51 protein-coding genes (1 of these 51 cut by a window edge) are annotated in these 57,421 nt (G+C 64.2%); 26 read left to right on the top strand and 25 right to left on the bottom strand.

The window, feature by feature from the left end; all coding sequences use genetic code 11:
• Both F8S13_22935 and F8S13_22930 read left to right on the top strand, forming a co-directional pair.
• Positions 1-2,476, top strand: partial view of a hypothetical protein gene (locus F8S13_22935; GenBank protein KAB8140609.1) — the 3' portion only. It extends 491 nt beyond the left edge of the window; only the last 2,476 of its 2,967 coding nucleotides appear in the window; its start codon lies beyond the left edge, outside the window; its stop codon occupies positions 2,474-2,476.
• 120 nt (positions 2,477-2,596) lie between these two features.
• Positions 2,597-3,559, top strand: a complete 963-nt coding sequence (locus tag F8S13_22930) for a zinc-binding alcohol dehydrogenase family protein (GenBank protein KAB8140608.1) — start codon at positions 2,597-2,599, stop codon at positions 3,557-3,559.
• Between the two features lie 67 nt (positions 3,560-3,626).
• On the opposite strand, the gene F8S13_22925 is transcribed toward F8S13_22930, so the two are convergent.
• Complete coding sequence (locus F8S13_22925; protein KAB8140607.1) at positions 3,627-5,120, bottom strand: sialate O-acetylesterase; 1,494 nt, start codon at positions 5,118-5,120, stop codon at positions 3,627-3,629.
• A gap of 354 nt (positions 5,121-5,474) precedes the next feature.
• On the opposite strand from F8S13_22925, the gene F8S13_22920 reads away from it, so the two are divergent.
• Complete coding sequence (locus tag F8S13_22920; GenBank protein ID KAB8140606.1) at positions 5,475-6,320, top strand: hypothetical protein; 846 nt, start codon at positions 5,475-5,477, stop codon at positions 6,318-6,320.
• 71 nt (positions 6,321-6,391) lie between these two features.
• Here the strand turns inward: F8S13_22920 and F8S13_22915 are convergent, their stop codons facing one another.
• Positions 6,392-6,619: a hypothetical protein gene (locus tag F8S13_22915; protein KAB8140605.1), complete on the bottom strand. Its 228-nt coding sequence runs from the start codon at positions 6,617-6,619 to the stop codon at positions 6,392-6,394.
• A gap of 155 nt (positions 6,620-6,774) precedes the next feature.
• Between F8S13_22915 and F8S13_22910 the strand changes: the two genes are divergently transcribed.
• Both F8S13_22910 and F8S13_22905 read left to right on the top strand, forming a co-directional pair.
• Positions 6,775-7,200: an OsmC family protein gene (locus tag F8S13_22910; protein KAB8140604.1), complete on the top strand. Its 426-nt coding sequence runs from the start codon at positions 6,775-6,777 to the stop codon at positions 7,198-7,200.
• A 657-nt stretch (positions 7,201-7,857) separates the two neighbouring features.
• Positions 7,858-8,214, top strand: a complete 357-nt coding sequence (locus F8S13_22905) for a hypothetical protein (protein KAB8140603.1) — start codon at positions 7,858-7,860, stop codon at positions 8,212-8,214.
• A gap of 217 nt (positions 8,215-8,431) precedes the next feature.
• Here F8S13_22905 and F8S13_22900 read toward each other — a convergent pair whose 3' ends face one another.
• The gene (locus tag F8S13_22900) at positions 8,432-9,070 is read right to left on the bottom strand and encodes a TetR/AcrR family transcriptional regulator (GenBank protein ID KAB8140602.1); all 639 of its coding nucleotides are present in this window, start codon (positions 9,068-9,070) and stop codon (positions 8,432-8,434) included.
• Positions 9,071-9,136: 66 nt separating this feature from the next.
• On the opposite strand from F8S13_22900, the gene F8S13_22895 reads away from it, so the two are divergent.
• Positions 9,137-10,573, top strand: coding sequence for an aldehyde dehydrogenase family protein (locus F8S13_22895; protein ID KAB8140601.1), 1,437 nt, complete (start codon positions 9,137-9,139; stop codon positions 10,571-10,573).
• A 19-nt stretch (positions 10,574-10,592) separates the two neighbouring features.
• On the opposite strand, the gene F8S13_22890 is transcribed toward F8S13_22895, so the two are convergent.
• Positions 10,593-11,093 carry a hypothetical protein gene (locus tag F8S13_22890; protein KAB8140600.1) on the bottom strand — a complete coding sequence of 167 codons (501 nt, stop codon included), beginning with the start codon at positions 11,091-11,093 and terminating at the stop codon, positions 10,593-10,595.
• A gap of 832 nt (positions 11,094-11,925) precedes the next feature.
• Between F8S13_22890 and F8S13_22885 the strand changes: the two genes are divergently transcribed.
• Complete coding sequence (locus tag F8S13_22885) at positions 11,926-13,059, top strand: HD-GYP domain-containing protein (protein KAB8140599.1); 1,134 nt, start codon at positions 11,926-11,928, stop codon at positions 13,057-13,059.
• A gap of 73 nt (positions 13,060-13,132) precedes the next feature.
• The gene (locus F8S13_22880) at positions 13,133-13,666 is read left to right on the top strand and encodes a hypothetical protein (protein KAB8140598.1); all 534 of its coding nucleotides are present in this window, start codon (positions 13,133-13,135) and stop codon (positions 13,664-13,666) included.
• 375 nt (positions 13,667-14,041) lie between these two features.
• Here F8S13_22880 and F8S13_22875 read toward each other — a convergent pair whose 3' ends face one another.
• Complete coding sequence (locus F8S13_22875) at positions 14,042-14,587, bottom strand: GNAT family N-acetyltransferase (protein ID KAB8140597.1); 546 nt, start codon at positions 14,585-14,587, stop codon at positions 14,042-14,044.
• 315 nt (positions 14,588-14,902) lie between these two features.
• Between F8S13_22875 and F8S13_22870 the strand changes: the two genes are divergently transcribed.
• From F8S13_22870 to F8S13_22860, 3 genes are all read left to right on the top strand, one after another.
• Complete coding sequence (locus F8S13_22870) at positions 14,903-15,379, top strand: hypothetical protein (protein KAB8140596.1); 477 nt, start codon at positions 14,903-14,905, stop codon at positions 15,377-15,379.
• Between the two features lies 1 nt (position 15,380).
• A complete protein-coding gene (locus tag F8S13_22865; GenBank protein KAB8140595.1) occupies positions 15,381-16,325 on the top strand; it encodes an NAD-dependent epimerase/dehydratase family protein in 945 nt (314 codons plus the stop codon).
• A 76-nt stretch (positions 16,326-16,401) separates the two neighbouring features.
• Positions 16,402-17,019, top strand: coding sequence for an HD domain-containing protein (locus F8S13_22860; GenBank protein ID KAB8140594.1), 618 nt, complete (start codon positions 16,402-16,404; stop codon positions 17,017-17,019).
• Between the two features lie 6 nt (positions 17,020-17,025).
• Here F8S13_22860 and F8S13_22855 read toward each other — a convergent pair whose 3' ends face one another.
• The gene (locus F8S13_22855; protein KAB8140593.1) at positions 17,026-17,403 is read right to left on the bottom strand and encodes a low affinity iron permease family protein; all 378 of its coding nucleotides are present in this window, start codon (positions 17,401-17,403) and stop codon (positions 17,026-17,028) included.
• A gap of 141 nt (positions 17,404-17,544) precedes the next feature.
• Here F8S13_22855 and F8S13_22850 point away from each other — a divergent pair, with 141 nt between their 5' ends.
• Complete coding sequence (locus tag F8S13_22850) at positions 17,545-19,482, top strand: AAA family ATPase (GenBank protein ID KAB8140592.1); 1,938 nt, start codon at positions 17,545-17,547, stop codon at positions 19,480-19,482.
• A gap of 22 nt (positions 19,483-19,504) precedes the next feature.
• Here F8S13_22850 and F8S13_22845 read toward each other — a convergent pair whose 3' ends face one another.
• From F8S13_22845 to F8S13_22790, 12 genes are all read right to left on the bottom strand, one after another.
• Positions 19,505-20,446, bottom strand: a complete 942-nt coding sequence (locus F8S13_22845) for a GTP-binding protein (GenBank protein ID KAB8140591.1) — start codon at positions 20,444-20,446, stop codon at positions 19,505-19,507.
• Positions 20,447-20,468: 22 nt separating this feature from the next.
• The gene (locus F8S13_22840) at positions 20,469-21,035 is read right to left on the bottom strand and encodes an ATP/GTP-binding protein (GenBank protein KAB8140590.1); all 567 of its coding nucleotides are present in this window, start codon (positions 21,033-21,035) and stop codon (positions 20,469-20,471) included.
• 9 nt (positions 21,036-21,044) lie between these two features.
• Complete coding sequence (locus tag F8S13_22835; protein ID KAB8140589.1) at positions 21,045-21,779, bottom strand: DUF4388 domain-containing protein; 735 nt, start codon at positions 21,777-21,779, stop codon at positions 21,045-21,047.
• 340 nt (positions 21,780-22,119) lie between these two features.
• Positions 22,120-22,671, bottom strand: coding sequence for a Globin-coupled histidine kinase (locus F8S13_22830; protein ID KAB8140588.1), 552 nt, complete (start codon positions 22,669-22,671; stop codon positions 22,120-22,122).
• Positions 22,672-22,707: 36 nt separating this feature from the next.
• Positions 22,708-23,079: a dynein regulation protein LC7 gene (locus F8S13_22825; protein KAB8140587.1), complete on the bottom strand. Its 372-nt coding sequence runs from the start codon at positions 23,077-23,079 to the stop codon at positions 22,708-22,710.
• 468 nt (positions 23,080-23,547) lie between these two features.
• Positions 23,548-24,468: a 1-phosphofructokinase gene (pfkB, locus tag F8S13_22820; protein KAB8140586.1), complete on the bottom strand. Its 921-nt coding sequence runs from the start codon at positions 24,466-24,468 to the stop codon at positions 23,548-23,550.
• Positions 24,465-26,198, bottom strand: a complete 1,734-nt coding sequence (locus F8S13_22815; GenBank protein ID KAB8140585.1) for a zinc-binding dehydrogenase — start codon at positions 26,196-26,198, stop codon at positions 24,465-24,467. The genes pfkB and F8S13_22815 overlap by 4 nt, the downstream gene beginning before the upstream one ends.
• Positions 26,195-28,207: a phosphoenolpyruvate--protein phosphotransferase gene (ptsP, locus tag F8S13_22810; GenBank protein KAB8140584.1), complete on the bottom strand. Its 2,013-nt coding sequence runs from the start codon at positions 28,205-28,207 to the stop codon at positions 26,195-26,197. Before ptsP ends, F8S13_22815 begins: the two co-directional genes overlap by 4 nt.
• Positions 28,208-28,244: 37 nt before the next feature.
• Positions 28,245-28,688, bottom strand: coding sequence for a PTS sugar transporter subunit IIA (locus F8S13_22805; GenBank protein KAB8140583.1), 444 nt, complete (start codon positions 28,686-28,688; stop codon positions 28,245-28,247).
• A gap of 2 nt (positions 28,689-28,690) precedes the next feature.
• Positions 28,691-29,023 carry a PTS lactose transporter subunit IIB gene (locus F8S13_22800; protein ID KAB8140582.1) on the bottom strand — a complete coding sequence of 111 codons (333 nt, stop codon included), beginning with the start codon at positions 29,021-29,023 and terminating at the stop codon, positions 28,691-28,693.
• Positions 29,024-29,145: 122 nt separating this feature from the next.
• Positions 29,146-30,216, bottom strand: a complete 1,071-nt coding sequence (locus F8S13_22795; GenBank protein ID KAB8140581.1) for a PTS mannitol transporter subunit IICB — start codon at positions 30,214-30,216, stop codon at positions 29,146-29,148.
• Between the two features lie 86 nt (positions 30,217-30,302).
• Entirely contained in the window at positions 30,303-31,844 is a 1,542-nt protein-coding gene (locus F8S13_22790) for a hypothetical protein (GenBank protein ID KAB8140580.1), read from the bottom strand.
• A gap of 381 nt (positions 31,845-32,225) precedes the next feature.
• Here F8S13_22790 and F8S13_22785 point away from each other — a divergent pair, with 381 nt between their 5' ends.
• The 6 genes from F8S13_22785 to F8S13_22760 all read left to right on the top strand — a co-directional run bounded on the left by F8S13_22785 (position 32,226) and on the right by F8S13_22760 (position 37,629).
• Entirely contained in the window at positions 32,226-33,227 is a 1,002-nt protein-coding gene (locus F8S13_22785; protein ID KAB8140579.1) for an NADP-dependent oxidoreductase, read from the top strand.
• Between the two features lie 77 nt (positions 33,228-33,304).
• Positions 33,305-33,733 carry an Rrf2 family transcriptional regulator gene (locus F8S13_22780; protein ID KAB8140578.1) on the top strand — a complete coding sequence of 143 codons (429 nt, stop codon included), beginning with the start codon at positions 33,305-33,307 and terminating at the stop codon, positions 33,731-33,733.
• Between the two features lie 57 nt (positions 33,734-33,790).
• A complete protein-coding gene (locus F8S13_22775; GenBank protein KAB8140577.1) occupies positions 33,791-34,429 on the top strand; it encodes an NAD(P)-dependent oxidoreductase in 639 nt (212 codons plus the stop codon).
• Positions 34,430-34,533: 104 nt separating this feature from the next.
• Positions 34,534-35,592 carry an NADH:flavin oxidoreductase gene (locus tag F8S13_22770; protein ID KAB8140576.1) on the top strand — a complete coding sequence of 353 codons (1,059 nt, stop codon included), beginning with the start codon at positions 34,534-34,536 and terminating at the stop codon, positions 35,590-35,592.
• Positions 35,593-35,629: 37 nt separating this feature from the next.
• Positions 35,630-36,601 (top strand): diacylglycerol kinase family lipid kinase, encoded by a 972-nt coding sequence (locus tag F8S13_22765; GenBank protein KAB8140575.1) that lies wholly within the window; start codon positions 35,630-35,632, stop codon positions 36,599-36,601.
• A 5-nt stretch (positions 36,602-36,606) separates the two neighbouring features.
• Positions 36,607-37,629 (top strand): hypothetical protein, encoded by a 1,023-nt coding sequence (locus tag F8S13_22760; GenBank protein KAB8140574.1) that lies wholly within the window; start codon positions 36,607-36,609, stop codon positions 37,627-37,629.
• 59 nt (positions 37,630-37,688) lie between these two features.
• Here the strand turns inward: F8S13_22760 and F8S13_22755 are convergent, their stop codons facing one another.
• The 4 genes from F8S13_22755 to F8S13_22740 all read right to left on the bottom strand — a co-directional run bounded on the left by F8S13_22755 (position 37,689) and on the right by F8S13_22740 (position 43,526).
• A complete protein-coding gene (locus tag F8S13_22755) occupies positions 37,689-40,190 on the bottom strand; it encodes a YfhO family protein (GenBank protein KAB8140573.1) in 2,502 nt (833 codons plus the stop codon).
• Positions 40,187-40,951: a class I SAM-dependent methyltransferase gene (locus F8S13_22750; protein KAB8140572.1), complete on the bottom strand. Its 765-nt coding sequence runs from the start codon at positions 40,949-40,951 to the stop codon at positions 40,187-40,189. The genes F8S13_22755 and F8S13_22750 overlap by 4 nt, the downstream gene beginning before the upstream one ends.
• Positions 40,842-41,615 carry a glycosyltransferase family 2 protein gene (locus tag F8S13_22745; protein ID KAB8140571.1) on the bottom strand — a complete coding sequence of 258 codons (774 nt, stop codon included), beginning with the start codon at positions 41,613-41,615 and terminating at the stop codon, positions 40,842-40,844. The genes F8S13_22750 and F8S13_22745 overlap by 110 nt, the downstream gene beginning before the upstream one ends.
• A gap of 189 nt (positions 41,616-41,804) precedes the next feature.
• Entirely contained in the window at positions 41,805-43,526 is a 1,722-nt protein-coding gene (locus F8S13_22740) for an STAS domain-containing protein (GenBank protein KAB8140570.1), read from the bottom strand.
• Between the two features lie 679 nt (positions 43,527-44,205).
• On the opposite strand from F8S13_22740, the gene F8S13_22735 reads away from it, so the two are divergent.
• The 4 genes from F8S13_22735 (at position 44,206) to F8S13_22720 (ending at position 48,493) form a co-directional block, all read left to right on the top strand.
• Positions 44,206-44,811 (top strand): TetR/AcrR family transcriptional regulator, encoded by a 606-nt coding sequence (locus F8S13_22735; protein ID KAB8140569.1) that lies wholly within the window; start codon positions 44,206-44,208, stop codon positions 44,809-44,811.
• 53 nt (positions 44,812-44,864) lie between these two features.
• Entirely contained in the window at positions 44,865-45,296 is a 432-nt protein-coding gene (locus F8S13_22730) for an organic hydroperoxide resistance protein (protein KAB8140568.1), read from the top strand.
• 115 nt (positions 45,297-45,411) lie between these two features.
• On the top strand, positions 45,412-46,251 hold the full coding sequence (locus F8S13_22725) for a ligase (GenBank protein KAB8140567.1): 840 nt from the start codon (positions 45,412-45,414) through the stop codon (positions 46,249-46,251).
• Positions 46,252-46,510: 259 nt separating this feature from the next.
• Positions 46,511-48,493, top strand: a complete 1,983-nt coding sequence (locus F8S13_22720; GenBank protein ID KAB8140566.1) for a hypothetical protein — start codon at positions 46,511-46,513, stop codon at positions 48,491-48,493.
• A 60-nt stretch (positions 48,494-48,553) separates the two neighbouring features.
• On the opposite strand, the gene F8S13_22715 is transcribed toward F8S13_22720, so the two are convergent.
• Positions 48,554-49,594 (bottom strand): acetylxylan esterase, encoded by a 1,041-nt coding sequence (locus F8S13_22715; protein KAB8140565.1) that lies wholly within the window; start codon positions 49,592-49,594, stop codon positions 48,554-48,556.
• A gap of 666 nt (positions 49,595-50,260) precedes the next feature.
• Positions 50,261-50,995 (bottom strand): hypothetical protein, encoded by a 735-nt coding sequence (locus tag F8S13_22710; protein KAB8140564.1) that lies wholly within the window; start codon positions 50,993-50,995, stop codon positions 50,261-50,263.
• Positions 50,996-51,238: 243 nt separating this feature from the next.
• Here F8S13_22710 and F8S13_22705 point away from each other — a divergent pair, with 243 nt between their 5' ends.
• Complete coding sequence (locus F8S13_22705) at positions 51,239-53,044, top strand: hypothetical protein (GenBank protein KAB8140563.1); 1,806 nt, start codon at positions 51,239-51,241, stop codon at positions 53,042-53,044.
• A 264-nt stretch (positions 53,045-53,308) separates the two neighbouring features.
• Here the strand turns inward: F8S13_22705 and F8S13_22700 are convergent, their stop codons facing one another.
• A complete protein-coding gene (locus F8S13_22700; protein ID KAB8140562.1) occupies positions 53,309-54,439 on the bottom strand; it encodes a hypothetical protein in 1,131 nt (376 codons plus the stop codon).
• A 465-nt stretch (positions 54,440-54,904) separates the two neighbouring features.
• Here F8S13_22700 and F8S13_22695 point away from each other — a divergent pair, with 465 nt between their 5' ends.
• From F8S13_22695 to F8S13_22685, 3 genes are all read left to right on the top strand, one after another.
• On the top strand, positions 54,905-55,276 hold the full coding sequence (locus F8S13_22695; GenBank protein ID KAB8140561.1) for a dynein regulation protein LC7: 372 nt from the start codon (positions 54,905-54,907) through the stop codon (positions 55,274-55,276).
• A 61-nt stretch (positions 55,277-55,337) separates the two neighbouring features.
• Positions 55,338-55,796, top strand: coding sequence for a hypothetical protein (locus tag F8S13_22690; GenBank protein KAB8140560.1), 459 nt, complete (start codon positions 55,338-55,340; stop codon positions 55,794-55,796).
• Positions 55,797-55,836: 40 nt separating this feature from the next.
• The gene (locus F8S13_22685; GenBank protein KAB8140559.1) at positions 55,837-57,009 is read left to right on the top strand and encodes an STAS domain-containing protein; all 1,173 of its coding nucleotides are present in this window, start codon (positions 55,837-55,839) and stop codon (positions 57,007-57,009) included.
• Positions 57,010-57,421: the final 412 nt, after the last annotated feature.

Raw genomic sequence — 57,421 nt, 5'->3', positions numbered from 1 at the left:
GCGGGGCTGGGGCATCGCATGGCTGAGCATCGGCCAGGGCAACCGCGAGCCTGCGCAGTTCTGGCGGCACGTGCTGGCCAGCATCGAGCGGGCCGCCCCCGGCCACACCGCCCAGGCCGCCGCCGCGCTGCGCCGCGCCCCGCACGCGCCGCCGCAGGGCTTTCTCGCCCCGCTGATCAACGCGCTGGCCGAGCACCCCGGCCACATCCTGCTGGCCCTAGACGACTACCACATGGCCGATAGCCCCGTCATCAGCGAGGGGCTGCTCTTCCTCATCCAGCATATGCCCGCCAGCCTGCGGGTGGCCATCGCTAGCCGCAGCGCCCCCGACATACCCCTGGCGCGGCTGCGCGCCCACGGGCAGGTGGCCGAGCTAGGCCACGCGGCGCTGCGCCTCACCCCTGCCGAGTCGCGCCAGCTGCTGGCCAGCGCCGCCAGCACCCACCTGGATGAGGCCCAGCTCGCCGCGCTAGAAGAGCAGATCGAGGGCTGGGCCGCCGGGGTGCAGCTGGCCAGCCTGGCACTGGCTACCGCCGCCACGCCCGCCATGGCCCTGGCCACGCTGGGCAGCAGCGGCGGCTATATTGGCGACTACCTCATGGAGACGGTAGTGGCCGATCTGCCCACCACCACGCGCGATTTTCTGCTGCGCACATCCATCCTCGATCAGGTCTGCGGCCCGCTCGGCGACGCCGTAGCGCAGACCGCGCAGCCCGGGGAGGCCCAGGCCATGCTCGACACACTTGAGCGGCGCGGCCTGTTCACCAGCACGCTCGACAGCGAGCGGCGCTGGTTCCGCTACCACCACCTGCTGGCCGACATGCTGCGCGATCTGCTGGCCCGCACCCCCGATCTGCTGGCCGCGTGCCACCAGCGCGCCGCCCGCTGGCACGGCCAGCACGGCGACCGCCGCAGCGGCATCCGCCACGCGCTCGACGGGCACGACCCGGCACTGGCCGCCGCGCTGGCCCAGGCCGAGGCCCCAGGCGCGCTGCAAAGCGGCGCGCTGGCCGACCTGATCGGCTGGTGGGATGCGCTGGACAATCAGGCCCAGGCCAAACACCCGCTGCTGGCCATCTATGTCGCGCTGGCCCTGTTCATGCGCGGCGAAAACACCCGCGCCACCCAGCTGCTCCAGCAGCCCGCGCTCCAGCCCAGCGCCATCCCGCCACAGCTGCGCGGCCACGGCGCGGCCATCCGCGCCTTCAGCGACCTGATCCAGGGCGGCCAGATGGAGGCCGCGCACCAGATAGCCCGCGAGGCGCTGCGACGGCTGCCGCCCCACGAGCATCTGCTGATCGACATCGCCACAATCATTGTTAGCACCACCCAGCTAACCATGCAGGATGCCCCCGACGAAGCCGCCCGCCGCATGAGCGAGGTAGCGCACCGCAGCCTGGGGCACGGCAACTTGCTGATCGCCGCCTTCGCGCTCGACAACCGCATCATCAAAGAGCTTTCCCAGGGCCGCCTGCGCCAGGCCGAGCGCAGCTGCCACGAGGCTATCCAGCTCATGGCGGATGCGGGCAACGCCGCAGGCTACACCAGCTGGGCGCTGCTGCGGCTGGGCACGATCTACCACGAGTGGGACCAGCCCGAGCGAGCGCTGGAGCACATCGAGCGCGGGCTAGCCGCCCCCCACATCCAGCACCCCGAGATCATGGTGGATGGCTACATCACCCTAGCCCGCATCCACAGCCAGCGCGGCAACAAAGGCCGCGCCTATGACACACTCGCCGCCATCGAGCGCTGGGTCTACGAGCAGCGAGTGACGCCCCACACCGCCTGGCAGATCCAGGCCCTGCGCGCGCGGCTCGACTGCCGCTGGGGCGAGCTGCCCAGCGCCACACGCTGGGCCGACCGCTACCAATCCGAGGCGAGCGGGGCTGCCTCGGCGCTCAGCGCCTTTAGCGATCTCACGCTGGCGCGGGTGCGGCTGGACCAGGGCCGCTACGCCGAGGCCGCAGCCCTGCTGCAACAGGTGCTGGCCAGCGCCCAGGCGGCGGGCCGCGCCGCCGCCGCCATCGAGGCCATGGCCCTGCTGGCCCTAGCCGCCCACGCCCAGGGCAACGACAATGACGCGACCGCCCACCTGGGCCGCGCGCTGGCCATGGCCGCCCCCGAGCAGGCCATGCGCACCTTCCTCGACGAGGGCCAGCCGCTGCTCGTGCTGCTGGCGGGCTACGCCGCCCTCGCCAACACGCCGCGAGCCGCCCGCAGCTTCGCCCTGCGCCTGCTGGGGCAGGCCGGGGCCGCCGCGCCGCCCAGCCACGAGCCGCTCTCGCCACGCGAGCAGCAGATCCTCCAGCTGCTGGCCAAAGGCATGTCGAATGCGGCCATCGCCGCCCAGCTCTTTTTGGCCACCAGCACGATCAAGTGGCACATCGCCCACCTCTACCAGAAGATCGGCGTGCGCACGCGGGGCGAGGCCGTGGCCTGGAGCCTGCGGCAGCGCCTGCCCGAGCCGCCCGGCTGATGCGCCGGGGGCGGCAGGCCAAGCCCCAAACACCATCCCCACCGCCATCCTTTTGGCGAGCGCCGCAGGCCCGCCGCCGCGCTATGCTAGGCCCCACACAAGCATAGCAGGAGCGCACCAATGAAAGCAGCAGTGATCCACAGCTTCACCCAGCCCCCCGCCTACGAGGAGATCGCCGACCCCACTCCCCAGCCGCACGAAACCCTGATCCACGTGCGCGCCGCCGGGGTCCACCCGATCGTGCGCGGCCTGGCCAGCGGCCAGCACTATGGCAGCACGGCGGTCTTCCCCCAGATCCCAGGCGTCGACGGCGTGGGCCAGCTCGACGACGGCACCCGTGTCTACTTCGGCCTGGTGCGCGACCCCTACGGCACGCTGGCCGAGCTGGCCGCCGCCCCGCGCCAGATGTGCCTGCCCCTGCCCGACACGCTCGACGACGCCACCGCCGCCGCGATCTTCAACCCCGGCCTTTCGGCCTGGCTCGCGCTGCGCCAGCGCGGCCAGCTCGCCCAGGGTGAGACGGTGCTGGTGCTGGGCGCGACGGGCGCAAGCGGCAGGCTGGCAGTGCAGCTGGCCAAGCTGATGGGCGCAGGCCGCGTGATCGCCGCAGGCCGTGACCCGCAGGCCCTGGCCCAGCTGCCCGCCCTGGGGGCCGACGCGGTGATCAGCCTGGACCAGCCGCGCCCCGCGCTGGTGCAGGCCATCGCCGAGGCGGGCGCGCAGGGCATCCACGTGATCATCGACTACCTATGGGGTGCGCCCGCCGAGGCCGCCATCGAGGCGATCACGCGCCGTGGCCTCGCACACCACGCCCCGCGCGTTCGCCTGGTCGAGGTCGGCAGCATGGCAGGCCCCACCATCAGCCTGCCCGCCGCCGTGCTGCGCAGCTCGGGGCTGGAGATCTCCGGCAGCGGCATGGGCACCATCCCCCGCGAGCAGATCCTCGCGGCGGTCCCGCAGTTCCTCGACCTGGCAGCATCCGGCCAGCTCACAGTCGCCACCCGCACCGCGCCGCTGTCCGAGGTGGGTGAGGTGTGGGCGCAGGCTGGCGACTCGCGCCAGCGGCTGGTGCTGCTGCCATAACGCAGCGACCCCGAGGCGCTGCACAGCGCCTCGGGGTCGTGGGCCGGGGGTTCGCGCAGGCCAGCGGCTAGCGCGAGAAGGGCAGGGCAGGCACGCCGCTCTCGTCCGTCAGGTTCGGCGTCACGCCCACCTGCCACGCGTGGCGCACGCGGCTGGGCAGCGCCAGGTCGAGACACGACAGCACCACCGTCTCGCCTTCCAGCGCGCCCTGGGCCGGGTGGAACACGCCATCCGCCCCCGCCAGCTCGAAGCCCAGCGGGGCCGCGCCGTCGGCGGTGCGCAGCCCCGCGCCCTGGAAGGTGCTAAAGCGCAGCACAGCCCCGCCCCGCCGGAAGCGCACCGAGCGCAGCTCCGGCCCGCCCGCAGGCACGTCGGCGCGGCCATAGGTCTTGGCCAGCGCCAGCGCGGCGAACCGCTCGCCCACCGGGCGCTTGTTGGTGGGGTGGATGTCATCCATATCGCCCACGTCCACCGTCGTCACGATCCCGCTCAGCGGGGCGCGCGCCGCCGCATACTGGGCCTGCCACAGCTCCAGCAGCTGCCAGCTGTTGCCATCGTAGGCCCACGGCGCGATCTGCGCAAAGTAGACCGGCGTGCGCTGCGAGCCAAATGAGTGGCGGAACCCGGCGATCAACGCCCGCATCTTCAGCTCGTAGGTGTCGGCCAGCCCTACGTCCGACTCGCCCTGGTACCACAGCACCCCGCGCACCGCAAACGGCAGCAGCGGGTGCACCATCGCGTTCCACGCCGATGCGGGCTTGAGCGTGTCCCACTGGTCGAAGGGCGCGAAGGGGTGCAGCTCCATCCCTGGCGCTCCCGCCTCTTCAGGCGCGGGCAGCCCGGCCTGCGCCAGCGCCGCGCGCCACTGCTCGTCGGCCTCGGCGATCTCCTGGCGGTAGGCCTCCAGCACCGGGTCGCCCGCCATGCAGGCCGGGTCGATAAACGGCTGCACCTTGCTGCCACCGTAGGCCGCCTGGATGAGACCCACCGGCACGCCCAGCTGCTGGTGGATGCGCCGCCCGAAGTGGTAGCCCACCGCCGAGAAGCCACCCCAGCCATGCTCGGCCACCGCCTCGGGCGTGCAGAGCTTCCAGCGCGCATCCAGCGTGCGCACCGGCGCCGGGGCCGAGGTCTTGTGGATCAGGAACAGGCGGATAAGCGGGAAATCGGCCCCCGCCACCTCGCGCTCGCTGTCGGCGGCGGATGCCAGGCCCAGCTCCATATTCGACTGGCCGGAGCAGAACCACACATCGCCCACCAGCACATCCTCCAGCGCCGCCGCCTGGCCGCTGGCCACCAGCCGCACCGCCAGCCGCCGCCCCTCGGCGCTAGCCGCGCCGGGGTTCAGGCGCACCGCCCAGCGGCCATCCGCGCCCACGCGGCCACGCCGCACCAGCCCGCCAAACGACACCTCGACCGCGCTCCTGGCCGGGCCGTAGCCCCACACCGGGATGTCGCGCTCGCGCTGCAGCACCATATGGTCGGTGAAGATCGCCCCAAACGCGAGCCGCGCCGCCTCGCCGTGGAGCGCGGGTGCCGCCGATGTTTCGTATGTGCTCACATATCACCTCAACAAGTTCAACAAAAAGCGAGATTCTGCATCGATCGCGCTGCCGATAAAAGCTTTCTTGGTCCAGCGAAACTCTCGGCTAGCGATACTATCATACATCGAGAAAAGAAGCCATTGGCGCTATGATATGTGCAGATCTTGCAACCAACCTCGCGCAAAAGATAAAACATCGGCCAAAAATATCTATCCCCCGCTGTAGCACATCCTATATACTAAAAATCCCAAACAAATCCTAACATCTGCTAAACATCTATCCTGTATTGTAGAGCGCATTGGCAGCCAAGCAACACAACTGCAGATGCGCGACATGCCATGAGCGCGCACAACAAAAAGGAAGATTCACCCATGAAACATCGGTTTCTGCGCAGCGTATTCATTGGCGGCATCGCCCTCGCCCTCGGCGCATGCGGCACAGCGGCGGCCACCGGCAGCACCCAGAGCGCCCCCGCCGCCCAAAGCGCCCCCGCCGACACGAGCCAAGCCCGGCAGGGCGGCCAGACCAGCGCGCTCGGCCAGCAGGGCGGCCAGGCCAGCGCACCAAGCGACAGCCAGACCGCCAGAAACGGCGGGCCGGGCGGGCGCGGCGGCCCCGGCGGGCAGGGCATGATGGGCGCGGTCGGCAAGGTCACCGCCATCAGCGGCAGCACCATCACAGTCGAGGATCAGCAGCAGCAGAGCGTCACCATAACCGTCAGCGACGCCACCACAATCTCCAAGCAGGCTAACATCGCCCTAGCCGACATCGCCACCGGCAAGCATGTGAGCGCATCGGGCACGCTCGACGGCACCACGCTCACCGCCACCCAGGTGCGCGTGATGAGCGACGCGATGCCAGGCGGCCAGGCCGCGCCCAGCGGCACCGCCCAGGCGGGCAGCGGCCCGCGTGGCCAGGGCGGGCCCGGCGGCGGCCAGGGCGACATGCCCCAGCCCAACGGCACCGCCCAGGCGGGCAATGGCCCGCAGGACCGCGTGGTAGGCACGGTGGCATCGGTATCAAGCGACAGCATCACCATCACCACTATGGACAACCAGACCATCACGGTAACGCTCGCCAGCGATGGCACCGTCACCCAGCAGGCTGACGCAAGCCTGTCCGACATCACCGCAGGCACATCCATTATGGCCTCCGGCCAGCGCAGCGACAACACGGTTGCAGCCGAGCGGATCGAGATCATGGCTACCGCCAAGTAGCCACCAATACGCAGCAGCCCCCGATCCTGTGGGATCGGGGGCTGCTGCGCGCTGGCAGGGCCAATAGGTATCTATTCGGCATAAGAAAGGCTCGATGCGGCCACCGCCACGCGCGCCAGAGAGGTTATCGCCTCGATCTCGGCAATGCGCACATACAGGCCCAGCAGCTCAGGCGATACCTTCTCTGGGCCAATATCGGGCTGCCGAGCGTTCTGAATAAGGAATCCATCATTGGACTGTTCTACCAGATGGCCAAGCGACTGTAGGCGCGCAATAGAGCGAAGCAGCGTGTCGTGCATCCTCAAGACCCCCTTCAAACTAGATCTATGCTATTTTACTTGCTTGCTCGATCTATTCAGGCACCAAGATACATCCATCCCAACCACAAACACGTAGCAAGGCGATGAACGTTGCCATCTTCGCGAGAGGGATGGCCCATAGAGGAGAAACCGTAATGGCTCCTATCCAGCGAACTGCAAGCGGCACATGGCATGGCGATCTGCCCCATGGCAAGGGCATCATCGATGCGCCCAGCGGCGTCCTACACGAGACCCCCTTCACCTTCGCCACCCGCTTCGAAAACGCCAAAGGCACCAACCCCGAAGAGCTGATCGCCGCAGCGCATGCGGCATGTTTCAGCATGGCATTCTCGCACTACCTCAGCCAGCAAGGCCACGTGCCCGATACCATCACCACCAGCGCCACCATAACGCTCGACAACGGCTCGATCAACGCGATGCACCTTGTGACCAAGGGCAAGGTGCCAGGGCTTGACGCCGAGGCATTCGCCCGCCTGGCCGACGAGGCCGAGAAGCAGTGCCCCGTGTCCAACCTGCTGCGCAATGGCCTAAAGATCACACTGGAGGCCGAGCTGCTTTAGCTCTCTGGAATCACGAATGCTGGTAAAGCGGCGATCGGGAAAGATCGCCGCTTTACTGCGTAACTTCAGCCGATACTTTGCGGTCAATACAATACTATTGCTCGGCGCGCTGGCAGAACCATCCTCCGGCGGCCTATCCAAACTGCAGCCAGTAACAGTCATATCACAATCGCGGCAAAAATATCCTCATCGGCTTCTTAGAAGATTTTTGGATATGTGAGGAACCCAACGAAAAATCCCTAACAGCTAGGGGCAGAAGCCGCATTGTTTTCAGCTATACTCGACCATCGAAACTTCTAGGAACAACTTTTCCCAACCCTACCAACCTATCGCGCATCGCCAAAAGCGCACCCGCTCACCTCTTTCTTATCTCGCACACGAAAGGAGTTACGCGCAAAGATTAAAATCTCATATAATTTTTAGGGTTCTGTGCTATCTTGGTAACGCGAACGTGTTATAATGGTTAATATCTCATATAAGTAGTCCCAACGGAATAAACCTATGCCTCGTATTCGAAAACTCTCTGAAGAAGAGGTTCGGCATATTGAAGCCGAACAGCGAGCAACCACTCGCGCCAGGGGTGCCGCCGAGCGGCTAGCCGATCGCAACATGCGCGGCGAGCCACGCCAGGGGCGCTTTATCCGCACGCAACCACCGATGATCGGCGATGTCGTAGATCTGCCCGGCAGGCAGCGGGGCATTGTGCTCCAGGTGCGCCGCGCCCGCGACGGCTCGTGGGATTACGCCGAAATGCTCGTTGAGGGCCAGCGCCGCTGGGTGCGCGCCGATCAGGTCGGGGCCGTTCTAGGCCGCCCGATCGGGATCTCGCGCATCGATCACCCGCGAAAGCGCACCTATGGCTGGTATGTGCGCGCCTACAATGGCAGCGAGACCCGCGTCGCGCGGTTCTTCAGCGACATGAAATATGGCGGGCGGGCCGCCGCGCTCGGCGCAGCGCTTGCCTACCACGCAGCCGCGGTAGAAGGCACCTTCACCACCCGCGCTTCGGCCTAACATCGGCGGCTTAAAAACCTTTCAGAACCCCAAATCTATCGTATTTTCCTCCTTACCTGGGTTCTTTCAACAAAAGGCCGAGGCAGCTACACTGCCTCGGCATCTTGGTATATATTCAGCCCAACGCTGCTATCGAGCAAATTCGCCAAGATGCATGAGTAACCACAACGGGCCGCGTACCTCGTGCACAATGGCCGTTATGCCAAGTTCAGAGCTTCTACTCTGCTCCTCGATCCCACTGGCCAACACCACAAAAGAACATATCGATCAATACATCAGCAGCAGGCGAATGCGGCTCGCCAACAAACGTATTGATAATGCCTAGGTACAGCCAGGCATAAAGCTCGCTTGAGCCAGGGCGCAGAACCCCGCTTTCGATCCCTTCTTGCATGGCATGCGCGATCGGCACCAGAAACTCACTCTGAAAAGCCTGATTCAACAGCACACGATAGCTCTCCTCATGAATATGATCCATATCGCGCAGCATGGTCTGCACGCTGACCCGAAACTGTGAGAGAATATGCGCGCAGAGCTGCTCAAGCCGATCCGCAAGTGGTGCATCGCGCTCAAGAATGGTGCGGTAGCCACGCAAGCGGCGAAGCATCATTTGAAAGTACAGATCCTCTTTGTTGCGAAAATAGTAGTAGAGCGTGGGCTTGGTTATCTTGCTCTGCTGGCAGATCTCATCGACTGAGACCCCACGGTAGCCCTTGGCCTGAAACAGCACCCACGCCTCTTGCAGTATACGTTCAGCGGTCTCATTGATCGGTGGGAGCTCTGGCATAGCGGGCATAGACAACCTCTCTTTAACCACCCTACCCAAACATATGTCAAAGCTACAGCGCCGACATCGCATAAGCAGCCCTTGGGAACGAGTATAATCGCATGCACTACGCACCTCGGAGCGAACAGGATTTATGCCATGCCTGCGTTTCACAACTACATTGGCGGCGAGTGGGTCGCCGCATCGGATGGGGCAACCTTCCCCAACACCAACCCGGCCAGCGGCGAGCAGCTCGGCACCTTCCCGCTTGCCACTAGCGCCGACGCCCATCAGGCCATCGCCGCAGCGCGGGCGGCATTCCCCGCCTGGGCCAGCACGCCCGCGCCCGCGCGCGGGGCCATCCTGCACACCGCCAGCCAGCTGATCACCGAGCGCATGGATATGCTCGCGGCCACGCTTACCCGCGAGGAGGGTAAGACCCTTGCCGAGGCCAAGGGCGAGGTCACCCGTGCGCGCGACATCTTCCGCTACTACGGTGGCGAGGGCTGGCGCAGCCACGACAGCGTGATCCCCGGCAATGTGCGCGAGGAGCTGCTCTACACCCAGCGCGAGCCGCTCGGGGTGGTGGGCCTGATCACGCCCTGGAACTTCCCAATCGCTATTCCGGCGTGGAAGATCGCGCCGGCCCTAGCCTACGGCAACACCGTGGTGTTCAAGCCAGCCCAGCAGGTGCCCGAGACCGCGCTGCGCCTCGTGGAGATCTTGGTCGAGGCCGGGCTGCCTAGCGGTGTGCTCAACCTAGTGGTCGGCGATGGCAGCACAGTGGGCGAGGCGATCGTCACCAGCCCGCATGTGCAGGGGGTCAGCTTCACCGGGTCGCATCGGGTCGGCACCAGCATCTACGCCAAGGCGGTGGCCAACCTCACCCGCGTGCAGCTGGAGATGGGGGGCAAAAACCCGCTGGTGGTGCTGAATGACGCCGACATTAGCCGGGCGGTCGCGCTGGCGGTGACAGGCGGCTTCGGCCTAACTGGCCAGGCCTGCACCGCCACCAGCCGCGTGATTGTCGAGGATGGGATTGCCGACGCCTTCGCCCAGGCGCTGGCCGAGGCCGCGCGCACGCTGCGCGTGGGCGATGGCATGGCTCAGGGCATCCAGATGGGGCCAGCCGTGAGCGAGGCCCAGCTGCAGACCGATCTCGACTATATCGCAATCGGTGTGCAGGAGGGCGCAAAGCTGATCGCAGGGGGTGCGCCAGCTCTAGGCGAGGGGTTCTTTATTCAGCCGACGGTATTTGATTATGTCGACCCAGGAATGCAGATCGCCCAAGAAGAGATCTTCGGCCCAGTGATCGGGATCATCCGCGCCCGCAGCTTCGACGATGCGCTTGAGAAAGCCAACGGCATCGGGTTTGGCCTCGCGGCGGGGATCGTCACCAACAACCTGGCCTATGCGATGCAGTTCGCGCGCGGCGTTGACGCCGGGGTGGTGAAGGTGAACGAGCCAACCTCGGGGCTGGCGCTGCAGGCACCCTTTGGCGGCTTCAAGCACTCCAGCGCCAACACCTTCAAAGAGCAGGGCCAGGCCGCAGTCGAGTTCTACACGCGCACCAAGACCGTCTACATCGGCGTATAGCAGCCGTGGGCAGGAGGGGCTAGGCAACCCGCTCGCCCACCACCGCCGCGCCTGCCCGCATGCGCATGGCGTAGCGGCCAGGGCCCAGCTGCGCCAGCGGCGAGCTGTCGGGCACAATGCAGCTCGGCAGGCTCCCGCCCATCATCAGCTGGTAGCCGACCTTGCCCGACAGCGCCGAGACCACCCAGATCTCGCCGCCCACCCGCTGCGCATCAATCCGCTCGGGGCTGCCCAGCTCGTACCAGATCTGCTTGCCAATCGAGAAGCGTACCCGCCGCGCACCGGTAAGTGGGTCGGGGTCGTAGGCGATGCGGATGTACATCCCCGGCACACGCTCGGCAGCGGCGGGTGCAGCGGTGGCGGGCGCGGCCCCGCCGCCCTCGCGGGCCGCCATGCGCTCCTGCTGATCTGCCAGGGCGCGTAGCTCGCGCGCCAGCTGCAGCCTGCGCTCGGGGCTAGGGCGAGGCCCCAGCAGCTGCACCACCGCCCGCCGCACCTGATCGTAGAGATCATCGCTCATCATAAAATCTCCAGCTATACACCGTGGTAGCGAACCTCATCCTGGCCGATCGACCAACAGCCGATCTACCAAGAATTGATACAATATATGACCTAAACATACGCAAATAGAGCACTAGAAATTTGCTACAATACCTCGTGGGTAGAAATATACCGCCTGATCGAAACAAGAACACCCTTCATCGTTTCCATCCCACTACTACACCCCCGCAAAATCTGACAAAGAAGGCAGAATACGCCCATTTGGCCCTACAAAAAAGGCCAGTGATGGTGTATGATTATTCTACACCCAAACTATTTACGGATGCTCGCCTTGAGGCGCAGAAGCCCAGCGCGTTCATGCCTAGCATACGGCTTGAACCCAAAAGAGCATGGTTTGCTGTGTAAGCAGCACCATGGCAGAGAAGCGTCATAGGCCGTAGCTACTGCCTCCGGCAACAACTACAGGGCGAGCAAGCGCGGGAGCCAAACACCTCGGTCGGTCGTCATTTGCATGCGGGGCAGCGCACGCTCAAGCCCTACCGCATGATCCTAGCGGTATCGCGAAGCAGCAGGTAGAGCATATAGGGTACCAAGGCGTCCCCACAACCGATAGGGTAGCTGCAGCTTGTACGTGAAACATACAACAGCCGCAGCGCTTAGGCTGATATACGCTCTGCCCTAGTGAATAAATGCACAAACGCCAACAGGAGCCTATCTAGGGGGCACAAAAGCCGCTACCGGATCGGTTATACATTGGTAGCAATATTACGTACTATATCAACGCACCGGACATACAGCAACGCATCGTTACGCAGCCGCGTAGAGCCTGAAAATGTGTGGGGCCACAGGCTATGTCTTTCACATGTACATGTTATGAGCAAATCCAAGCGATCCCATACATCGAGCCAGCGCTGCGCGATCAGCGGGCTAATCTTATCGCCGAGCTCACCCGGATCGCAATCAGCGCACCGGATCTGCCTAGCGCTATTATCCCTTTGCTCCATCATCTGATCACGCTGGCGCAGGCCGATGGCGCAATGTACTTTGAACAGACCGACACCGCATTCCAGATCTGCGCCAATGTGGGGCAGCCACCTGCGCGGCCAGGTATCGATCACATTCTCATCCACGGCCAAGTGATCGATGCAATTCTTGGGCAGACGCTCTGCACCATGCCGAATGTCATCTTCGTCGATGATACCCAGGTCGAGCCAAAGGCCCATGCGCTGGCTCAGATTGGGGTGAGCAGCATCGCCATCGCCCCTATCTACGACAAGATGCACCTGCTCGCAGGGGCACTGGTGATGTACAGCTACGATCCGCAGCCTTGGAGCACGATAGACGCCACCATGCTGATGCTGATCGCTGGCGAGCTATCGCACCTGACGGCGCGCCTCGACCGCGAGTCGGCGCTACGGCAGACCCGCGAAGCATCGCTGCGCGCTCTTGGGCTGGCGCTCGAGCATCGCGACGCCGAGACGAAAGGACATACCGACCGCGTCACCAACCTCGCCATCCAGCTGGGGCGGCGTGCCGGGCTCGACGCACACGCGCTGCGGGCGCTTCGCTGGGGTGCCTACCTGCACGACATCGGCAAGATCGGCATCCCCGATGCCATCCTGCAGAAGCCAGGCAAGCTCAACCCGCTGGAGTTCGCCCTGATCCAAATGCACCCGCAGATTGGCCTCACCTTCGCGCAGGAGCTGGCCTTTTTGCCCTCGACCGCGCTCGCCGTGATCTCGGCCCACCACGAGCGCTGGGATGGCACCGGGTACCCCGCGCGGATCGCAGGCAACGCTATACCGCTGGCCGCGCGGCTCTTCGCCGTCTGCGATGTCTACGATGCGCTGACCCACCACCGGCCCTACAAGCAAGCATGGTCGCAAGAGGCCGCGCTCCGAGAGATCCAGTCGCAGGCGGGGCAACACTTCGACCCGCAGCTTGTCCATATATTTACTACCATGCTTACCGCCAACACGCCGTAGCATTGTTCTGAAGGAGTCCGCAATGGCAACGTTTTCACTAACACTGGATAAAACGAGCTATCAGGAGCGCGTGTTGACATCAAAACAACTTCCTTCCCATGTGCTGATCAATGCGGCGCATATGCTCAAGGAAACCTACCGTATCGCGCCGCCGCTGCAGAACAATATTCGCCGCATCCCGCTCAAGTCGGAGGCCACGACGATCGGCCAATACCTGTATGGTTTTGGCTACGCCTACCCCGAGCAGATCCAAGAGGCGCTCGACATCCAAAAAACCTGGAAGTCCATCCTGCCGCCGCCGATGCTTGGCGACTTGCTCGTGCAGCAGATGGGCATCTCGGCCCATGGCTTGGCTGCCACCTTGGTCATCCAGGGCATCGAGCGCATGCTCTCGCCGCACTACCGCGCCCCCAACCACATGGGCGAGTGGCTGCTGCACCAGGGCCTGCTCTCGCCCAGCCAGCTGGCGCGGGCACTGTATGTGCAGACGATGATGCGCCAGAATGGCGAGGCCATCCCTTTTGGCGAGGTACTGGTGTACGACCGCATCCTCACGCGCGATCAGGTGAACGAACTGTTGAACAACTGGATGTTCGTGCGCTTCTAGGCATGCCGCCCATTGATCAGCAAGCGCCAGTGGCCTGCCAGCCGCTGGCGCTTTTATTTTTTGATCAGAAACACTACTTTTGGACTACTTCAACCCTAGTCCTAGTAGCATACTCCAGATATGACCTATATGGCATAGGCAAGGTAGGCGGGCTGTGCTATCATTCTTCTGTCAGTTGCACTAGTACAAAACGCGCAAGCATCATCACCACAACGTTCCTGCTTCATCCTAGCACCAACGCAGCCTGCTTGCTCGCCAATTACAGTACGTTGCTCTACCAAGTGTCCTCGTGCAACTGATCGACGACATCACACTACCACTTCCAAACACATGGCCCTGGCGAAGATCTTCGCCAGGGCCATCGTCGTGTCTGCACTACGCCACGCCGTGCACGGCCATATACTCCTCCTGCAGCAGATCCATGATCACCTCGTCATGCCACTGCCCCGCGCGAAAGAGGGTCTGGCGGCGGCGGCCAGCCTCGCGAAAGCCAGCCTTTTGGTACACGTGGATGGCCCGCTGGTTGAAGGCAAACACACCTAGCTCCACCCGGTGCATGTTCAGCTCGGTGAAGGCATAGGCGAGCAGCAGGGCAAGCGCCTCGCTGCCGAAGCCGTGCCCCCAGTAGGGCTTGCCCAGCAAGATGCCCAGCATAGCCGAGCGATTTTTGAGATTTGCCCCCCACAGATTGCAGAACCCCATCACGTCCCCGCTCTCGCGGTGGGTGATGATGAAGCCCACATCATTCCCCGTATCGCTAAACCAGCGATCAAATAGCTCGATGTTGGTGGACTCGCGGCTGAGCCGGATAAAGCCTGTGGTCTGAAATTGCATGATCTCGGGATCGGACCACCATTGATGGAGTAACACCAGATCGGAAGCGATGGGGGCACGAAAGCGCAGGCGAGATGACTCAAACATTACATTCCTCTCTCAACTTCTCGATGTGCATGGTCTGAGCGAGCCAAAAAAATCCAGCAAGATCTTACATAATAACTTACATAGCTACTATAAAGTATAGTTTGTCTTTCTAATGCCTTACAAACCTATCGATATTCTCATGCCAGTTACATCGCCTAACCTAAACCACAACAAACCGCATCCCACCGCGATTAAATATGCTTCACAACAGAAGGTATGCATATGTCAACAACGCGGGCTGGCATTCCTCATTATAATAGAATCATTCAACCGAGAGTGCGGCAACGCCGCCGATAACGATCGAGGAGCCACCTTATGATCACCGATAACCGCATGCACAAGCTCCACGACGACATTCTCGATCTCTTCCATGCCACTATCAGCCGGTTTCCGCCACAACATGCGCCCTTCATCCAAGCGGCCATGCCCTACAAGATCGGTGAATATCTCGTCGAGCTGGGCTACATCACCCCGCGCGAGCTTCGCCAAGTGCTTCAGCACGCCAAAGGGGCGCACCATGTTGGGCTTGATCTGGTCAGAGGCGACGTCATCCCCGCGCCTGTGCTACCAGCCATCCTGCTGATCCAATTTCTCGACCGGATCGAGCGTGAGTCACAGCCTACCCCTCGCTTCATGGGCGAGCGCCTCCTGCTCAATGGCCTGCTTGAGGCGCGCCAGCTTGCCGATGGCCTCGGCGAGCAGATCGCCACCTACCAGCACGGCGACTGGGTTCGCCTGGGTGAGATCCTAACCCACCGCGGCTGGCTTGCCGAAAGCAGCATATCCAACTAAGATGCCCCAGGGACAAAACGTAGCGGATGGAGAAACAATGAAAGTTGTTGTCACTGGGGGAGCAGGCTTTATCGGCAGCCATCTTATCGATCGGCTCGCCCGTGATCAGGTCGGCGAGATCCTCGTGCTCGACAATCTGTTTCGCGGGCGGCCCGAAAACCTAGCAGCACACCAGGGAAACCCGCAGATCCAGCTGGTCGAGCACGACATCCGCGATGGCGATGCGCTTCGCAGCCACTTCGACGGGGCCGACACGGTGTACCATCTAGCCGCACAGTCCAACGTGATGGGCGCTGTCACCGATGTGGGCTACTCGTTTGGGGCCAATGTGGTGGGCACATTCAATGTGCTGCAGGCGGCCCAGGCTGCTGGGGTGCGGCGCGTGGTCTTCACATCCTCGCGCGAGGTCTATGGCGAGGCCCAGAATCTACCTGTTGGCGAGGAGCACCCGCTGAATGCCAAGAACACCTACGGCGCAAGCAAGGCCGCAGGCGAGCTGTACGCCAAGGTGTTCCACACCACCTTCGGGCTGGAAACGGCGGTGCTGCGGCTGGCCAACGTCTATGGCTCGCGCGACTTTGGCCGCGTCATCCCGCTGTGGCTCACCGCCGCCCGTGAGGGACGCGACCTCGTGGTGTTCGGGGGCGAGCAGCTGATCGACTTCGTGTGGGTCGATCAGGTGGTGGAGGCGCTGATCCGCGCATCGACCGCCGATATCATCGGCACGCCGATCAATGTCGGCAGTGGGCAGGGCACATCGATCCTCGACCTGGCCCAGCGCATCCTGGCGGTCAGCAACGCCACATCCAAGCTCGACCGCCAGCCCGCGCGCTCGGCGGAGGTGGCCAAGTTCGAGGCCAAGATCGACCTGATGCGCTCGCTGCTGCGCCTGGAGCCACCGACTGACCCGCTCTTTGGGCTGGAGCAGCTGGTGGGGCACTACTAGCGGCAGCGCGAAAAAGTGGCGTACAATAGCGGCGGGGGCACCTAGGCTCCCGCCGCTATTGTATGAGGCAACCCCTATGGCATTCGCGATCGCGAGCGAGCGGCTCAGCCAGCAGCTCGCCTTCATCCTTGAGATCGACAACCTCAAGCACATCCTGCGCCAGACCCGGCTGATCGCCGACCAGCGGAATGAGAACAGCGCCGAGCACAGCTGGCACCTGGCCCTGATGGCCATGGTGCTGGGCGAACACGCCAACGAGCCGGTGGATGTGGGGCTTGTGATCAAGATGGTGCTCATCCACGATATCGTGGAGATCGACGCCGGCGACACCTTTTTATACGATACGGTCGGCGCGCAGGACAAAGCCGAGCGCGAGCAGCGCGCCGCCGACCGCATCTTTGGGCTGCTACCCGCCGACCAAGCCGCCGAGTTGCGGGCGCTATGGGAGACCTTTGAGGCCCAGGCCACACCCGAGGCGCGGTTCGCCACCGCACTAGATCGGCTGATGCCGCTGCTGCATAACTACCACACCGGGGGAGGCTCGTGGCAGCAGCACCGCATCACCGCAGACAAAGTGCTGGCCCGCAACCCCCTGATCGCAGGCGGCTCGGCGACGCTGGCCGCCCTCGGTCGGCAGGTGGTGGCCGAGGCCGTGGCCCAAGGGCTGCTGGCCGAGACCGCACTGGCCGAGTAGAAGGACTCAGGACTCAACCGGCTCGGCAGCCACACGCTGGCTCAGCCGCCGAAACTCCTTCTGAAGGCGCTGCAGCTCATCATCGGTCAGATCCTCAAGGTCGACCAGGCCGGTGCGCGCACCATCCACCGCACGGATCAGCTCATCGAGCTTGAGATGCAGCGCCTTCGAATCACGGTTCTGCGCGTTCTGGATCAGAAATACCATCAAGAACGTGATGATCGTCGTGATGGTATTGATAATCAGCTCCCAGGTATCCGAGAAATGAAAGAAAGGCCCACTGATAGCCCAGCCAATAATCAGCATCACCGCAGCAATAAATGCCCACGCCGAACCCACCGCCTCCGAGGTCTTCACCGCAAATGTCCGGAAAAGTGTGCGCATAGATCACTCCATCTCGCCTTGTAATCAACGATTCTGCCTTGCACCATGCGCAAACTGTGCCACGAAAAGACGTTCGCATGAGTGCGTCGCCGTGCGGTACAATAGGGCGATTGAACAGCAAAAATCACAGCAATAGGAACCATGGATTTTCTCGCTTCTCTCAACTCCGAGCAGCGCGCGGCGGTGACGGCACCGATCGGGCCGGTGCTTGTCCGCGCGGGCGCGGGCAGCGGCAAGACACGCGTGCTGACCCTACGGATCGCCCACCTGATCGAGCACCATCGGGCGAAGCCCGGCGCGATCCTCGCGCTTACCTTTACCAACAAGGCCGCCAAGGAGATGCGCGAGCGGCTGAAAAAGCTGCTCGGCAATCGCGTGCGCGGTATCACCACCGGCACCTTTCACGCCGTGTGCGGCCAGCTGCTGCGCGATGAGATCGAAGGGCGGATCGGCCACTACACCAAGGATTTCACCATCTACGCTGGCGACGAGCAGCTTCAGCTCGCGGCGGCGGCGCTGGACGGCATGACCGAGCGCGCACCGGCGGCGCTGGAACCACAAGACATCCTGCGCATGATCAGCCGCTTCAAAAGCAAGCTGCTCTCGCCACGGCTGGCGCTGCGCTTCGCCGCCGATCCGGTGGAGCGCTACGCCGCCGGGTGCTACCGCCGCTACCAGCGCAGCCTAGAGAAGGCCAACGCGCTCGACTTCGACGACATGATCTTGCTGAGTTACCAGCTGCTGAGCGAGCACCCCGATGTGCTTGAGGACTACCAGCGCAAGTGGCAGCACGTGCTGGTGGATGAGTACCAGGATACCGACGCCAGCCAGTACGCGCTGATCGAGATGCTCTCGCGCCCGAGCGGAAATCGCCGCCGCTCGCTGTTCGCCGTGGGCGATGGCATGCAGGCGATCTACGGCTTCCGCAACGCCGACTACACCATCATCGCCCGATTCGAGAAGGACTTCCCCGACGCCAGCGTGATCGAGCTGAAGACCAACTATCGCAGCCGCCAGTCCATCCTGGATGCGGCCTACGCCGTGATCCGCAACAGCCGCGTGGTGCCGCCGATGGCGCTGCGCTCGGCCTCGGCCATGAAGCCAGGCGAGCGCTGCCTCGCGATCTTCGATGCGAAGGATGGGAAGGACGAGGCCGAGCAGATCGCCCGCAACATCAACGACTTGGCGCGCAGTGGGCGGCAGTACAAAGACGTGGCGGTGCTGTTCCGCACGCGCCACATGTCGCGGGCCTTCGAGAGCGCGCTGCGCCACGCCCGCATCCCCTACCAGATCCGCGGGGCCACTGGCTTTTACGACCGCGCGGTGGTGCGCGACGCCATGGCCTACCTGCGCGCCATCAACAACCCCGCCGACAACCTAAGCCTGAACCGCATCGCCAATGTGCCCGCGCGCGGCCTGGGTGCGCAGTCGCTGGCGCTGCTCTCGCAGTACGCCGCCCAGAACGGCCTCTCGCTCTCCGAGGCGCTCACCAAGCGCGAGGCCTACACGCCGCTCGCGCCCAAGGCGGCGGCTGGGGCCACCCAGCTGGCCGGGCTGCTGGCGCGCTGGCGCAACTTCAGCGCCAGCATGCCGCCATCCAACCTGCTGGCCGATGTGCTGGAGCATAGCGGGTTTATGGCCGATCTGGCCAAGCGCTTCAGCCCCGAGGATCTGCCCGAGATCCGCGAGCACCTGCAGGAGCTGATGGTGGCCGCCGAAGAGCACGACGACCTGAGCAGCTTCCTGCAGGAGGTCGCGCTGATGACCAGCCTCGACAGCGATGATGAGGATCAGCGCGACCAAGTGCAGCTGCTGACCATCCACGCGGCCAAGGGGCTGGAGTGGCCGATTGTGTTTGTGACGGGGCTGGAGGAAGGGACGCTGCCCCACGAGCGCAGCATTGGGACGCTCGAGGGCGTGGAAGAGGAGCGCCGACTGTGCTATGTGGCGCTCACGCGGGCCGGCGAGCGGCTGTTCCTCTCGTGGGTGGGCGGGCGCAACCGCGGCTCGCAGAGCAAGCCCTCGCGCTTCCTGGGCGAGATCGAGGCCTACGGGCGCGAGCGCCTGGGCCGCAGCTGAGCACAAACGCGCGCTGGTGGGGCTAGCCCACCAGCGCCGCCTCGAACAGCGCCTGCAGCTGGACAGGATCGACGCTGGCTGGGGTGCCGATCAGGGCGAGCCGACTGCGCGGGGCCTGGTCGCCCCAAGGCTCGGCGGGGATCAGGTTCACACGGCGGCCCACCACCTGCAGCACAATCCGCCGCTTGGGCTGGTCATTCAGCCAGAGCACGCCCTTGGCGCGGTACACGCCATCGGGAAGATCGGAGAGGGCGCGCTGCAGCGCGTGGAAGGCAAAAGGCCGATCGACCTCGAAGCTCCAGCTGGCGAACACGCTGGCATGATCGTGGGCAGCCGGTTGGTCGAGGAGCTGCTGATAGCGGCCCACCCCCAGCAGCAGGTCGAGCGGCACCTGGGCGTGGCTCGTGGCGAAGATCTTGGCGTTGGGCACGATCATGCGGATCCACTCGCGCAAGCCTGCGAGCAGATTCTGGCTGGCCAGATCGATCTTATTGAGCACCACCATATCGGCGGCGGCGATCTGATCCGCGATCAGATCCTGCTGCTCATCCGAGCTGTGCACCTGCTCGGCATCCACCACCGCAACCATACTTTCCATCTGGATAAATGGGCGAAGCTCGGGGAGGAAGAAGGTGCGGGCGACCGCCATCGGCTCGGCGACCCCGCTGCACTCTAGCAGCAGATACTCGGGCAGCGGATCGTGCTGAAGCAGGCCGAGCACTGACGAGAGCAGATCGCCGCGTATCGAGCAGCACACACAGCCGTTGCGCAGGCTTATGGTGCGCTCGCCCAAGTTTTCCACCAGCTCGGCGTCGATATTGATCGCGCCAAAATCATTCACCAGCACCGCGATACGCAGGCCGTGATCGCCACGAAGAATATGGTTGAGCAAGGTCGTCTTCCCTGCACCAAGGAAGCCGGTGAGAATCGTCAGGGGGATAGGCTGTGGGGATGTTCTGTTCATAGCGCTATTATAGCGCGGAACATCATCGATCGCCGGGCAAGGCCTCGCTCTCATTCGAGAGCGCCACATGCTCGATATGGGCCAGCAGGTTGAGCAGCACATCCTTCACGCTCTCGCGCTGGTTGGCGATGCAGGGCAGCAGCGGAACCTCGCTGGGCAGCTGGAGCCGACGGCGGATGTAGGGCAGCGGCAGCGCGGTGGGGTCATCCTGCTTGTTGGCCGCCACCACAAACGGCACATCGGTGATCTGGGCGAAGCGCGCGATCAGCCGAACGGTCTCGTTCAGATGGGCGGGGCGGCAGCTGTCCACCATCACCACATAGCCAATGCAGCCCTCGCTCAGCGTCTCCCACATAAAATCAAAGCGCTCCTGCCCTGGGGTACCAAACAGATAGAGCGTCGCCTGATCGTTGATCGCGATGGTGCCGAAGTCGAGGGCGACGGTTGTCTCCCGTTTCAGCAGGCGCTCATCAGGGTCGGTAACTTCATACTCTGTCGTCAGGGGGTCGATCTCACTGATGGCGCGGATAAAGCTTGTCTTACCTGCAGAGTAGGCCCCAGTGATGACGATCTTGATTGGCTGCGCCATTGCATTCTCCTACAAACCACGAACACGACGCATAATGGCCCCCAGCAGACCCCGGCCCGACGAACCAGAGGCCGCGCCAGCATAGGCTGGGGCCAGCGACTGAGCCTGCGGGGCAACAAGGTCGGAGAGGCGCTGGCGCGAGACCGTTGGTTTTGGAACCGGAATGGCCACCTTGGGCGGTGCTATCTCGACCAGGCCGATCGCAACAAGCTGGCCCACAAGGCGGATGCCCTCATCGGGGGTGAGGCCAGTGCGGGCGCAGATCTCGCTGAGGGTATCGCAGATAGCTATCTGGCTGAGCACGCGCCACTGGTTGAGGTCGAGGTTGACCCCGCTCTCGGCGTTGGTAGGCATGGAGGCTAGCTCTAGGCGCGAGTCGAGCGTGATCTTCTCGTAGGCGGGCAGCAGCGCGGGCGTCTCGCCCCGGCGCATCGCCTCCATCACCAGCCACTCGGAGTCGTGGAGGATGCGCACGGGGCGTTCGGCAACGCTCAGATCGTGGCGGAAAACGAATGAGGCGTCGTCCCAGTGGAGCATCTGGAGCACCGCATCCTCGCCCGATGAGTCCACATGATTCTCGGCACCGCTCACAAGCACCGCATCTATCAGTTTCCCCTGGAAGACATAGACAACACCACGCTCAGGGGCGCGCGACAGAATAAGCACACCAGATTTTGGGCCGCTACGAAAGATCTGGAACAGATCTGAGAGCGACATATCAAAAAGACTACCTTCGAGCGCCATAGGGTTCTCCTCTCCCAACAACCCTGGTTTATAGCAAGACTATCTCAATCAATAAAAGTGGGAGGGCATTTTTCTTGGGAGCTGCGCCCCCAGCTCCCCAGCCTTGCGCGGTTACAGACCTCATCGAATTACGATATCTCTATATTGTCACATATGGAGGCGGGGGAGATGATCTAATTCATTACTTTTATATGACGATTACCGCGCCCATACACAGGGTAGTGCAATTCGCGCCCAAGAGCAAGAATCAGCAACAAAGCGCTATCTGGCCACTCGTGGTGGCTATCGATGGGTGACGCCCATCGATAGCCAAGCGCGCCAGTGCCTTGGGGCCAACGGCCTAGCCCCCACCGGAGAGCAGCAGGCGGGCAAGGCGCTCGCCGCCAACAAGCCCCGACAGATGCTCAAGCTGGTTATCCTCGTAGGCCTGGTTGAAAATCGCAACATCTAGGGCCAGCACCTTGCGGAACGCCTGCACGGCCCGCTGCGGATCGGCGCTGGTGAGCGCGACCTCTTCGCCAAACGGCATCACCACATCGAGCATGGCCAGCGGATAGCGCACAGGCAGGCCGATACGCACATGGATCTGGCCGATAGTAAGGCGTTTTTGCACGTAGTCGTTGTCATAGGTGCCGCTGAAGATCTCGGTGAACCATTGGCCGACCATAGAGTGCAGGCGCTCCATCGACGCGCCCTGCAGGTATTCTGCGGTGTTCTCGTGCTTGAAGAGCCGAGCATAGAATGCTTCGGTCATTTTGGGAGCCTGGGCCTGGGCGGCGGGGTAGAGCGTGCGTAGCAGCGCCGAGTCTTCGGGGGAGACCCCCATGAGCGCGATCAGCTCCTGGAGGATGGCCGGGCCTTTGATCTGCCAACTTGCACGGGAAGATGTCACGTGAGCACTCCTTTTGCGGTTGCTGGTAGGCGTAATTTAAAGAATACGTGCAATCACAGCAGCGGAATCGCGAGCCTCGATGCGGACCATGCCCAGATTGGCACCCTGGCGGAGGTTGACCGCCAGCAGGCTCTGCTCGCCAGCGGGCAGCACCATGAACAGCCCGCTGTCGGCCTTGATGATGGTCTCCTCGGTGGTGCCGATCTTTAGCTCGCCCGAGACGCGCTTAGTCACACCGATCATGGTGGCGGCCACCGCGCCGACACGATCGGCATTGACGTCGCTCGCCATCTTGGAGGCGAGGACAATACCATCGGTGCTGACGACCACCGCACCAGTGACATCGGTGCCCGCGTTCTGCGCCAACCGCTCAAGGACGGCAATGAGCTGCTCTTGACGTGTTGCCATAGGGGTGGAGTCCTTTCCCCAGTGGGATAGAAGAGAGTATCAGAGAGTGATCATGAACAATACTTTTTCCACTGCCTTAGAACTATAGCCCACTTTGATACGGATTGACAACAACATATCGATGACATTTTCAGTGCGAGACCATAACGAAATAGAAACCTCTAGCATTAACAATAGTTGTTAGGCTATCCTTACGATATTTCTCTCTAGTGTGTCTCTAGGCCAGATACTCGTATGATAATCTACTTATTGATTGTTATTAGCTACCATTAGTCCTTATTTTAGACATATTATGATGCTCTATGGTTTTCATCTAACTGTCATATACTTTGGGTGTAGAAGTACTACGTCTACCCCTACAAGAATGCATATATATGAGAGGTAAAAAGGAGATCTGTAAGCCTTTTTCAACACCAAACAGCCGACAGCACTGGTGTGCTTGTCGGCTGCTTGGTAGCAGGCGCTACGCTATAGCTCGCGGATGATCACCTGGGGGGCGAGGTCGGCCACCTGCTGGGCGGTGCCAAGGGCGGTGCCAGGGCAGGCCGCCGTAGCCGCGCCGCAGGCCACGCCCCAGCGCAGGCCCTGCAGGATGTCGCCTTGGCTGAGGCCCCATGTCAGGCCGGCCACCAGCGAGTCGCCCGCGCCGATCGGGCTGCGCGCCTGCACCTTGGGCGATGCGGCAAACCAGCCGCGCCCCTGGTGGGAGAGCACCGCGCCCTCGGCCCCAAGCGAGATGACGACGTAGGGGATGCCCGCGAAGGCGGCGGCGGCGGACAGCGCATCGGCGTGGGTGTGGATGCGGCGGCCAAGCAGCTGGCCGACCTCCTCGGCGTTGGGCTTGATCAGGGTGGGGTGGGCCGCGCAGCCGTGGCGCAGCGCCTCGCCACTGGTATCGAGCACCGTGTTGGCCCCGGCCTGGTGCAGCAGGGTGATCAGGTCGGCGTACATAGTAGCGGGGAGGCCGGGGGGCAGGCTGCCCGCCAGCACCCACCAATCGCCCGCGCGTGCAAGACGCCGCACCTGATTGAGCAGCAAGGTCTGCTCGGCAGGGCTAATCGTGGGGCCTGGCTCGTTTACCTTGAGCGACCGCGTGTGGTCGGATGAAACCACGCTGATGTTGGTGCGGGTCTCGCCCCCGATCGCGATAAAGTCGGTCGCAATCTCCAGCGCCGCGAGGCCCTGGCGCAGCTGTTGGCCGGTGTGGCCGCCAGCAAAGCCGAGCGCCACGCTCTGCGATCCGAGCGCGATCAGCATGCGCGAGACATTAAAGCCTTTGCCGCCGAAGTCGACCTGGGTGGCGGTGGCGCGCAGCACCTGATCGAGGTCAAGCGCTGGCACCATCAGCTCGCGGTCAAGGGCGGGGTTGAGCGTGAGAGTGTAGATCATGCGCGCCACAGCTCTTCGATCAGCGCCTGCTCGGCCTCTTTTGTCCAGACATTGCCAGGGGCCAGCTTGGCGGCCACGGCGGGGTAGTGGGCCTTCAGCTCGCTGAGCGCTAGCAGCGGCAGATCCGGGATCTGCGGGAAGATCACGACCTTGCCAGCGTAGCGGCCCTCCATCATCGCGGCGATGCCTTCGCGGGCCACGTTCATACCGCCGACTGCGGCGACTGAACGATTTGGCGATAGTGCGCCCTCGATCGTCTTCTGAATCACCAGTTCCTGATCGCTGAGGCGCGAGCCAGATGTGCCGGTGAACTGGGCATTGCTCAGATAGACCGCGCTGAGATCGAGCGGGGCCATCGAGCCGTTGGGCACGCCAGCAAACAGCACCAGCATACCGTCCTTGGCCATATAGGTGGCCGCCTCGGCCATCAGGCCAGCCGAGGGCACGCTCACCACCACGTCATCGGCACCCGCACCGTTGGTCTCGCGCCGCACCAGCTCGGCCAGCGACGCTGTGGTGGGGTTGGCGACCACGAAGCGCTTGCCGTGGTCGGCGGCGAGCTGCTGGAACAGGCGCTCCAGCGCGGCCAATCGGCCATCGTTCACATCGGTGGCGATCACGGTGCGCGGGCCGTCGGCCAGCTCGATCGCACGCTGCACGTGCATCTGGCCCATGGGGCCGCCAGCGCCCACAAACAGCGCCACGCCGCCCTGGCGCAGTTCGCAGCGGTTGCGGGCCTCGCCATAGGCCGCCGCGATATCGGGGCCGCGCGTGCCGACATAGGCGGTATAGTCGTAGTGAATGCGGCCCACGTCGATATTGGGCAGGCCATCAAGCGGCTCGCTGCCTACGATGTTGAAGGTGCCACGCCGGGCGATCAGGCGGGCGGCGGCGGAAACATCCTCGGCACTGCGCGGGGCCAGCAGCACGATGTCATCGAAGCCCTGGCCGCTGGTCAGCTCGGCGCTGAGCGCGGCGTAACCCTCGCGGGTCTGGCCATCGCGCAGCACCACCGTGGCGCTAGTGGCGCGCTCGATCTGGGCGCGCAGGCTGGCAGGCACATCGGAAAGGACGATCGTCGCCGGTGCATCCAGATGCTGCGAGAAGCTATACTGGGTGGCATCACCAGGCTGCCCAACGATCCACATCACCCCACCCGCCTTGGGGGCGAGGCGTCGGCGCTGGGTGTACGCGCCCTCGACGCAGGCCCACGGCTCGGTCAGCGCAGTCTCGGCATAGCCCATCTGCTCGGAGATCGGCAGCACGTAGGCGCCATCGTCGGCGTGCAGCACCTCTGGCCCGATCAGGTGGAACTGGATAAGCCCGCCGGGAATGGTGTAGCCGTAGGCAGTGCTGCGCCCGTTCTGGTAGATGTCGGGCTGCATAGCTAGGCGCTGGCCAGCATGATACTGACCCTGTAGATTCTTGCCGACCTTCAGCACGGTGAGCGCGGCCTCGTGGCCGAGGCGGGTCGGCTCGACCGACAGATCGCGGTTGTAGAGCTTGGGGTGCTTCCCGCCCTGCTGGATGAGCTTTACATCCGAGAAACACATCCCAACGGCATCGACGCGCACCAGCAGCTGATCATCGCTCGGCTCGGGCACCGCGAACAGCTCGGGCTGGCCCTCGCGGCCGATCTGCTCGACGCCTGCGCCATACATATTCCACGCCCAGGTCTGTTTTGCAATCGGTGCCTGGGACGACGTATAGGTCTCAATTCGCGTTTTCATCGCTGTATCTCTCCTTCGCGCACCTGCTTGGCGGTGGCGCATACCAGCGCCCCGCGCGCGCGCTCCTGGCATTCGGCCAGGCTGAGGGTGCGGATCTGAGCTTTTACCGAGGGGATGGCGGGCACACTGATGCTCAGCTCGTCGACGCCCAGGCCCACGAGGATGGGGACCGCAGCCGGGTCGGCGGCAAGCTCGCCGCAGACGCCCACCCATTTGCCAGCGGCGTGGGCCGCATCGGCGGTGCGCGCGATCAGGCGGAGCACGGCGGGGTGCAGGCCATCGGCCTTGGTGGCGAGGTTGGGGTGCGTGCGGTCCATCGCCAGTGTGTACTGGGTTAGGTCGTTGGTGCCGATCGAGAAGAAGTCGACATCCTGGGCAAACAGGTCGGCCATCAGCGCCGCCGAGGGCACCTCGACCATGATGCCGACCTCGACCGGCGGGACATGTAGCTCAAGCCGCAGCTCATCCAGAAGCGCGCGGGCGGCGCGCAGCTCGGCCATGTCGGCGATCATGGGGAACATGATCCGCAGCCGATGCGAGGCCGAGGCGCGCAGGATGGCGCGCAGCTGCTGACGGAGCAGGTCGGGGTGGGCAAGACAGAGGCGGATGCCGCGCTCGCCCAGGAAGGGGTTTTGCTCGGCAGGCAGCGCCAGGTAGGGCAGCGGCTTGTCGCCGCCGATGTCGAGCGTGCGGATAATCACCGGCAGGTCGCCCAGCTCCTGGCCGATCTGCTGGTAGATGGACAGCTGCTCCTCCTCGGTGGGCGCGCTGGAGCGGTCGAGGAACAGGAACTCGGTGCGCAGCAGGCCCACGCCCTCGGCACCGCTCTGGCGCACCTGGCGGGCCTCGTCGATGCCGCCAATATTGGCCGCAACCTCGACGCGGTGGCCGTCGGTGGTGATGGCGGCGCTCTGCGCGGCGGCGGCGGCGGCGGCGCGGCGGGCCTGCTGCTCGCGCTGGGCGGCGCGGGCCGTGGCCAGGTCGGCCTCGCCCGGCCCCAGCTGGAGCGTGCCTGCGCCGCCGTCGAGGATGACCGGTGTGCCGATGGGAACATCCAGCACCGCCGGGCCAGCGCTCACCACAGCGGGCAGGCCGAGCGCCCGCGCTAGGATGGCCGTGTGGGCATTGGGGCCGCCGACAGCGGTGCAGAAGCCCAGCACGCGGCTGGGATCGAGCGAGGCCGTCTCGGATGGCGAGAGGTCGTAGGCCACCACGATCACGGGGTGGTCGGGCAGCTGGGGCACCGGCTGATCGGCACCGATGAGCAGCCGCAGCACGCGGTCGCCCACATCGCGCAGGTCGGCGGCGCGGGCGGCCAGCACCGCGTTGGAAAGCGCCTCAAGGCCCTTGGCCTGGGCGGCGATGGCCGACTGCCAGGCGGCTGCGCAGGCCACGCCATCGGCGATCGCGCCGCGCACGGCGGCCAGCAGATCGGCATCGGCCAAGATCTCGCTGTGCACATCGAAGATCGCGGCCTCCTCGGCAGCGCCGCGCAGCAGCACCTGCTCGCGCAGGGCGAACAGCTGCTGGCGGGCGGAGGCCAGCGCCGCGTTGAGCTTATCGCACTCCTGCTCGACCCCGCCGAACACCTCGCCGACGGCCAGCGAGGCCCGCTCGATGCGGAACACCGGCCCGATCGCGATGCCGGGCGCGCCCGCCACGCCGCGCAGCTGGTTGGCGCTGCTGGGCGCGGCGGCAGGCGGCGCCGCCGGGGCTGGGGCAGGGGCGGCGGGGGCGTGCTGAGGGCCTTCACCAAGGCCCTCGTTCACAGCAGCCGAAAGCGCCGCTGCCGCCACAACCTCGTCTTCACCGCTTATGTCGATACAGATATGCTGCCCATGGGCCACGCCCAGCGTCAGCACGGCGATCAGGCTCTTCGCATTCACCCGCTTCTGGCCGTGCTGGATCTGGATCGATGACTGATAGCGCTTGGCAATATCCACAAACATCCGCGCTGGGCGAGCGTGGAGGCCGGTCGCATTATGGATCACCAATTCAAGCTGCTGCATAACCACATTCCTTTAGGACACCGCACCAGCGCGCCCGCTATGCCTCTTCCACACGTTCTCGGCTCAGGCAGGCCACGATCTGCGAGGGGTCGGCCAGCCGCGCCAGCTGCTCGGCGGCCTCGGGGTCTTCGATCACCTCGGCCAGGTTGGCCAGCACGCCCAGGTGCTCCTCGGCGTCGGCGGCGATCCCGATCACCAGGTAGGCGCGCTCGCCCGGCTCCCACTCCACGCCCTCGGGGAACTGCACCACCGACACGCCGGTGGCCAGCACATCGGCGCGGTTCTCGAACTGGCCATGGGGGATGGCCACGCCGTTGCCAATGTAGGTGGACATGGTCTGCTCGCGGGCGAGCATGCCATCGACATAGGCGGGCTGGGCGCAGCCACCCCTCACCAGCAGCTCGCCCGCCTGGCGGATAGCATCCAGCTTGTCGGATGCACTGGCCTGAACCTTCACGCGGTCAACAGATACGATTGCCATGGCTAGCGTGCCTCCGTCACAGCGTCGCCCGCCTTCAGCTCGTTGATCACACGATCGAACACGGGGTCGTTAATAAACTGCGAGAAGGCGATCACCACCGCGTTCGGAGCCTGCTTGCGGGCGAACTCGGCCAGGCCCTTGTGGGCGATCACCACCTTGGCATCCGCCGACACCGAGCGCACTGGCTTGTGCACCACCGTGATGCTCAGATTGGCCTGCTTCAGCTTGCGCTTAAAGGCATTCACGCCCATGATGCTGGAGCCGATACCGGCCTCGCACGCAAACACGATCGTGTCAATATCTGCTACAGGAATCGAGGCTGCCATAGCTGCCATCTCCTTTCAATAACCAATACAGGCTAGAGGTTTAATCATATCTTCTGCGCAGAGCGCGGGGCATTTTCAAAAGAACGACGGCGGCTGGAAGGTCGCAGGGGCACTTCCAGCCGCGCTGCGCGCTAGTCGGCAGGCACCGCCGCCGGGGCCACATCGGCCTCAGGCTCGTCGACTTCGTCGGTGGTGCGGGCCGGGAAGAAGCGCAGGATGGCCGAGCCAGCGATGAACGAGCCAACCGCGCCGATCAGCACGCCGCCCAGCACCGGGATGTGCGAGCCGAGCGGGATGACCGCCAGGTAGGCGATGATCGAGCCAGGGGCCGGGGTGGCCACCAGGCCAGCGCCAGTGACCACGAACCACAGGTCGGCCAAGATGCCGCCCACCCACATCGCCACGATCATGATCGGGTGCGCCAGGATGTAGGGGAAGTAGATCTCGTGGATGCCGCCCAGGAAGTGGATGATGGCCGCGCCCGGGGCCGAGAGCTTCAGGTCGCCCTTACCAGCGAACCAGTAGGCCAGCAGCAGGCCCAGGCCAGGGCCAGGGTTGGTCTCCAGCAGGAAGTGGATGGCCTTGCCGTGCTCCTTCACCTCGGCCACGCCCAGTGGGCCAAGGATGCCGTGGTTGATGGCGTTGTTCAGGAACAGCACCTTGGCTGGCTCGATGATGATATCGGCGATCGGCAGCAGGCGCGAGTCGATCAGGAACTGCACCACGCCGCCTAGGGCCACGCTGGCCGTCTGCACCGCCGGGCCGATCAGCACATTCGCCAGCAGCACCAGGCCCATGATCAGGAAGCCAGCCGAGAAGTTGTTGAACAGCAGCTCGAAGCCGACGGGAGTCTTATCCTCAAGGAACTCATCGATCTTCTTCATCAGGAAGCCGCCGAGCGGGCCCATAATCATCGCGCCGATGAACATGGGGATGCTCGCGCCCACGATCACGCCCATGGTGGCAGCCGCGCCAACCACGCCGCCGCGCTGATCGTAGACCAGCTTGCCGCCGGTGTAGCCGATCAGGATCGGCAGCAAATAGAGGATCATGGGATCAACCAGCTTGGCAAATGTCTCGTTGGGCCGCCAGCCCGAAGGGATGAAGAGTGCGGTAATCAGTCCCCAGGCAATGAATGCGCCGATATTCGGCACGACCATCCCAGCCAGGAAGCTCCCGAAGCGCTGGATGTGCTGACGCATGGCTCGTTTCTCCTTTGAACGACATATGCAATACACCACTGCCGGTAGCGGCAGCGCAAGCCAACAAACAATAAACGCCAGAGGCGTTAGGCCATCCACTGCATCAGCGCGGTGATATCCTCGGGGCTTAGCATTGGGTGAACATGAAGAACTTCCACCGGCAGCTCGCCCGCGATCGGCAGCGGCACGGTGGTGATGATCAGATCGGCGCCGATGACGCGCTCGGCATTCAGCTCGCGGATGGAGAGCACCTCGAAGGTACCGAAGCGCGGGAAGCGGGCCTTGAGCCGCGCCACCAGCAGCTGCGTGGTGGCCATGCCGCTGGGGCAGACCACCAACACGTGGCGCGCTCGCTCGGGGCGGGCGCGCACGATCGCGGCACGCAGCAGCAGCACCAGGTCGTCGTGGGCCGAGGGCGGCAGCGCCACCCCGGTCTCGGCGGCGATCTGGGCGGCGATGCGGGCCGCCACGCCGCGCTCGAAGGCGTAGCGCTCGGTCTGAATCTCGCCGGTGGCACGGGCGGTGCCCCACAGCCCAAAGCGCTGGCGCACGCAGGCCGGCAGGATGTGGGCCTCAAGGCCATCGCGCAGCAGCTGGTCGTCGGCCAACTCGGGGGCGCTGTAGGCCCGGCCAATGTCGGCCATGAACTGCGCGAGCATGTCGGCCACCAGGCCCGACTGCTGGCCCAGCTTGCGCCACGGCTCATCGCGCACGCTGGCCAGCACCTGCAGGGCCAGCGCGGCGGTCTCGGCCTCGGCCACATGGGGCGGCAGATCGGGCCACAGCCGCATGCCCTCGCGGCTGGACAGCGGCCAGATCGGCAGGCTGCGCAGCCAGCCCAGCGCCTCGGGCGCGATCGCCACATAGTGCTGCTGGCGCACGCGCCGGGCCTGCGTGGCAATATGGAGGGCCAGCTGCAAGGCCGACTCGTCGGTGAAGCGCCCGCCAAGCTCGCGCTCCATCGTGGCCACCGTGGCCTCGGCGGAAGGCAGATCCCAGCTGCCCAGCTGGCGCTGCAGATCGCTTAAGATGGGCAGCAGCGCGGCATCTTGGGCCAGCGCGAACACCAGGCCCTGGCGGTGGGTGGTGGCCAGCAAGGGCTGGGCGTGCGGCACATCGCCCCACAGCAGCGCGGCCAGCGCCTGACGGCGGGCCAGCTCGCTGCCGGCCACCCAGCAGCCACGGTGCTGCCGCCGCGCAACCGTGAGGCCAAACGAGTTGAGCCAGACCGTCGCCGCATCCAGATCTTTCAGCACCGTCACGCGGGCGATCTCGAAATCGTTCTGAAGCTGGCCTAGGGTGCGCGGCTCGTTGGCCAGCAGCAGCACCAGGGCTAGCAGCTGCTGGCGCTGATCGGGCGTGAGAATGAGCTGGAAGCGGGACTGCGAGGAAAGCTCGCGCAGCAGGTGCTGGCGCTGCTCGGGGGTGCAGAGGATCTGAATGCCGACACCGGGCACATGGCGCACCTCGGTCTGGCGCTGGACCAGCCAGCTCTTGACCTCGCGAAGGCCATACTGCACCTGCCGGGGGGTTAGGTGAAGCTGCTGCCCAAGGGCGGATGCCCCAACCGGCGCATCCATATTCAGCATATGGTGCAGAAGATCTCGTTGTGCTGTCGTCAGCGACATCATACACGCCACCGTGTTACATGAAAATAGCCGCGCTATGCGAACCGACAAACCCCATGTCCTGCTGTGGACATATTGCGTAAATGTTGTTTGCTGTGGGTCTTATGGTAGCTGCGAAAAAACGCACTGTCAAGCCTTAAATCGCGATTTATTCATCTGTTTTTTACTGTTTGTGTTATGACAAAACCAGATCATTTACCGCCTATGATACCGCGCTTTTCTTCACGTAGGGAACATATTTATGTCAATAAAACCAATATCCACTCCTCACGTATTATGCACGATGGTCGGCAAAAGCTTCTGAAAAAACAGTAGGTAGTGTTATACTACCGAACGCCGATCCTCGGCACAGCGACCGCTGATTTGTATGAAAGTTTTCGTATGAGCGACACAAACATCCAGGTGCTTCTCGCCCGACGCCCCCAGGGCTGGGTTCAAGAAGAAGACTTCTCGATTGTCGAGACCGCCATCCCCTCCTCCGGCGCGGGCGAGGTGCTGGTTAAAAATCAATATCTCTCGCTTGACCCCTACATGCGCGGGCGCATGAGCGAGGCAAAATCCTACGCCGCCAGCGTGGCGCTCGGCCAGGTGATGGTGGGCGGCACCGTGGGCCAGGTGGTCGAATCTAATAACCCGGCTTTCCCCACCGGCGCAACGGTGGTGGGCAACCTCGGCTGGCAGCTCTACGCCGTGAGCAACGGCCAGGGCCTGCGGATTGTCGACCCCACGATCGTGCCACCCTCGGCCTACCTGGGCGTGGTGGGAATGCCGGGAGTGACCGCCTATGTGGGCCTGTTCGACATCGGCCAGCCCAAACCCGGCGAGACCGTGGTGGTCTCGGCGGCGGCGGGCGCGGTGGGCAGCGTGGTGGGGCAGCTGGCCAAGCGCCACGGCGCGCGCGCGGTGGGCATCGCCGGCGGGGCCGAGAAGTGCGCCTATGTGGTCGAGCGGCTAGGCTTCGACGCGTGCGTTGATTACAAGGCCGAGAACTTCCGCGAGGCGCTGGCTGCGGCGGTGCCAAACGGCATCGATGTCTACTTTGAAAATGTGGGCGGCGACGTGCTGGATGCCGTGCTGGAGCACCTGAACGTATTTGCCCGCATCCCATTCTGCGGCATGATCTCGCAGTACAACGAGGCCGACCCGCGAGGCTTCCGCGGTATGCGCAGGCTGCTCAGCCAGCGCGTCAAGCTGCAGGGCTTCATCGTGGGCGACCACCTCGATCGCTGGCCCACGGCGCTGGCCGAGCTAGCTAAGGCCGTCGCCAGTGGCGAGATCGCCTATGACGAAACGGTTGCCGAGGGCATTCGCAACGCGCCAAGCGCCTTTATCGGCATGCTGAAGGGCAAGAACCTGGGCAAGCAGCTGGTCAAGCTCTCGTAGCAACCGGTCGCATATGCCCCTCTTGACAAAAAGGTATCTTGTAACTATAATCATTACATCTTACGCGAGAGGGGCATATGCGTTCGGCTACTCGATTTGCGATTGCCGTTCATATCCTAGCGCTGATCGGCATCGAACAGGGGCAAGATCTCTCATCCGAGGCCATGGCGCAGAGCATCGGCGTGAACCCAGTGGTGGTGCGCAACATCACGGCGCTGCTGCGGCAGGCTGGCCTGGTACACACCCAGCAGGGCGTGGTGGGCGCGCATCTCACGCGGCCTGCGCAGGCCATATCGCTGTGCGAGATCTACCACGCGGTCGAGCATCAGAACGACATCTTTACCATTCACGCCAACCCGAACAACGATTGCAACGTCGGCGCGCATATCCAGTGCACACTTGGATCGATCTTTCACGAGGCGCAGCAGGCGCTTGAGGCCAAGCTTGCGCAGACCTCGCTGGAGCAGGTTATACAGAGGATTTATCAGCACCAGCACCCCAGCTGATCGCTTTTTTTTCTTCCGACTTGTAACACCAAGTGTTACAAATAAACGGGAACACCTATGAACATCGCTCTCTTTGGCGCATCCGGCATGATCGGCCAGCGCATCCTCGCCGAGGCCACGCGGCGCGGCCATACCGTCACCGCGATCGGTCGCAACCCCAGCAAGCTGGCCGAAAGCCACCCCGGCATCGCCGCTGTCGCCAGCAACGTGCTCGACCCGCAGCAGGTCGCCGCCGCTGTCGCCGGGCACGACGCGGTGGTCAGCTCGATCGCGCCCAGGCACGACAGCCCCGAAGATCTGCCCAACGCCACCCGCTCGCTCATAGCTGGCCTCGCGCAGGCCGGTGTGAAGCGACTGGTGATCGTGGGCGGCGCGGGCAGCCTGTATGTGGCCCCCGGCGTGCAGCTCGTGGACACGCCCGCCATCCCCGACGAGTGGCGGCCCATGGTGCTGGCTCACCGCAGCTCGCTTGATCTGCTGCGGGCCGAGGGCGGCGCGCTGGAGTGGAGCTTCTTCAGCCCGGCGGGTCTCATCCGCCCTGGCGAGCGCACGGGCACATTCCGGCTGGGGCTGGATGAGCTGATCACCGACGCCCAGGGCAACAGCAGCATCTCGGCGGAGGACTACGCCGTGGCGCTGCTGGACGAGCTAGAGCAGCCCAAGCACATCCGCCAGCGCTTCACCATCGGCTACTAGGCCCCATCGTGCCTTGTCGCATACCGCCGCTTCATGTGCTGCAGCGTGGCAGCTGAACCATATAGATCTATAGCACAGATCCAGTTTCTCACTAAGGAAAGGAAATGCTCGTGTACGACAACCTCTTTACGCCGCTGCCGCTGGGCCGTGGCGGGGTCGCGCTGCCCAACCGCCTCGTGATGGGACCGATGACGCTCAACCAGGCCAGCGAGAGCGGCCATCTCACCCCGTGGATCTTCGACTGGTACCGCCGCCGCGCCGAGGGTGGCGTGGGCACGATCATCGGCGCCGCCGCCGCCGTCTCGGCCAACGGCAGAGGCTGGGGCAACGCGATGGCGATCTACGACGACAGCCATATCGAAGGCTGGGCCAAGGCGGTGGAGATCGCCCACGCCAGCGGCGCGCTGTTTGGCACCCAGATCTTCCACGCTGGCGCGGCCAGCCACAACGCACTGCTGGGCCACCAGCCGATCGCGCCATCGGCGTGGACCCGCAAGGGCTTCGACCCGGCCCGCCCCATGACCGAGGGCGAGATCGAGCAGGTGATCGAGGACTTCGCCGAGGCCGCACGGCGCAGCATCGAGGCGGGCAGCGACTTCGTCGAGATCCACGGCGCGCACCAGTACCTCATCCACCAGTTCTGGCAAGCCAACGTGAACGAGCGCACCGACGCCTGGGGCGACCCGCTGGCCTTCCCCGTGGCCGTCACCAAGGCGGTGCGCGCCGCGATTGGCAGCCAGGTGCCGCTGCTCTACCGCTTCAGCATCCACGCCGACGACCCCGCATCGCCCAACAAGCCGGTAACAACCCAGGGCCTCGGCGCACTGCTGCAGAGCCTTGAGGAGGCGGGCGTGGACGTGTGGGACATCAGCTGCTTCCACGAGTCGCGCCGCGGCTACTTCGGCACCCCGCGCCTGCTGCCCGACTGGGTCCGCCACTTCTCGCAGAAGCCGCGCATCGTGGCGGGCAACCTGCTGACACCAGACGACGCCAGCAGCTACATCGCCGAGGGCCACGCCGAGGCCGCCGCCCTGGCCCGCGCGCTGATCGCCGACGCCGACTGGGCGCGCAAGGCCCGCAGCAACGAGGCCGAGGGCATCCGCCCCTACCAGAACCAGCACTGGGACGACCTGACCAAGGGCATCGACCCCACCACGGCCTAGCGCGACATGTGCTGGCAACGCATGGTATACTCGCGCTATGCACGAGATACCGCAGAAGCCAACACGAGCGCTGGTCGTGTTCAACCCAACGGCGGGGCAGGCCGCAGCCCAGGAGCAGGCCATCCACGAGGCCTGCGCCGTCTGGCGCGAGGCAGGCTGGCAGATCGACCTCCAGCCGACCGAGGGGCCGGGTGACGCCACCAATATCGCCCGCACCGCCGCCGAGCGCGGCTACCACGCCGTGATCGCGGCGGGCGGCGATGGCACGGTGAACGAGGTGGTGAACGGGCTGGTGGGCACCAAGGCCGCGCTCGGCACCCTGCCGGTGGGCACGGTGAACGTCTGGGCGCGCGAGATCGGCCTGCCGCTACAGCCGCGCGCCGCAGCCGAGATGCTGCTGCGCTCGGATACGCGCCGGATCGATGTGGGCAAGGCAGGCGACCGCTACTTCTTGCTGATGGCATCACTCGGGTTCGACGCGGCGGTCACGGCCAGCGTCGGGTCCGACCAGAAACGCCGCCTCGGGGCGCTCGCGTATATCGTCGAGGGCGTCAAGGTGGCGTTTCGCTACCAGGGCGTCCGCTCGCGCGTCACCCTCGATGGCAAGACCATCCGTGGGCGCTACCTGATGGCGGTGATGGGCAACAGCCAGCTCTACGGCGGCGTGGTCAAGCTCACCGCCGACGCCGTGATCGACGACGGCCTGCTGGATGTCTGCCTGATCAAAGGCCGCTCGCTGCGCGCCGCGCCGCTGCGCCTGTGGTCCATCCTCACCCGCCGCTACTCCGAGGATCCGCGAATCTCCTACTTTCGCGCCCGCGAGGTCAATTTCCTCACCAGCAGGCCCATGGATGTGCAGGTCGATGGCGATCACATCGGCACCTCGCCCATGCGCTTCTCGGCGGTGCCCGGCGCTATCTACGCCCTGCTGCCGCCCGAAAACCCCGAAAACAACCTCCTGCTTGGAACCTATATCGATAGCGAGCCTATCACTGAGCCTAGCGAGTGACCTTTATGCCGTACTTCCCAGCTCTGCGCGCTCGACTCCTCGCGTGTCTGTGTGGCCTCTGCCTGGCCCTCGCCAGCTGCGCCACAGCGCCCGATGCAAAAAGCACCACCCCCACTGCGCTTACCTCGATCTCGGCCCAGGGCATCAGCCTGCCCGGCAGGCTGCTGTTTGTGCGCGGCGGCGATATCTGGCAGTGGCAAGGCGGAACCGGCAGCCAGCTCACCCAGCAGGGCAACCTCGCCCAGCCGTCGTGGTCGCCCGACGGCAGCCGGATCGCCTGCATCCAGCGCGGCAACAGCTACAGCGACATCGTGCTGCTCTCGGCCACCGGCGACAGCATGCTGCCGCTCACCCACAACGATAGCGCCGAGCCGCCGAACAGCCAGGGGCGCGTGCGCAGCACGATCTGGGCGCTCTACCCCAGCTTTGCCCCCGACGGCGGCACCATCGCCTACACCTCGCAGGCAGGCCCGGCCACCGGCGAGCCAGCCGCCGACTACAACCTCGCGCTCTACACCATGCCAGCCGCCCAGGGAGGCCAGCGCACCCAGCGCTACGCCTCGGACACCGGGCAGGTGGGCCGCGCCGCCTACGCGCCCGATGGCGCGCTGGCCCTGGCCTTCCAGCCCACTGGCGGCGACGCCCGCCCGCAGATTCTTCGCCTAACACAAGATCAGGCAGCACCGATCGACGGCCTGCCCGATGACAGCTACGACCCCGCATTCTCGCCCGACGGCACCTGGCTGGCCTTTGCGACGCGTCGGGGCCAAGCCACCGATCTGGCGATCATCCCCGCAGGCGGCGGCTCGCCCACCACGCTCACCAGCATTGGCAGCGCCCGCGCCCCGGCATTCTCGCCTGACGGCGCATGGCTGGCCTTTTTGGCGCTCAGCCCCGGCAGCAGCAGCTTCGACCTGTGGGTCGCGCCGCTTACCCTCAGCGCCGACAGCGCCACGATCGGCGAGCCGAAGGCGCTGACCAGCGGGCTGCAGCTCGACCCCGACTCCGGGCTTTCCTGGGGCAGGTAGAAAAAGGGCGCGGCAGCATCGCCACGCCCTTGCCATAGCCCACTGTTTGTACCAGCCAATCAGGCCCGGCGCTGGCGCGTGCGCCACCAGATCAGCGCGACCACAGCCCACGCCGCCAGCGAGATCAGCAGCCCGATCAGCACCGACAGCGGCTGGTACACAAAGCGCACCTGGTGCTCGCCAGCGGGCACCACCACGCCACGAAACAGATAGTTCGTCCGCTCGATCGGCACCTCAACACCATCCACATAGGCACGCCAGCCGGGGAAATACATCTCGCTCAGCACCAGCAGGCGCGGCTCGCTGGTCTGCGTCGCCAGCTCCATGCTGTTCGGGCGCGACGAGCGAATCTCCACCGTTGCTGGGCCGGTGGCATCGGCTAGCTGCGGCGGCTGCGCCGACTCGACCAGGGCCTCGCGGCGGCCATCGAAGCCGGGGGCCGTCACCGTGCGTAGCACCGCCTGCGGGTCGGGCTCGCCGCGCACCCGCTCGGCAAAGTAGGCGCGTGGCCACACCAGCGTGTTCTCGTACACCTGTACGTCGCTATTGCTATACGCCAGCTTTAGATGATCGCCTAACAAAGGCGGCGGCAAGCTGGTCGGCACCAGCACATAGCGCACGTTCAGCGAAGAAAGGATCGGGCTGTCTGGCTGAAACAGGCGCGGGTTGGTCAGAAAGCCATACGAGACATCTTCCTGATCGGTGCCAAACACATAGTCGGTATAGCGGCGCGGCTGCAGCGAGTTAAACCCGTTCATATCCTCCACGCCGTACACCATCGCCCAGCTCACCGAGAGCGCCTCCTGGGCCGCCCGATTCGGCAGCGCGTTGGTGTACGACAGCGCGGTCGCCTTGCGGAACGGCTGGCCGTCGCCGCCCAAGGCCTGCAGCACATCGGGCCGGGTAGAAAACAGCGAGGCCGCCGTGGTGGGGTTGTAGTACATCGCGTACACGCCCATATCCAGCAGCAGCACCGCCACCATCCAGCTCTGGCTGACCAGCCCAGGCCGACGAACCGCCCACAGCACCAGCAGGGTGCAGGTCAGCACACCCAGGCCCAGCGGCAGCCACTGCGACACATCCGTGCGTGCGAAATCCGCCAGATACTCAATGTTCGGCACCACCCCAACCGACTGCGCCCGCCGATGGATCAGCCACAGGGCCAGCCCAGGCAGGGCCACGATCGCCACCCCAGCCAGCGCCGAGGCCACGCGAGCCGCCACCCGCCGACCAGGGGCATCGGCCAGCCACTGCATGCCCAGCGCCGCTAGCAGCGGCAGGGCCACATCCACCAGCACCAGGGCGCGCTCGACCGCCCGCAGCTTGCCCACCACCGGCAGGGCGTAGACTACCCAGCCAAACGGTGTATGATCGCCCGCCGCCGTCAGCGCACCCACCAGCACCAAAAACACCAGAAACACTAGGCTGAACCAGGTGTGCGCCTCGGCGTGGCGGGCCGTCGGCAGACGCCAGCTAGATCGCACCCAGCTGAACGCCAGGCTCCATGTCCGCACCGCCAGCAGCAGCACACCCACCCCTGCCAGCGCCAGCGTGGGGATGCCCACATAGGCGCTATGCTCCCAGCTGCGCACCGCGAGGCTGATCGACATCGGGCGATCAGCAAACGGGCCAGGCAGCTGCGAGCCGAAGATATAGGGGAAGAGGAAAAGCAGCCAGTCGGCTCCAGCCGAGCTCTTGTCCATCACAAACTCAAAGGTCGCATTAGCTGCGCGCGGCGACGCCATGCCCAGCTCCACCCAGGGCACCAGCTGAATGGCCGCTAGCGCGTAGCCCAGCAGGTAGACCCCAGCCAGGCGCAGCGGCAGCGCCCACAGCGCCCGCAGCAGCCCGCGAGCGCCATGGAGAAACGGCACCTCGATCAGCCGAAACAGCAGCAGAAAGCCCATTGCCACCCCGGTGTAGACCGGCACCTGCGGGTGCCCGGCCACCGCCTGCAGCGCCGCCACCGCCGCCGCCGCTAGCAGCCAGCGCCAGCGCCCCACCGACGGCGTGGGCCAGCCGTAGCCCACGCCCAGCGCACGATCCACGCAGAGCACCAGCCACGGTACCAGCGCCACCCCGCTCATGATCGAAAGGTGCACCACCCGCGCCGTCATCATCCCGCAGAACATAAATGCCAGCGCGGCAAACACCGCCGCGAACCGGCGAGCGCCTAGCCCAAGCGCGCAGAAGTACATCCCCACGCCCGCGATGCTGAACTGCAGCAATATCGCATAGCTCAACGCCAGCGCGCCAGGGAGCACAAAAAATACCCAGTTAGGCGGGTAGAACATCGCCGTCTGGCCATCGCCCACCAGCGGAATGCCGCTGAACGCATACGGGTTCCACAGCGGCAGATCGCCACCCCGCGCGATATTCGCACTCACCGCATGGTAGGGGTAGAAATACAGCTGGACATCATGGACATAGAAGGTGCTGCGGCCTATCGAGAGCGAGAAAAACAGCACAAAAGGCAGAAGCGCCACGGCCAGCGGTGGCGCGACATCGCGCCACGTCATCCAGCCCACTCGGCGCATCGTCAGAATCCGCGCGACACTCATCGCTTCGCCACCGCCTGCGCAGGGTCAGCGCGCGCCACCATCACCCACTGAAACCCAAACAGCGTGGGGCTGAGCAGCAGCGCCACCCGCTGTAGGAGCATCACCAGCGACAGCAGGCCCTGGCCCCAGCCCTGCGGCCAAGCCATATAGAGCGGCACCGGCGTCGGGCGGGCATAGATCACCTGCAGCCCCGCATCGGCCAGCATCTGGGTGGCCGTCTTGCGCGTGTAGAAATGAAGGTGCGTACGATCAAAGATCCCACGCTCCATCTGCGGCCAGACCCCCAGCAGCAGCAGCAGCCGCGCCGAAAAATGCGCCACATTCGGCAGCGAGACAATGAACGTCGCATCCGGACGGGCGGCCTGCCGCAGCTCGCCCAGCACCGCTACCGGGTCGGGCGTGTGCTCCAGCACATCGGCGCACACCACCATCGCATAGGCCCCTGGCTCAAGCGGCGCATCCTCCACCCGTGCGGCAAACACATCACGGTAGAAGGCTCGCGCGTGTTCGGCCCAGCGAGGGTTCGGCTCCACCGCATCCAGCACAAACTCGTGGCCTAGCGCTTGGCCCAGCATGCCCTGTGCCGCCCCCACATCCAGCACCGGGCCATCTGGCGCACAGCGGCGCACCAGCGCCAAGATCTGCTGATGGCTACTCTGCGGATCGGTGTGTTGGACGTAGTGCCAGCCAGGGTTTAAATCGGTTATTCCAGGCATAGGCGGCTGTGGCTTTGATGCACTCGAAGGCATAGGGCACTCCATTCACATGGCAGATCTCATCACCATAGTACGTCGGGATCGGAACCTCTACGATCCGGTAGCCACGCCGCAGAAAGTTCAGGATGATCTGCGTATCAAAGTGCCAGCTATCGGTCATCTGTGAAAAATCGAGCGAGCGCAGCGCGCTAGTGGCATAGGCGCGATAGCCCGAGTGAAACTCGGTGAAGCGGCTGCCCAGCAGGAAATTTTGCGTCCACGAGAGAATCTTATTGCCCACAAATTTATAGAGCGGCATTCGGCCCCGCCGCGCCGCCCCTGGGATCATCATCCGCGACCCCATCACCATCTCGGCTTGGCCGCGCTCCAGCGGGTCAAGCAGCGCCTGCATCACCTCGGGCGCATACTGACCATCGCCATGGAGCAGCACCACAATGTCCAGCCCGCGCTCCATCGCATACTGATACCCGCGCTTCTGGTTTCCGCCATACATCTGGTTTACCGCATTGCGATGCACCGTAAGCTTCTTCGCCGCCGGACCAGCAGCATAGCTCTGCCCCACCTCATACGTCCGATCGGTGCTGCAATCGTCAATGACAAAGATCTCCTCTACTTTGTCAACGATCGCCGCAGGAATACGGGTAAGCACCGTCTGCAGGGTGGATTCCGCATTATAGGCGATCACAAAGATGCCAATACGCTTCCCCATAAGCAAGCCTCCCCTCAGAATGCGCCAGCCTGTGACGCATCTACAGGAACAAGAATCTGTCCATAAAACACAGCGTACGCATCATATACTATCAAGAGCGTGGCCGCAAACCTTCAAAATACCAAAAAAGCATCGGCGAAATGAATCGCCGATGCTCTTGGATGCAGATGTGTGCGGGCCAGTTGAGGGTTATGCCAGAATAGTCTTGCGCTGCACCAGGGCCTGTGCCCTGCGCAGCCCTTCCTGCAGCGAGGCGGTCGTCTTCACATCGCCGAGGTCGATACCAAGGCTGACCAGAGCCTGCGCGATCTCGGGGCGCACGCCCACCAGGATGGTATGGGCGCCCAGCAGGCGTGCCGCATGGATGGCCTGCAGCAGCGCTGCGGCAACTTGGCTATCCACAATCGGCACGCCTGTAATGTCGAGCAGGATCACACGGGCCTGCTCAAGCTCGACGCCTTCGAGCAGCCGATCGGCCAGCAGCGAGGCGCGACCGCTGTCGATGCTGCCGATCAACGGTATGACCACCACGCCCTTAACCACAGGCAGCACAGGGATCGACATATCGGCGATCTGGGCGAGCAGCTGCTTTTGTGTTGAAAGCAGCTCCTCCTGCTCGCCCACCATCTGGCGAAGCTCGACGGTGCGCTCCTCGACCGTTTGCTCAAGCCCGCGGTTGATCGCCGCAATATCCTCCTGCGAGCGCAGCAGCCGCCGTGCGAAATCTTGCAAGCTCTGGCCCAGCAGCTCGATCTCGTCGCGGCCACCCTGGCCCACACGCGCGGCGATCGTGCCCAGATCACCCGCCTGCGCCAGCGAGGCCAGCTGCATCAGCGGTGCCGAGAGGCGGCTGCCAAAGAAGAAGGCCGCACCCAGCGCGGTGAGCAACACCACTACGCCCGTAAGCAGCGCGCTTGTGATCTGCGCCATCACCGGGGCAAAGGCGATCGAGCGCTCCTGCACCGTGATCACCCGCCAGCCAAGCTCGCTGATCGCCGGCACATCCGGGATCGTCGGCAGTTTACTTTCGGCAAAAAAGAGCTCATCGCCATCATCTTGAAGCGAGTTCTCGCCATACGCGACATTCGCACTCACTGCCTCGGTGGCCACTGGGCCTTGCTTGCCGATCAGCGCGGCATTGGTGCTCGCCAATATCTTATTGTCACGATCGACCACTAGCGTATCGGGAAGATCGGGCGATGCATACTGCGAGAGGATGTTCTGCACCATCACAAAGCTGTACGAGGCGCGAAGAACCCCGATCGGCTGATTTGTTGTCGAGCTAAGGATCGGAATGGCAAGAATGATCCCCTGGCCTTCCTCGGGGCGATCCAGCTGCCCTACCTTGATATAGATAGCGCCGTTGTCATCATTCCAAGCCGACTGCCACCACTCTTCGTGGTACATATCAAAATGCTGCATGCGCCGCGTGCTGGCCACCATCGCCCCATACTTATCGGTGAAGAACACGTCGATCATGCCAGGCACCAGCGACATGAACTTCCGCAGATCATCGGCTATCGGCCCATCCACATACTGCTGCACCAGAAAATCATCGTCGGATGCAGCGAGCCAATCTTTCTCGGTACCCTCAACATTGATGCGGGCAGTTGCGCTATTCGATGGGTAGTTGCTGTTGGCTGCCCGCACCGCTGGCACCAGCCGATCATTCGCCGAGAGCAGCTCGAGCAGGCGCACCTGATCGATGAATATCTCGGAGATGCGATTTGCCCGAGTTCGTGAGGAGACCTCGTAGTCCGAGCTGATGGCATTGGTGAGCGCATTGCTCGACTGGCGGATGCTGAAGACATTCACCAGCACCAGCGGCAGCAGGGTGAAGACCAAAAGCATGGCAAGCAGGCGAGTGCGCAGCCGCCAGTTGCGTGGGGTAAGAGCATGTACGATGTTCATAGTTCAACCATGCATAAAAGCGAACAGCTAGAAAGCACTACTTCTACCTGCAGGTGCCAAGCTGCACCCTCATACGGATCCAGACGCTTCAGGCAGCCCAACCCAAGCTACCAACAAACCATGTGCAACCTATAAGGCACAACAAAAGACAGGGTTTACCCGTTAGCAGTATCTTGATCGTCATCATACAGGGACATTATTAACTTTCGATAACCAAGTATTTGCTGGGCAAAAGATTCTTACTTCACAGGGTACCACAGATCTCATGCGATATTGAACGTTTTAGCACTGCATTTCTGCGCCTTGCTCTCGGCATTTCCCCTATAGAACGCAGTATACTTTATATATCTTCTCGTCTTCTCCATCACATGCGGCGGCGTAGAATCTGTGCAATGGCCCGATAGGCCAGTAGACCAATCCACCGCCGCTTGCCCGATTTGGCCTACCGGGGTTGTGCGCGCTGAGCGCGCTTGTGCGGCTTGGCAAAAAGGATACATTGCCAGCATAGCTGGCTTGCTTTCGGCCTCCTATCCCTTTACCATTATTCCCCATGCCCCTTTGTGTCTTCGGGGTATTCGTTCCCTTGGTGTCTTGGTGGTAAAAACGTTCTGTCGAACGAGAATGCATAGACCTCGATCTTCCGCTTGACATTCTACCTACCAAATGGTAGAATAACGCTGTGCTTGAGAAGAGAAAGGTTCAGGACGTGCACGAGGCGCGCAATACACAACAAGATATCATCGATACGGCAACCGTGCTGATGATGCATAGCGGGTATAACGCGTTTAGCTACGCCGATATCGCCGAGCAGATCGGCATCCGCAAGGCGAGCATTCACTACCACTTCCCAGGCAAGAGCGATCTGGCCCGCAGCGTGGTCGAGCGCTACCGCACCGACGCCCGCGTGGGGGTCGAGATGGTCATCGACACCACGCCCAGCCCGCTAGAGCAGCTTGAGCGCTATGTCTCATTCTACGACCAAGAGTTCCAGGGCAAGCCGCGCATGTGCCTGTGCGCTCTGCTGGCCGCCGAGATGCTGACGCTGCCCGAGGATGTGCGCGCCGAGGTCCAGCTGTTCTACCAAGAGCAGGAGTCGCTGCTGGCGCGGATTCTCCAGGCTGGCCGTGCTGCTGGCGAGCTGCACTTCGCCGAGCCGCCCGAATTGGCCGCCCAGCTGCTGCTGGCCGCGCTTGAGGGCGCGATGCTAGCTGCCCGCGCCTATACCAGCATCGATCGCCTGCGCATGCTCAATCGGTCCATTGTTCAGCGCTACCGCGCTGCGTAATTCTTTTATCTATAGACTACCTACTAGTAGGTATCTACCCAAAGGAGACCACCATGACCACTGAGAAAGTTCTCTACGCAACATCGGCTACGGTCCAGGGCGGGCGCGAAGGCAAGGTGACATCGGCGGATGGGCACCTGGAGCTGCAGCTGAGCACCCCCAAGGAGCTGGGCGGCAACGGCGGCCAGGGCACCAACCCCGAGCAGCTGTTCGCGGCGGGCTACTCGGCCTGTTTCCAGAGCGCCCTGGGCCTGGTGGCGCGGCGCGAGCGCATCGACACCAGCAACTCGACGATCACCGGCAGCGTGACGCTGCACCCCAACGGCGACGGTGGGTTCAAGCTGGGCGTGGCGCTGGAGGTGACGATCCCCGGCGTGGAGCAGCGCGTCGGCGAGCACCTGCTGGAGCTGGCCCACAAGGTCTGCCCCTACAGCAACGCGGTGCGCGGCAACGTGGATGTGGAGCTGACCTTCATCGAGGGCTAGCCCCCGCCGCCCCGCCCACCACTATCCCCTGCGCTGTGAGGCTTCTCACGCCGCAGGGGATTTTTGCGCTCGCGGTACAATAGCCTGTCTGAATGATGAAAGAGAGCAGGCACCTGTGGATTCTTCAACAACCGAACCCAACGTCGCGCGGCTGCTGCCATGGAGCATCGACCCCACCGACACCTACCTCGCCAGCGGCATCGCCATGCTGGCCCAGCTGGAGCACCAGGCCACGCCCGCGCTCCGCTGGTCGCGCGTCGCCCCCGCATCGCTCATCCTCGGCTCGTCGCAGCGGGTGGGCGAGCTAGACCTGGCCGCATGCGCCCAGGCCGGGCTGGCCATCCACCGCCGGGCCAGCGGCGGTGGCATTGTACTGAACGAGGACATGCTGCAGCTCGACATCGCTCTGCCGCGCAGCCACCCGCTTGCCACCGACGATGTGACCGAGTCGTACCGCTGGGTGGGCGAGGCCTGGGCCGATGCTTTCGCGGCGCTGGGGGTGGCCACGCAGGCCCTGGCCGTGCCCGCCGCCCGCGAGGACACCCGCAGCCGCGACCCGCTGCTGCGCCACGTGTGCTTCGGCGGCCAGTCGCCCTACGAGGTGATGGTGGGGGGGCGCAAGCTGGTGGGGCTGGCCCAGATCCGGCGGCGCGGCAACGCCCTGTTCCAGATCGGCATCTACACCCGCTGGCAGCCGCAACGCAACGCCGAGCTGCTGGCCCTGGCCCCGCCCGACCGCGAGCGCCTAGCCGAGCTGCTGGGCCAGCGCGTGATCGGGCTGGAGGAGCTGGGGCCGCAGCCCAGCGCCGATGTTGTGATCGCCAGCTTCGAGCGGGCCTTGGCGCAGCGCACCGGCATGCGGCTGCAGCCCGATGCGTGGCGCGACACGGAGCGGGCAGCGCTGGAGCGCGAGCGTGGGCGCTTCGCGGCCCTCGCCGCCGAGGACGCAGGATAGGGCCTATGCGTTCTTACGTCACCGAAGATGCTTCACCACGAAGACACGAGGACTCGAAGGCCTTATCACTTTTCCTCGAATCTTTCTACCTTCGTAGGTAGTGACTCCTTTTTGTTCCTTGGTGTCTTGGTGTCTTGGTGGTAAAAGGGTCGGCACTCTGTCGAAAACGCAGAAACCTGACGACGTGGGGCGTGAGGAGACATGCGCGGGAAGTTGGCATATAATGGTCGACCGGAATCACTGATAAAGGCGAACTATTGTGGCTTCTTCTGAGCATGTGGAACCCTCGACCGAGGCCATTCGGGCCTCCCTCGCTTCTCGCTATACATCGCTTCACCCCGCCGTGCGGCGCGCGCTGCTGCTGGTGCTCGCAGCCCTGGCCCTGCTGGCCGCCGACATCGTGGCGCTGCGCCTCGGGCCGCCGGTCTATACCATCGACGCCGGGACGTATCGCGCCAGCTACTTTTTGCAGGATATGAGCGGGATCGAGACGGGCGGCGATGGCGCGACATATCGCTGGACGCTGGGCGACAGCGCCTTCGTGCTCTCGCCGTTTGGCCCCAGCACGCCGGTGCGCCTCACCTTCGAGCTGGGCGGGCGGCCCGAGCCTGGGCAGGCTCGCCTGGCCACCAGCCAGGGTGGCCCGTGGACATCCTTCGTGGCCAGCGCCGCACCGCAGCACGTGCAGCTGGTGGTTCCAGCCCGCGCCGTGGGCACCGATCTCATCCAGATCCAGAGCGAGACTTTCTCGACGCCCAGCGACCCGCGCACGCTGGGCCTGAAGGTCAACCGCGTGACCCTGGAGCCGCTGCGGGGGCCGCTGCCGCTGCCCCCGCTGGTGGTCTACGTGGCCCAGCTGGCGCTGGCGGCCATCGCATGGTGGGCAGCGGGGCGGCTGGGCGGCGGGCGTGGCCTACGCGCCGCTGTCGCCGCCGTGGTGGGGCTGGCCGTGGCCGTGGCGCTGCCCGTGGTGCTGCCCCAGGCCGAGCCGTACGCCAGCCGCATGCTCACGGCGGGCCTGATCATCGCGCTGGTGACGTGGGTGGCGCTGCCCAGGATCGAGGCGCTGCCGATCTTTGCGGGCGATACCCGAGAGCCTCGGCTGCTGTGGGCGATCATGATCATCTCCTGTCTCATCCGTGTGGTCGGCGCGCTGTTCCCCACCTTCGCCGGGCAGGATCTTCACTACCACCAGGGCTGGGCGCGCGAGGTGCTGAGCGGCGATCTCATCCTGGCCGTCCACTCAAGCGAGTTCGGCAACGGCGTGATCGTCTACCCGCCCGGCACCTACGTCACGCTGCTACCGGGATTCTTGCTGAGCACCAGCCCACAGGTGGTGCTGCAGGGCGCGCTGGCCCTGATCGACGGCAGCGGGGCGCTGAGCGTGGCGCTGCTGGCGCTGTACCTGGGCCAGAGCAGGCATGTGGCCCGCTTTGCTGCTGTGCTCTACGCGGGCAGCCTGCCGATGTTCACCGCTATCGCCTACGGCTTCTCGGCGCAGGTCTTCGCGCAGTGGTTTATCCCCCTGCTGGCGCTCGGCCTGCTCTACGCGCTGCACGATCGCGGGCCGCGCAGCTGGGCATTGGCCATGCTGCTGCTGCTGCTGCCCATGCTGGTGCATATCGGGCAGACTCTGCTGGCCGCGATCTGGGTGTGCCTGCTGCTTTTGGTGCTGCTGCTGCGCCCGAGCTACCGCCAATGGTGGCGCTACGCCCTGGCGGCGCTGGTGGCGGTCTTCTCGCTGCTGTTTCTCTACACCTACGGCCTGAATATCATGCTTGACCACGCGGGCGACATCGTGGGCAACTATGGCGAGCCTATTGCCGAGACGGCGGTCGCGGGTATCGGCATCTTCAAGGGCGCGACACCGCTGATGCTCAAAGGCATACGCCTGGCCTACAGCGATCTGGGGCTGCTGCTGCTGCCCTTCGGGGCTGCGCTGCTGCTGCGCTCGCGGCTGGATGAGCGCCAGCGCCTGCTGGTGCTGACATGGGGCGGCACCTGCCTCTTCTTCTTCTTAATCGATCTGTTCCTAGCGCTCCAGGTGCGCTACTTCTACTTCGCGGTGCCGATTGTGCTGGTCTCGGTGGCCACGGCGCTGGGCTGGATTGCGCGCCGTGGCGGCTGGTGGCGGCTGGCCGCCTGGGCTATGGCGCTGGGCATCGCGGCGCAGGGCGCGGCGCTGTGGCTGGGCGCATCGTTCGGCGATGTGTCGCTCTCGCTCACACCGCTGACCCACTAGTTTCCGCGCTGTGCAAGGAGCGCGCCCAGGCCGCCGTGGCGGCCTGGGCGCGCTGCATGGCTAGGAAAGCTGCTGCGGGAGCCAGTCGTAGGCCCGCTGCCCGCAGATCTGGTGGCCGCCAGGGAAGACCAAGAGGCCCAGCTGATCGCTCGCGCCCAGCGCCGCGTAGGATTCGGCCAGCCGCCCATAGGCGTCGCGCACGCCAGCGATGGGAAAGATCGGGTCGGCATCGCCCGACTCGATCAGCAGGGGGCGTGGGGCGATCAGCGCGGCGATGTCGTAGGCCTCGGCCTCGGCAAGCAGGCCGGGGATGTAGTTGCAGGCGCAGTGGTCGATGGCCAGGATGCTCTGGGCGAAGCTGCAGAAGTAGCTGGCGATCACCGTGGCGCGGATCTGCGGCTCCAGCGCGGCGGCCAGCATCGCCACCGCGCCGCCGCCCGAGCCGCCCATCACGCCGACCCGGCCCGCATCCACCTGCGGCAATGATCGCAGCAGGTCGAAGGCCCGCAGGCTGTCCCACACGCGGCTGCCCAGCAGCGGCCTGCCCAGCATGATGCCCCACCAGGCTGCCGCGCGGCACGAGTTGCCGCCCCCATCGGCGGCGATGTCGCCCGGCTCGCGCCGCCGCCCGAAGCCGCGCAGCTCGGGGGCCAGCACCACCAGCCCCCTGCGGCACAGCGCCACGGCAAAATCTTGGTGGAAGCCCTCGGGGGTAGCGCGCTCGCTGCCGTTGGCGGCGATGCCCACGGTGTCATCCACGCTGTAGCTGTGGCCAGGGATGGCCAGCGCCGCCGCAGCAGGCCCCGCCAGGCCATCGGGCACCAGCAGCCAGGCGGGAACCTGCTCGCCCGGCGCGCTCTCGAAGATCACATGCTGGCGGGTGTAGCCCTGGTGGGCCGTGGGGGCGGAAAACACGGCCTGGGGGGCCGGGCCGCGCTCGCCAGCAAGCCCGCCCAGCAGCTGGCGCAGGCGCAGGCGCAGCGCGGTGCGCCACTGGCCCCACTGGGCCAGGCTGCTGGATGGCGCGGGGGCGGAAAATGAACGCGGGGCGTGCTGGTAGATGGCTTTATAGCTGTCAAGCGGCGGAAGAATATCGTGCATCGTTGCATGTCCTTTTTTCAGCGCATGGGAACAACGCTACAGTATAGATCGGGTTGGCCCACTGGCGGGCTGGCGGCGGGTAGCCGTGCATATGGCCAGCAGGCGCGGGCGGCACCTTCGCTGGATGGGCGGGGTGGGTTGTGCTGCGACCTCTGTCCCTAGCTCAGCGCTGTCTGTGCGTGATCGCGCCCTTCGCGACATTGCGGTGCATCGGTTCGCGCCTCGCTCTGGCGACCCAGCGGGCTTCTAGGCGATAGGGATGCGCTCTTTCGCGGGGTATCGGCGTTCTATCGCCGCAGATTTCCTTTCCTCACCCCCCCCGCCATGCTTCCAAACGCGCCTGTTAACATTCTTCACACCCCCCGCCATGCTTCCAAACACGCCTGTTAACATTCTTCACACCCCCCGCCATGCTTCCAAACGCGCCTGTTAACATTCTTCACACCCCCCGCCATGCTTCCAAACGCGCCTGTTAACATTCTTCACACCCCCCGCCATGCTTCCAAACGTCCGCGTTTCCTTTCCTTGCTCGCATGCTATAAAGGGTATCAGGGTCATAGAGGAGTTCAGCAGGCAAACCGAGGGACGCAGCGCCATGCAAAAGGCCCCGCGCACCGTGATGCGCAGGGCCTTTTGCAATCGGTTGGAGTGGAGGTAGCGAGGAGACTACTTCACACCCTCGGGGGCAGTCACCGAGATGTTGGGGTCATTGATGTCGTAGAACGTCATCAGCACCCCGTAATCCAGCCCAGGAACGCTCTGGCCGTCGATCTCGTAGCTGGCGGTCTGCAGCGTGATGTTCTGCTGATAGACAAAGCTGTCCGCGCCGATCCAGAAATCGTAGGTCAGGGTCGCGTTCTTCAGCACATCCTGCGACGACTTGGGCAGATCCGAGAAGGCATCGCCCAGCAGGCGCTTGATGGTCTCGCCGCTAATCTTGGCCTGGTAGTGCGAGGTGTCGCGGTCGCCAACCTTCTCGACGCCAAGGTAGCTGATCGAGTCGGCAATCTCCTGGATCTGGTTCAGCTGCTCGGCCATGGGAGCCGAGGAGTAGGCCCCAACGCCAGCCACTTTCTCCCAGGGCTTATCGCCCTCCTGCTGGTAGGCCGAGCCACCAATCTGGATCACATTCGTGATCTCGCCGGTAGCCTCATTCGTCGACCACACGCGGATGCGATCGGGGGAGACGATCTCGCCAGCACCGAAGGAGCGCACCTGGTAGCCAGCGATGCTGACCGTGGTCTGATGCTTGAAGCGGGTAGTGGCGTAGTTATTCACAAAGGGGAAGGCCTTGACACGCTCGGCGGCGTTGGCCGCAGCCGTGGGAACAAGGCTCAGAAACATCATGGCCAGCGCGAAAACAGCCAGCACAGAGCGCACACGCAGCCGTGAGCGGTTCATACGTTTAAACTCCTACACATTTACGAAGATACGTCACGATTATGGCATCCTCGGTTCAGCAAGTCAATAGAAATTCTCTTAAATTTTTAAAGAAAAATGAGTATCAAAGAAAGATTTGGTTAAAAATTCGCTGGCAATAGGCAAGTATGCACATCGGCGCAGATACGCTACAATACGAAGCCCACCCATATGCATCTGGTTTTGCGGCGCAGCGACGCCCGCAGGCAACACAGGAGACACACCATGCCACTTTTTCAGCGAGGGAAGCCGAGCACCCGCGCTACCGCTATAGCCATCGGCGCAGCGCTGCTGATCGGCGTGATCGCAGGCCCCAGCATCGCCAGCGCGATGGTGGGCGTCACCTTCGAGCAGAATGTCTCGCGCACATCCGACCAGTCGGAGTTCCCAAGCATCGCCGGAACCAACGGGCGGCTCACCACGGTGTGGGGCGAGCGCAAGCACAAGCAGGTTGGCTTTTCGGCGGCGTGGCAGGGCAACGCGCTGGATGGTGCAACCTTGCTCGATACCAACACCAACAGCGTGGCGCAGTGGCCCAGCGTGGCGGTCGATGGCAATGGCACCAGCCACATCAGCTATGGGTCGGGCAATAGCATCTTCTACCGCAGCAGAACCAGCGATGGCGGCTGGAGCCAGCCCATCCTGATCGCGGGCGGCAAGCAGCCCGGCCAGACTCGGATCACCACATCGCCCGATGGCACCCTCTGGGTGGTCTGGCGCAATATAGATGGCGAGGCGATCTACTACCGCTTCTCGAAAGACAATGGCCACACCTGGGTGGCAGGCGGCGACGGTGGCGTGGTAGAGAAAGAGGAAGGCAATATGATCTTCCCAAGCATCGCCGCCGACAAAGACAGCCGCCTGCACGTGGTGTGGTATGTGCGCAACCCTGGCACGCACCAGGGCGACATCCGCTATGCGGACTGGGATGGCGCACAGTTCCGCAGCGGCAGCATCGCCAAGGATGGCAACAAAAACTACAACGCCGACCCGTCGATTCTGATCGACTCGCAGAATGTGCAGCACGTGGTGTGGCGCAGAGGCGTGGGCGCGAACGAGAAGATCATGTACGCGCGCCGCCCCGAGGGCCAGAGCTGGCAGAGCGTGACCACGCTGGTGTCGAATCTGGGCGACCTGAAGTTTGCCCCGGCCATCGGCACCGACGAGCAGAACAACCTGTATGTCACCTACTCGGAACCGACCGGCCCCAAGACACGCCATATCGTGCTGCTGTTCAAAGCCTACGGCCAAAAGGGCTGGGAATCCATCCCGGTCTCCAGCGGGCCGTGGGATACGCGCAGCGCGGTGGTGGGCAGCGCGGTGCAGGGCGGCATCAAGGCGCACGTGGTCTACCAGCACGAGGTAAAGATCGACGACGGCGAGATTATGTACAGCCGCGTGCTGATCAACGGCCAAGATCAGGCGTCGGCACCGGCGGCACCAGCGGCACCGGTGGCCCCTGCGCCCAGCGGCAGCGCCTTCAGCCCCGCCGAACGGAAGGCCGACTGCACGTTCATGGATGCCACGCAGCACAACATGTGCGGCAGCTTCCGCAGCTACTGGCAAAAATTTGGCGGCGTCGGTGTCTACGGCCTGCCGATCAGCGAAGAGTTTACGGAGAACGGCGTCACCATCCAGTACTACGAGCGCGCGCGGCTGGAATACCACCCCGGCACCCAGCCCAGCCGCTACGACGTGCAGCTGGGCTGGCTGGGCAGCGAGCTGAGCTATGCGCGCAAGGCGGGCGGCGAGGCTGCGTTCCAGGATGCCCAGCCTGCGGGCCGCGCCGACTGCACCTATGTGCCCGAGACCAAGCACAACATGTGCGGCAGCTTCCGCAGCTACTGGCAGCAGTTTGGCGACATCCAGCTCTACGGCAACCCGATCAGCGAGGAGCTGCAGGAGAACGGGCTGACGGTGCAATACTACGAGCGGGCCAGGCTAGAATACCACCCCGGCGAGCAGCCGCAGCGCTACAGCATCCTGCTGGGGCTGGTGGGCAGCGAGCGGGCGGCGCAGTACGACAGATAGGGCCCTATTTACCACGAAGACGCGAAGACGCAGAGGGGATACAGAACCTTTTTACCACCAAGACTCCAAGACACAAAGAAAACGAGAAAAAGGGAGGGATGCGATCCTCACATCCCTCCCTTTTTAAGCGCGAGAGCTTTAATCACGCGAGCTAGCAATACGTGGGCAAGGCAGCGCAAGGGCAAGCGGTCAACGCGCCAAGCAGCGCCGATGATCAGCAATGCGCCGCCCAGAGTGTCACTTGGGCAGCGCGCAAAATCCTCGCTACGCAACCCAGAAAGTATTGACAAACAGCGCGGTGCAGATCAGCAGCAGCGGCAGCAGCAGTGCCACCAGCAGCCAGCGCACCCAGCGCACCTCGGCCCAGAGGGCCAGGGCCACAAAGGCGGGGAAGCCGACCAGCATATGCCTACCTAGGCTGAAGGCCCAGCTGGCCAAGAAGGCCGGAAGCCAGATCAGCAGCACCAACTGATAGATGCGCGGCATGCGCAGGCAGACCGTGGCGGCCAGGGCGATGCCCAGCAGCCAGAACGCAAGGTGCAGGCCGTAGATCGCCAGAGGCTGCTCGCCCAAGCGCTGGATAAGCGTAAGCGGGATAACCCAGGGCGGGCTGAGCTGCTGCTCCCACTGGCGCTGGGCGATCAGGAAGGCCCAGGGCGTGCCGAAGCGCCGCCACTGGTAGGCCATAAACAGGGCCAGGCCAAGCGGCGGCAGCAGCGAAGCAAGGGCGGGCCAGCGCAGCGCGCGCCAGCGCCAGCCCACATGATCGAGGTAGGCATACAGCAGGATGGGCGCGGCCAGCACGCCAGGCAGGCGGGCCAGGGCCAGAAAGAAGCCCGCCGCCCCAGCCAGCCACCAGCGCTGGCCACGGATGGCCCACACCAGCAGCACCACCAGCGCCAGCGCCAGCGACTCGGTGTAGCCCGCCGCGAAGAACATCGACATGGGGAAGAGCAGCAGCATCCAGATGCTGCGGTCGGCCACGCGCTCGCCGAAGTCGGCGATCAGCAGGCGGTGGAGCAGCAGCAGGGCGGCCAGCAAAGCCACATGCGAGACAAACAGCGCCGCCAGCGCCGCGCTGCCGCCGAACAGCGGCAGCAGCAGACGGATGAGCAGCGGGTAGAGCGGAAAAAACGAGATGCTGGGCCATGTGACGCCCTGGAAGGTATAGCCGTGGAGGGCAATAGCCTTGTAGTAGTCGCCATCCCATACGGTCCAACAGGTGGCCAGGGCGCAGCGCAGGCCGTCGGCAGGCGCAAAGGCCGTGCCATTCCAGCTGAGTCGCTGGCCCAGGGCGTTGAGCGGCTGGCTTGCCCACAGCGAGGCCGCGCCAGCCAGCCAGAGTCCCAGCCGCCAGACCACAAACCAGACCACCACACGATAGGTCTTGAGCATTTGATACCTATGAACCTGATGCCTTTCGCAAGGCGAGGGCAGAAGCTTGAGACAAACGCCGAGGATTGTAGCGGAGCGCCGTGGCGATGTCAACGCCGATGGGTTAGGCAGGCACATGGCGGCAGGTGAAGGCAGGCCCGGCGGAGGGTACAAGCCCAGCGGCTCGGGATGTTTCCGATCTACGAGCCATTGTACGAAAGCAGACGCATCGCCCAAGGCAATACCAGCGGCGCCGCACCTTCGGTGTGATCAAGAGGCGCTAGCTTCGCGCAAGGGTGCATTACTACGCATGCCAAATAGTTAAACACACAATATAGATACGTTATTGTTGGTAAATAGTTCGTTCTATGCAATGAAAAAGGCTAGAGGTCTCTGGTATAGTAAAAACGCTTTGCTGAGAGCCTTTTACAAACCCCAAGTATACGCCTAACATTCTGAAAACATCAGCAGAGAAAGGATCGTGAAATGGCAACTCGGCAGGAACAAATCCTCCAAGTGCTGGAGCAGCTCGCCACCAACTCTGGAAGCGATGTCTCGGGTGCCGTCGCCGTCAGCACCGACGGCATTGTGCTGGCATCCCGCATGTCGACCGATATCAACGCCGACCGCGTCGGCGCAGTGGCCGCCACCATGATCGGTGTGACCAAGCGTGTCTCGGGCGAGCTGAAGATCGGCACGACCGAGGAGACCATCATCAAGGCATCGAACGGGCTGTTCATGGTGCTGCCCGCCGGGACGCAAAGCCTACTGGCCGTAAACCTGCGCGAGGGCGCAAACCTCGGAATGGTGCGCATCGAGGCCCGCGACGCCGCCGCCGCCATCGGCAAGATCATCTAGCAGACCAAGACCATCAGCGCCGCTACGACAACATGAAGTCACATCATCAGGAGAGAGAGCCATGGCAACCGATATCAACCGTCCAACCCTCGGGCAATATATGAGCCTTGTCTGCTTTCAGTACCTGCGCTTTGTCACCGAAGAGGTCGCAGATCGTGCGCCGGTGGTCTCGGCTGGGCGTCTGCGGGGCTACGAGCTGGTGACCCAGCTGGGGCTGCTGAACAGCGGCAAAGACCCGGCTTTCCTGCGCGAGACGCTGGATAACGCGCTGGGCCTGAATGGCACGCGCCTGTGTCTGATCAAAGACATCGTGCTGCTGCCGAATGGCGGCTACCAGGTGCAGGTGAGCGAGGTAGCGTGCGTAGCTGGCCGCACATCGGACACGCCGCAGTGCCTGTTCTCGCTGGGCGTGTTTATCGGCGCACTCAGCGGTATCACAGGAACGGCCATGACCGGCGTGGAGAAGCAGTGCACATCCTGCGGCGCAGAGCACTGCGTCTACGAGATCAGCCCAATCTAGCGCCCCCGTGGCCAGGCACCACCCATGCGCTCTGCTACGTATGGGTGGTGTTTTCTTTTCCCTCGAGATCAGCTGGTTTGAACGAAGCGAGGTCCCCATGCGGCTGCGCCTGTCCACCTGGCTCAACACCCTCCCGCCGATCGCAAACCCGATCGAGCAGCAGCAAGCCCCGTCGCTGCTAATCTTTATGGCCATGCTCGCCAGCGCCGCCGGGCTCTGGACCTTCCTACCGCTGCTGACCGCTGGCACCGGCATCGGGCTGATCTTGGGCATCCTGGCAGGCATAATTGTGGTGATCGGCAGCGTCAGCGGCATCGTGGTGCTGCGAAAAGGCCACTTCACGCCTTCGGTTATCATCACGCTCGCCAGCCTGACCGTCGGCGTCACGCTGACCATCTGGGTCTGGGGAACAGACACCAGCGTGGGCATGCTGCCGGTGTTCCTGATGAATGTGACCCTGGCGGGCATGCTGGCCGAGCGAAAGCTGCTGCTGGGCACCGCCATTGTCTCTGTAGTCATCATCCTGCTGCTATTTTTCGCCGACTCGCTGCTCCCGCACACTGTGGGCATCGCACCACTGCGCGGCGACCAGCGGATCTTGAGCATCGGCACGATCATCCTGACGATCGGCGTGGAGGTGGCGCTGTTCCTCCAGGCCGGGGCATCGCTGCGCCGCCTGCTGCAGCGCACGCTCCAGCGCGAGTTCGAGCTGGATCAGCTGCGCGCATCGCTGGAGCAGACGGTGATCACGCGCACAGCCTCGCTGCAGCGGGCGCTGCGCGATGTGGAGGTACGCGAGGCGGCGCTGCAGCAGGCCATGGATGCGCTGCAATCATCGCAGCAGACCCTGCGCGCGCTGAGCACGCCGATCGTGCCGGTGCTGCCGGGCATCCTGATCGTGCCGCTGATCGGCGAGCTAGACAGCAGCCGCAGCCGGATGATGATGGAGCAGGTGCTGGCCAGGGTGCGCGAGGAGCAGGCCAGCCAGGTGATCATCGATATCACCGGCGTGCCGCTAGTGGACACGGAGATCGCGCGCACCCTGATCGATATTGGCACGGCCCTGCGCCTGCTGGGCTGCGATGTCATCCTGGTGGGCATCCGCCCCGAGGTAGCGCAGACGCTGATCTCGCTAAACCTGAGCTTCGGATCGATCGCGACCTTCAGCGACCTTCAGGCGGCGGTGCTGCGGCTGCTGCCACGGCAGGCATAGAGCCGCGCTACGGCACGAGCATGGCTGGAGGCGATGTGTTTCTGCTTCGGGGATGCTGCAGACCGACTCGTAGTCAATGCTTGCAGCGTTGCCCGTTCAGGCCGACCTGGCGTGCCATCCACGATAGCAGTGGTATTTGGTTGGTGAGTGGATGCCCTGCTCTGGCGGGGTTCCAAGGGCGCGGAGCCCTCACATAGTGTCACTTTTTCGAGGTGTTTCCCATCAGCGATGGCGGTGGTACGTGTTCGGTGGGTGGATGCCCTGCGCGGGCAGCGCCGAGGGGCCTGCCCCTCAACAGGTGTCACTTTTGTGGCGAGGTGGACAGAACGCGCAAAACGGGTATGCTTTGCGTGCCAACCCAAACCATACCCTATGGAGTCGTTATGCCCCCCTCGCCCCGCTATCATACCAT

It is taken from the genome of Chloroflexia bacterium SDU3-3, from assembly GCA_009268125.1.
Taxonomy (GTDB): Bacteria; Chloroflexota; Chloroflexia; order Chloroflexales; family Roseiflexaceae; genus SDU3-3.
Note: the sequence above shows the minus strand (reverse complement) of the source record. Positions and strands in the feature narration are given on the sequence as shown.

Excerpts from the sequence above, each read along its gene's own strand:
- F8S13_22930 (KAB8140608.1), top strand. The coding sequence starts at position 2,597 with ATGAAAGCAGCAGTGATCCACAGCTTCACCCAGCCCCCCGCCTACGAG.
- F8S13_22920 (KAB8140606.1), top strand. The coding sequence starts at position 5,475 with ATGAAACATCGGTTTCTGCGCAGCGTATTCATTGGCGGCATCGCCCTC.
- F8S13_22915 (KAB8140605.1), bottom strand. The coding sequence starts at position 6,619 with ATGCACGACACGCTGCTTCGCTCTATTGCGCGCCTACAGTCGCTTGGC.
- F8S13_22910 (KAB8140604.1), top strand. The coding sequence starts at position 6,775 with ATGGCTCCTATCCAGCGAACTGCAAGCGGCACATGGCATGGCGATCTG.
- F8S13_22905 (KAB8140603.1), top strand. The coding sequence starts at position 7,858 with ATGATCGGCGATGTCGTAGATCTGCCCGGCAGGCAGCGGGGCATTGTG.
- F8S13_22900 (KAB8140602.1), bottom strand. The coding sequence starts at position 9,070 with ATGCGATGTCGGCGCTGTAGCTTTGACATATGTTTGGGTAGGGTGGTT.
- F8S13_22895 (KAB8140601.1), top strand. The coding sequence starts at position 9,137 with ATGCCTGCGTTTCACAACTACATTGGCGGCGAGTGGGTCGCCGCATCG.
- F8S13_22890 (KAB8140600.1), bottom strand. The coding sequence starts at position 11,093 with ATGAGCGATGATCTCTACGATCAGGTGCGGCGGGCGGTGGTGCAGCTG.
- F8S13_22885 (KAB8140599.1), top strand. The coding sequence starts at position 11,926 with ATGTCTTTCACATGTACATGTTATGAGCAAATCCAAGCGATCCCATAC.
- F8S13_22875 (KAB8140597.1), bottom strand. The coding sequence starts at position 14,587 with ATGTTTGAGTCATCTCGCCTGCGCTTTCGTGCCCCCATCGCTTCCGAT.
- F8S13_22870 (KAB8140596.1), top strand. The coding sequence starts at position 14,903 with ATGATCACCGATAACCGCATGCACAAGCTCCACGACGACATTCTCGAT.
- F8S13_22865 (KAB8140595.1), top strand. The coding sequence starts at position 15,381 with ATGCCCCAGGGACAAAACGTAGCGGATGGAGAAACAATGAAAGTTGTT.
- F8S13_22860 (KAB8140594.1), top strand. The coding sequence starts at position 16,402 with ATGGCATTCGCGATCGCGAGCGAGCGGCTCAGCCAGCAGCTCGCCTTC.
- F8S13_22855 (KAB8140593.1), bottom strand. The coding sequence starts at position 17,403 with ATGCGCACACTTTTCCGGACATTTGCGGTGAAGACCTCGGAGGCGGTG.
- F8S13_22850 (KAB8140592.1), top strand. The coding sequence starts at position 17,545 with ATGGATTTTCTCGCTTCTCTCAACTCCGAGCAGCGCGCGGCGGTGACG.
- F8S13_22845 (KAB8140591.1), bottom strand. The coding sequence starts at position 20,446 with ATGAACAGAACATCCCCACAGCCTATCCCCCTGACGATTCTCACCGGC.
- F8S13_22840 (KAB8140590.1), bottom strand. The coding sequence starts at position 21,035 with ATGGCGCAGCCAATCAAGATCGTCATCACTGGGGCCTACTCTGCAGGT.
- F8S13_22835 (KAB8140589.1), bottom strand. The coding sequence starts at position 21,779 with ATGGCGCTCGAAGGTAGTCTTTTTGATATGTCGCTCTCAGATCTGTTC.
- F8S13_22825 (KAB8140587.1), bottom strand. The coding sequence starts at position 23,079 with ATGGCAACACGTCAAGAGCAGCTCATTGCCGTCCTTGAGCGGTTGGCG.
- pfkB (KAB8140586.1), bottom strand. The coding sequence starts at position 24,468 with ATGATCTACACTCTCACGCTCAACCCCGCCCTTGACCGCGAGCTGATG.
- F8S13_22815 (KAB8140585.1), bottom strand. The coding sequence starts at position 26,198 with ATGAAAACGCGAATTGAGACCTATACGTCGTCCCAGGCACCGATTGCA.
- ptsP (KAB8140584.1), bottom strand. The coding sequence starts at position 28,207 with ATGCAGCAGCTTGAATTGGTGATCCATAATGCGACCGGCCTCCACGCT.
- F8S13_22805 (KAB8140583.1), bottom strand. The coding sequence starts at position 28,688 with ATGGCAATCGTATCTGTTGACCGCGTGAAGGTTCAGGCCAGTGCATCC.
- F8S13_22800 (KAB8140582.1), bottom strand. The coding sequence starts at position 29,023 with ATGGCAGCTATGGCAGCCTCGATTCCTGTAGCAGATATTGACACGATC.
- F8S13_22795 (KAB8140581.1), bottom strand. The coding sequence starts at position 30,216 with ATGCGTCAGCACATCCAGCGCTTCGGGAGCTTCCTGGCTGGGATGGTC.
- F8S13_22790 (KAB8140580.1), bottom strand. The coding sequence starts at position 31,844 with ATGTCGCTGACGACAGCACAACGAGATCTTCTGCACCATATGCTGAAT.
- F8S13_22785 (KAB8140579.1), top strand. The coding sequence starts at position 32,226 with ATGAGCGACACAAACATCCAGGTGCTTCTCGCCCGACGCCCCCAGGGC.
- F8S13_22780 (KAB8140578.1), top strand. The coding sequence starts at position 33,305 with ATGCGTTCGGCTACTCGATTTGCGATTGCCGTTCATATCCTAGCGCTG.
- F8S13_22775 (KAB8140577.1), top strand. The coding sequence starts at position 33,791 with ATGAACATCGCTCTCTTTGGCGCATCCGGCATGATCGGCCAGCGCATC.
- F8S13_22770 (KAB8140576.1), top strand. The coding sequence starts at position 34,534 with ATGCTCGTGTACGACAACCTCTTTACGCCGCTGCCGCTGGGCCGTGGC.
- F8S13_22765 (KAB8140575.1), top strand. The coding sequence starts at position 35,630 with ATGCACGAGATACCGCAGAAGCCAACACGAGCGCTGGTCGTGTTCAAC.
- F8S13_22760 (KAB8140574.1), top strand. The coding sequence starts at position 36,607 with ATGCCGTACTTCCCAGCTCTGCGCGCTCGACTCCTCGCGTGTCTGTGT.
- F8S13_22755 (KAB8140573.1), bottom strand. The coding sequence starts at position 40,190 with ATGAGTGTCGCGCGGATTCTGACGATGCGCCGAGTGGGCTGGATGACG.
- F8S13_22750 (KAB8140572.1), bottom strand. The coding sequence starts at position 40,951 with ATGGAGTGCCCTATGCCTTCGAGTGCATCAAAGCCACAGCCGCCTATG.
- F8S13_22745 (KAB8140571.1), bottom strand. The coding sequence starts at position 41,615 with ATGGGGAAGCGTATTGGCATCTTTGTGATCGCCTATAATGCGGAATCC.
- F8S13_22740 (KAB8140570.1), bottom strand. The coding sequence starts at position 43,526 with ATGAACATCGTACATGCTCTTACCCCACGCAACTGGCGGCTGCGCACT.
- F8S13_22730 (KAB8140568.1), top strand. The coding sequence starts at position 44,865 with ATGACCACTGAGAAAGTTCTCTACGCAACATCGGCTACGGTCCAGGGC.
- F8S13_22715 (KAB8140565.1), bottom strand. The coding sequence starts at position 49,594 with ATGCACGATATTCTTCCGCCGCTTGACAGCTATAAAGCCATCTACCAG.
- F8S13_22710 (KAB8140564.1), bottom strand. The coding sequence starts at position 50,995 with ATGAACCGCTCACGGCTGCGTGTGCGCTCTGTGCTGGCTGTTTTCGCG.
- F8S13_22705 (KAB8140563.1), top strand. The coding sequence starts at position 51,239 with ATGCCACTTTTTCAGCGAGGGAAGCCGAGCACCCGCGCTACCGCTATA.
- F8S13_22700 (KAB8140562.1), bottom strand. The coding sequence starts at position 54,439 with ATGCTCAAGACCTATCGTGTGGTGGTCTGGTTTGTGGTCTGGCGGCTG.
- F8S13_22695 (KAB8140561.1), top strand. The coding sequence starts at position 54,905 with ATGGCAACTCGGCAGGAACAAATCCTCCAAGTGCTGGAGCAGCTCGCC.
- F8S13_22690 (KAB8140560.1), top strand. The coding sequence starts at position 55,338 with ATGGCAACCGATATCAACCGTCCAACCCTCGGGCAATATATGAGCCTT.
- F8S13_22685 (KAB8140559.1), top strand. The coding sequence starts at position 55,837 with ATGGGTGGTGTTTTCTTTTCCCTCGAGATCAGCTGGTTTGAACGAAGC.